Origin of the sequence: Butyrivibrio sp. ob235 (assembly GCF_900109475.1) — a bacterium.
Classification (GTDB): Bacteria; Bacillota; Clostridia; order Lachnospirales; family Lachnospiraceae; genus Butyrivibrio.
Genome location: NZ_FOBE01000006.1, coordinates 1 through 57,671 on the forward strand (window position 1 = coordinate 1; position 57,671 = coordinate 57,671).

Sequence of the window (57,671 nt, forward strand, 5' to 3'; positions counted from 1 at the left end):
GGGGGAAAAAATTATGCCGATTTTAGGAGCTTTCATGGTACCTCATCCGCCTATTATCCTACCCGAAGTAGGTGACGGCGAAGAGAAAAAGATTTCCGAAGTAACAGCAGCTTATGAGAAGGTAGCTGACGAAATTGCAAGCCTCAAACCTGATACTATTGTTATCTCAAGTCCTCACAGCATCATGTATGCGGATTATTTTCATATTTCTCCCGGGAAAACTGCTTATGGAGATATGGCTCGTTTTAATGCTGAGCAGGTAAGCTTTGACGCCGAATATGATGAAGAACTTGTAAGCACCATCTGCCGGATTGCTGAAAAGGGCGGCATGGACACATCTGACAAGACGAACGATTCAGATAGCGAAGGTCAGGGCGGTCTGGCTCTGCATGAATTCCCCGCAGGCACTATGGGCGAGCGCGACCCTTCCCTGGATCACGGAACAATCATTCCGCTTTATTTCATTTGCAAAAAATATACTGATTTCAAGCTGGTTAGAATTGGACTCTCCGGCCTTCCTCTGGCACTCCATTACCAGATGGGGCAGATTATTCAGAAGGCTGTGAACGAAACCGGAAGACGTATAGTCTATGTTGCAAGCGGTGATCTTTCTCATAAGATGAAAGAAGAAGGCCCCTACGGCTTTGCTCCGGAAGGACCACAGTACGACGAGCGTATAATGGACGTCTGTGGCAGCGGCGACTTCAAGCGTCTGTTTGAATTTGAAGACAGTTTTTGTGAAAAAGCTGCTGAATGCGGACACAAATCCTTTGTAATGATGGCGGGTGCGCTTGACGGTCTCTCCGTAAAGTCCGAAGCTCTTGTCCACGCTGCAACCTTTGGAGTAGGCTACGGAATCTGCCGTTTTGAGGTAGGCGGCCCTGATGAGAGCAGGCATTTTCTTGATATATGGAGAGATGAGAAGTTAGATGAACTAAGAGAGAGGCAAAAGGATGAAGATCCTTATGTAAAGCTTGCCAGATTTTCACTTGAGAACTACGTCAACGCAGGTAAAACCTTGCATGTAAAGGACGTTATGGATATGGATCTGCCCAGGGAAATGTATAAAAACCAGGCGGGCACTTTCGTCTCGATACATAAAAACGGTGCCCTTCGAGGCTGCATCGGAACCATAGCACCGACCTGCGGCTGCATAGCAGAGGAAATCCTGCAAAATGCCATAAGCGCAGGAACTAACGATCCAAGATTCCCGATGATAACGCCGGATGAACTCCCCTGGCTTGAGATAAGCGTGGATGTTCTTGATGAGCCGGAGCCCATATCATCACCGGACGAACTTGATGTTAAGCGCTACGGAGTAATAGTTCGAAGCGGATATAAGCGCGGTCTTCTCCTTCCTAATCTCGATGGAGTTGACAGTGTAATACAGCAGATAAATATTGCCTGCCAGAAGGCGGGGATCCCCAAAGGGGAAGAAATTAGTCTTGAGAGATTCGAAGTTGTAAGGCATGAATAAAAAGCAATAATATCAAAAAAGCTTATCCATCAGGCCTGTTTTTCTGATGGATAAGCTTTAATATTTTTATCTTTTTTCAGATTTATTATCTGTAATGCTATCTATCCCGTTTTTCATGGCTTTGGATACCTTGTTGTCCATCTCAGTGTTTATCTGGGTACTGAGCATATCCATGATCCTGCTACTGCCCTTGGAGAAATTCATGGCCGAGTGGCGATCCATGGACTGCTTTTTTCTGTCCTCTTTGTGATTCATATCATAGCTCTGCCTCATTGTATTATTCAGAGTACGCATAGCCTGGAGTGAATCATAGACATCGGAAAACTCTTTTCCCACCTTCTCTTTGGCTTCGTCAGCTTTTGAAAAAGAACTGGAAATAGCATCTACGGCGCTCTTTTTGTTACCTTTTCCAAGTCTGTAAATGCCATCGGAAGAAAGCAGTGATCCACTGCCCGAAAGTCCTGTCTTATCAAGATATAAATCTGTCAGTCTTCCCATAGAAGAGGATAAATCGTAACTCATAATATGCCCTCAGTCCAAAGTTTCCATAAACTACTAGTCATTATCACTCATGCATCTAACTCTCATGTATACTTTCGCTATATATATCGGCATATTTTTGCAAAAAATAAACCCACATCACCAGGCATAAGCCGGCAGATATGGGTTTATATATCATCTTTATTCTTCTGATTCTTCCTCTGATTCGTTCTTAGGCGGTGCTGCCGGTATTCTGCTGTAGGTCTCTGCCATCAGTCTTATACTTCTGGCAAGATCCTCCGACAGATAGTTTGGCAAAAGTCTCCACATCCAGTTGCCGTCAGCTGTTCCGGGCGTGTTGATTCTTGCTTCTTTTCCTTTACAGAGATAATCCACAAGAGGAACTATACACAGATCCGCCACCGATCTGTATGCTTCTCTTATAATATCCCAGACAAGAGCACCGTAGTTCGTATGCAGCGAATTGATATATCTTCTGGTAAAATCGCGCTCTCCGTCCGATATCTCCTGAACCCATGCAAAGGTCGGAGTATTATCGTGAGTTCCGGTATATACTACGCTGTTTCTCGTGTGCCTATGATTTACATAGATGCTGTCCCAGCTTGTAAAGCCGTACTGCAGAACCTTCATCCCGGGGAATCCCGAATCCTCAAGGAGCTTTATATTCTCCTCTGTAGTGGTGCCGAGGTCCTCAGCAATCATATTAAGCTTACCGAGCTGTTTCTCCAGCGCCTTAAACAGATCCATTCCGGGACCCTTCATCTGCTTTCCGCCCCTTGCATCCTTATCGCCATAAGGAACCTCATAGTACTCAGCAAAGCCATGAAAATGATCGATCCTGATGACATCAAACCATTCGTAATTGCGCTCTATTCTCTTTACCCACCAGGAATAGTCGTTCTTCTTAAGATAGTCCCAGTCGTAAACAGGATTACCCCAGAGCTGGCCATCCTTTGAGAAAGCATCCGGAGGACATCCGGCAACCGCCTTAGGAACAAGATCCTTATCCATTTGGAAAACCTCGGGGTGCGACCAGCTGTCAGCACTGTCCATAGCCACATAGAACGGAAGGTCACCGATAATCTTAACCTTGTGTTCAAGGGCATATTTATGAAGCTTTTTCCACTGTTCATCAAATTTAAACTGCTCAAAGCAGATAAATTCTATCTCGTCCTTAAATTCGCCTCTTGCCTTATCAAGAGCCTTGGGGTCTCGTTTTCTTATATCCTCAGGCCAGTCAAGCCATGATTTTCCATCCTGAGCAGCCTTTATCGAAACATAAAGCGCATAATCCTCAAGCCAGTATTCATGCGTTTTCCTATATTCCTTAAAGGCCTTCATATCACCTTTTTTGAGGAAATTCTCATAGGCTTTTTTGAGAATTAATGGTCTGTTTTCATAAAGCTTTCCGTAATCGACTTTTTCCTGATCACTTCCAAAATCGATACCGTTAATATCGTCCCAGGTCAAAAGGCCTTCCTCTATAAGCTTCTCCGGTGAAATAAAATAAGGATTGCCCGCAAAAGCTGAAATGGGCTGATACGGAGAATTTCCAAAACCTGTCGGTCCAATAGGAAGAATCTGCCAGAAGCCCTGATAAGACTTTTCAAGAAAGTCCACAAAATCATAGGCTTCTCTTGAAAAACAACCGATACCAAACTTAGACGCCAGTGAAAAAACCGGCATCAGAATTCCGCTTTCTCTGCTCATAATTCTCACTCCCCTCTCAAAACTTATACAGCTATTGTAGCATAAAAAATGCAGAGCGCCACATTTCGTGACGCTCTGCGTTGTCAGATTTTATGAAAAGCTCTTACTGCACTTCTCGTTTTTTCTTTTTTCCTACGAAGAGAAGAATTGCCAATGCTGCAGCTGCTCCTATAAGAACAAAGAGTCTTGCTGTATTTGTGGAATCTTCTGTTGCTCCTCTTCTTGAGCCAAGTACTTCACCCTTCTCCTCAGAACCGTTCATAGGTCTGATTGCACCAAGAACCTTCTTTTCCTCTGTGGGAGGATTATCGTTATTCGGTGTCGGATCATAGTGGTTAGTCTTCTTCGGCTTATCAGGCTTTTCATGCTTATTGTGCTTCTTCGGCTTATCCGGCTTGTCAGGAGTCTCAGGATCCTTCGGCGGATCACTCTTCGGATTATCCTTAACGGTAAGTGTTCCGGTAACCTGCTTAATACTGTAATCAAGAGGCTGAACCACATTCACAAGCTTATAATTAAATGTGTTAGGTGTGCTTCCGACCTCTGTCTGAGAAGCAAAATCAGTATACTCTGCACTGTCGCCTGTTGCAAATCCGTCTGCACCTACTGTGATATCAGTAGCTGTAAGAGGTGTTCCGTCATAAAGCTTCTCTGCTGAAGGAGAAACAAGCTCAACCTCTCTGGGAAGGATATACAGATGTCCGATTACGGCACTTGTAGGCTGCTTCTCTTCTGCATTTACTGAAATTCCGGAATCAAAAACTATCTTGAACTTATCGGATATGTCTTTCTTAAGTCCTTCAACAGTAATCTTCTTATTCTTGGTCTCAACAGATATCGGATATCCTGCTCCATCGGGAAGAACGTGCTTACCGTATCCGCCTGTTACTGTAAGTCCACTTACAGTAATGTTAAACTTAATACCATTATCAAGGCTAACCTCGACCTTCTTATCATCTACAGCGAAGACCTTATCTTCCTCAGCAGCACCCTCATTAAGGGCTACAGGTTTTCCTGAAGAAAGAGCTTTTATCTGCAATGCTTCAGAAAGTGAAACAGCTTTGGGCTCAGGCGTTACAGCACTACTGTTAAGATCCAAACCGTCAAGAGCATTCTTAATAGTTTCTGTATCAACAACAACATCTACATCCATGTTTCCACGGTGGTTTGAACCATCATACTTAATATATGTATCGCGGCCGTCCTGATCTGATGCAGCCTTGATCTTAATAATAATTGTTATAATCGAATCGGGCAACCAGACTGCATAGAAGTCTGTATCACTCATAAGAATTTTGCTGTCGCCGGGATCATAGTATTTTCCGTCTTTATCCATCCAGCAAAGGAATGAATATCCTTCAGGTGCCTTAGTAAATACTCCTTTATCATCACTTGCATCTGTTTTGGAATATTCTTTAAGTACATGTGATGATCCTGTCAGCTGTTTCTCAAACGGAACAACATCCGGCTCACCCTTAACATCTTTAGGATAATTTGCATGATATCTAACTGTTACATAAGCGCGGTTGAGGTATCCATCAATATGATATGCCTTTTCACCTTTAGCTTTATCTCCAACATTTTTGTACACATACCATGTGATATCACTTGCCTTGGGACTTCTTAATTCATTAGTTGTTTCATCAAGAACTTTATACTTCTTCAATACGTCATCGTTCACAAAATCCGCATCTATCAGATCTGTCGGCACAGTATCAATTTCAGCATTAATCCTGGCTCCTGTAGGATCCCAAACGTTTCCGTTCCCGTCTCTTTCACTATCGGGTATTGCGTAGAGATCTCTCTGTGCGGTTCCAAGCCACTTCTCATAGCTATAACCTTTGTTCATCTCGGGATAATAATTCTTATCATCCTGCTGAGTTGAATTAGCCGGTATTGGCTGATTAGGAAGAAGCACATAATATGCTACCTTTGTTTTTCCTAATGATTTAGGATCCACCTTGTAATATATTACAAAAACATTCGTATCAGGATCATTATTCGGATTATCTACTACTTTGTCGATAGTAGTAACATTGTTTTTATTTTCCTTATCGAATCTATATATAGTGTTTCCAAGAGATACATTATTCTCCGGAGTGAGAGTTAATGACTTATCAACTACAGCTTCCAGGTTACCAAAAGGATTTACCTCATCAGTTGAGTTGAACACAAATGAAGGAGCATCTGTATATTTGCCATCATTATCGCTTATAAATATTTTTACATTATAAGTTGTTATTACAGGCACTTCAGTATTTCCACCTGATGTTTCACCCTCACCAGTTGTATTGCCACTACCATTTCCACCGGATGTTTCATTTTTTTCTGTCTTTGTGCCTTCAGCATTTCCATCTGACGGACTCTGAGTATAAACAGTATTTGCAGGAGTATAGGTCTCTTCTACAGGAGCATCGGGATCATCAATGATTGCGCCTTCGATAAACCATTTTTCTCCTGTTACATGAGAAATCTTATTCCACTCAACTATCTTATTCTCGCCAGGAATAACATTGGCAGCTGCCCAATTGTAGAAGCCTTCTGTAAGTCTTGCAGCAACAGCATCTTTCTCAGTAATATCTACATTACCTGCCTCATCGGTAGGATCTATAGAAGTAAAATAGTCAGTCAAAGTAACTTCTGCGCCTGTATCCTGATTAAAGGTGTCGAAATAAATTGTTTCACTATCCTTAATAACAGAAACAACAAGCATACCCTTTTCAACTCCAGGAGCTTCTTCTACGGTCTCTCCGCCTTCAGCGGGAACTGTAGCAAGATCCTCTGTAGTAGGAGCTTCTTCAGTTGCAGCGGGTGCTTCAGGCTCTGCAGGAGTTTCGACATTTTCACCATTTGCAGGTGTCTCAGCAGGAGCTGCTTCGGGAGCTACGCTTTCGCCCTCTGCAGGTGCGGGAGCCTCTACCTCTCCTTCTTCATCATTAGCTGCGGGAGCAGTTTCTTCCACTGCCTGAGGTTCTTCTGTAACTACCGGTTCCTCTGCCGGCTGTTCCGGTTCCTCTGCAGGTGCTTCAGGTTCCTCTGCAGGTGCAGCGGGAACTTCAGCTATCTCAGTTACTTCAGTTGAAGGTTCTGTGTTTTCAAACACTTCGCTTAAGCGAACTTTTTCTTCAACTGAGGTTACTTCTTCATTTGTACCCTCATCCGCTCTTACACCAATGCTGTTATAGTCAGACACGAAGGTCCGAAGCATCAGCACAAGTACAAGTGTAAAAGCAAGTTTTCTCACTATACTCTTCTTCATAATCCCTCCTAAGATTAAAATTTTCATTCGACTATATAATTATATGAATTATTTTTTCACTTTTGGTTACGAAATATGAATAATTCTGTTCATAATTCGTACTTGACAAGAACATTTTTTTGTGATTATCCGATTTTTTATTATCAGTTTCCTAGTGCATAGAAAAAAGCGCAGGCCTTTATTATTCCTACGCTTTAGTTTCTTAATATTAATATCAAATTGGTATGAAATTACAGTGCTTTAAGTACCTCACACAGGTACTCCCAGGTTCTCTTTGTAGAAGCAACGCTGAGTTTCTCACCTGTAGAATGAATATCCTGCATATCAGGACCTATTGAGACACAATCAAGGCCATCGATTTTTTCGGAAAACAGACCGCACTCAAGTCCTGCATGAATAGCTTCAATTCTGATATCCTTTTTATAGAGTTCCTTATAGACCTTGGCCATTGTATCTCTAAGCTCAGACTTCTCAGCATATGCCCATCCGGGATATTCTCCGGTGACTTCAAATATTCCGTTGAAGCCCTCGATTATTATCTCCATTTTACGAAGAAGAGCTTCCTTTGCAGGAGCAACCGAGCTTCTGACAGAATAATCAAGAAGGAAGGCCTCATCCATAGTTCCGGCGCTCTGGCTCGCAGCGCCTTTTCCTTCAACCGCTCCGGTCTGACTGCTTACTATCTTCAGTATGCCCAGATTCAGTGAAGTCTCAACCAGACCTTCAATGGATGAACTCATTGACTGAACACCGTAAGGCATAGCACATATGCATCTTGCGAGTTCTATAACCTCTGCGCACGGAATAACTCCTGAAACCACTTCTCTCTTCTCATGAGTCTCCGTAAAGGTATCAACACTTGAATCAAGATTTACGGACGCCATATTTGAAATATCGGTCTTTTCGGGCTCGAGAGTCTTTTCGTGTACTTCTTCTACAACAATTGAAAGTCCCGGATCTCTGCTTCCAAGTTCTGCCTTGAAATCAGATTCCACTTTATAAGCAATTGAAGACAGTTTTCCGAAAAGTGAGAAGAAAGATACATCGGGTCCTACAATATTACCGTGCATCTGAGAGGCCAGTCCCATAAGCAAAAGCTCAGCCTCACAGTCTGTAGCAATCGCGTTGTCGGCAACACCGCCGTTAAGACTTATAATACCAACCTCGAGAGCATCGGTTATCTCGAGAAGAAGTCTGCCCATGATCACATTGGCATTGCCGCGGCCTTTTCCTATCATTTCACCGGAATGTCCACCCTGAAGCCCCTTAACACGTATCTTAACCTTTATTCCGCTCTTATTCTCTCTTGTCAAAGGAAGATATCCATGAAATCTTGCGCCACCTGCACAGCTTACGATCATCACGCCTTCTTCCTCGTTGTCGATGTTTATCATCCTCTTGCCTTCGATGTCATCGCATTTAAGAGCCATTGCTCCATCCATTCCAACTTCTTCATTAGTAGTAATGATGACTTCAAGGGGCGGATGCGGAATCTTTTTGCTGTCAAGAAGCGCCAGACAGTAAGCCACAGCTATACCATCATCTCCGCCAAGACTGGTCTTATCAGCCCATACAAACTCTCCGTCGGTTTTTACATCAAGTCCGTCCTTCTCCATATTGATTTTTGCGTCTTTTTCCTTAACCGCAACCATATCCATATGTCCCTGAAGGATAACCGGAGCATGCTTCTCATAGCCCTTGGTTCCCGGCTTTTTTATTATTACATTAAGATCGTTGTCCTGACGGACGTACAAATCTCTGTCCTTTGCAAACTTTACAAGAAAACTGCTGATCTTTTTCAGATTCCCCGATCCATGTGGAATTCTGCATATTTCCTCAAACCATTTAAATACCTCTGTGGGCTGTAATTTTTCAAATGCCATTATATATACCTCTCATCTCTATATTAAATATTTGTTGAGCAAACGCTAACATCTAAATATATCATCTACCATAATAACACACTTTTTATTTCCTGCCTTCGCAGACGATGGTTTTATCGTTTTTTTATTATTTTTTTAATCCCTTTTCAGTAAATTTGCACTGGGTGCATGTTAAAATCAAAATGATATATAGTGAACATTTAACATGCACGAATTAAGCGTAGCAGAAAGGATGGCCTATGAATGCACAACAGTACAGGCGCGCCAATAAAGTCAGTTTTATTGTTTGTATTATCATTATTGCCAGCGGCACAGTTCTTGCATTGAATAATCTGCTTGGTAAAGGACAAACGCTTGGTGTTATAGCTATAATTATCAGCGCCATATTCGGCATACTTATGGTGGTTGCAGGCAATTATAAATATCCCGAAGTAAAAAAGGGATCAGTACTTATCATGGGCGGTGCTACAATCTTCTACTTCGTTTTGCTTATCGCGTCCGATGATCTGATTTACTTCGCATTCGGACTCCCAATTCTGATCAGCAGTATGATCTATTTAAATATCAGACTTTCCCGAATTGGTATTGCTGCAATAACCCTTTCCTTTGCAATTACCTGCATCAAGGCTCTTGCCTCAGGCAAGCTTTCTCTTGAATATGTACCTCCGCTTATTACTCTTGCTCTTGCATTCATCACAAGCTTAAGTGTTGTAGGTCTTCTTACCAACTTCAACAATGAAAATAATGATAAAATCAATCGTCATGCTGAAAAGTCGTTGAAAACCGGTAATCAGATGGCTGAAATTGCTAATACAATCACCGATCTTTTCAACAACTCACAGAGCAACTTATCCAGCCTTCAGGAGATCATCGAGTCTCAGCAGTCCGGGATGAATGATATAGCAAGCAGCATGGAGAGCACCTCGCAGGCTATAAGCCATCAGGCAGACAAAGTTCAGCAGATTCAGTCCGAAACACAAACCACAGAAGAACACACACAGGAGATGTCCCGTGTATCAAAACAGACCCAGGATACGGTTCAGGAAGGTGTGAGGGTTATCGAAGAACTCAAGGAAAAATCACAGAATGTAGCTGCTACCAGCCAGGTTACAGTAGAAGCAACTCAAGCCGTTATCAATAAGGTTGAAGAAGTCCAGAAAATTGTCGGCGCTATCATGTCAATTTCCAAACAGACTAACCTCCTGGCACTAAATGCCAGCATTGAGGCTGCCAGAGCAGGTGAGGCCGGAAAAGGATTTGCGGTTGTTGCTAATGATGTCAGAGATCTTGCAGGCGAAACAAACAATGCTTCAACTGAGATTACAAGAATCATCAACGAGCTAACCGAAGATGTTCAGAAAGCTATGGCAAGTATCGATGACAGCATTTCATCCGTAACAGAGCAGAATGAAATGATTGAAACCGTAGGGAACAATTTTGACAGTATTAACGCAAACGTAACAGATATGCTTAACAGATTCAGTGATATCGAGCGAGGCATGCAGACTATTGCATCTTCTACCACTGAAATAAATGATGGAATCAGTAATTTGTCCGCAACAAGCCAGGAGGTTGCCGCTCTATCCAATGACGGTGCCCGGGCTGCCGATACAGCTGTAAGTCAGTTTGATGACTTCAAGGGAATACTTCTCGAGATATTCCAGCAGGCAAATAAACTGCAGGATATGCAGACAGATAAGGATTGATACATCAGATAATAATCACTGCAAGGTGTATAAAAAATCCGGTTCGAGTCAAATAACTCGAACCGGTTTTTAATATACATATCATCTTTACTGATTTTCATCAGCTGTAACAGCTTCTTCAATTTCTTTGGTTATCTCATCTCCGGAGCCGGGTGCCTCAACCTTAACAAAATCACATCTTACAGTTACACGGCTTGCGCCTCCGATGGTACAGGTAAATACTGTGAAATCCCAGGTTCCTTCATCCATCTTGTCGACTTCATAGGTTCCTATGTCCTCAATATAAGTAACCTCGTAGTAGTACTTTCTTCCATCTACATCGGTCACAATGATTGTATCTCCTGCAACCAGGTTTTTCAGATTACCAAAATGCCTCTGATAGTTATGTCCCGCAACAATCAGGTCGTTCTCATATACAGAACCCTTATATCTGCAGGGTGAAGTCTTGGCATTCACGGAAGACCACTCTGTCTGTATCGGAAGTCTTATGTCAATAGCCGGGATATCAATTATTCCTATAAAGGACTGTCCATTTACATCAACTGATTTCATCAGTCCCGTAGGATTCATATCAATAGGAGCATTTGTTACCTGTGCCTCAACTCCTTCAAGGAGCCCCGCTGCACTTACTCCGGCCTCAAGATCCTCGTTCTGGTTATGCACTATGATATTAGCGGCAATTCCAAAACACAGGAATCCCATAAGGATCATTATTCTACCTTTTGTAATTACTTTCATGTTAAGCCCACCTTTTATTCTTAAAGCAAGCCCCCATTATTTGTGTCATGTCCAAATCATCTTAGGACTATAAACACTTTTTTCTACCTTATCTCCAACTGTCAGATTTATTTTCTGTGCTTCTCACTTCTAAATCCAAAGATTATAAGAAGTATACCCAGAATAGCAAGTACAGGAATCGGCCACCAAAGCTGTCCTGTCTGAGGAAGTCTTCTTGCACCTAAAACCTCGGGAAGCTCTCCGATAAAGTCTCTGATAGCTCCAAGTACATCAGGCGTATCATCCGGTGTCGGATTATTCGGTGTATCCGGGTTTTCCGGTGTCTTAGGTGATTCCGGATTATCAGGTTTTGTAGGTTTACTTGGCTTGTTCGGCTTATCCGGTGTTTCAGGAGTTTCAGGATTCTTAGTATTTACAACAATGAATGAATTCTCATTTCTTGAAACATTTGAAGTATAATCATCGGTATTCATTACTTCTTCTACCGTAAAATTATGCCCCTTTTCATATTGCCAACTGTACTGCCAGTTATTTTCATTTGAAAGATCTACAGTCTCGAGAAGGTTTCCATCACAGTAAATCTTAACTGTAATTGACTTTGGTCTGTCCTCTCCGCCGTTATCAATCCACTGCTTATACACACTGAAAGGTTCCGGATCATCTTCAAGGTGAACAGCCTCTCTTTTGGGAATAGCAATTACATCATAGGATGCATTTGACCATGTTCCGTCCCATCCGTTACCCTGATTCTCTTCGAGGTTGTTAGGCCCCGGAACTACTGAAAGGAAATCCCAGTATTTATACTGAATCTGATCAATTACAAGCGGATCACTTATTCCAAGATAAAGACCCTTATCAACTTTTCCGAATTTTGCATAACCTTCTGCATCGGAAGTAGCTGTATAACTGGGCTGAACACCATTTGCCGCGATACATTTGCTCGCCTCTGTAATGATGTTATTCCACTTATCCTGGTCTGCTATTGAATACATATCTTTAATATCAAGCCCAAGACTATCAAAGGGTGATACAACAGTAAACTGACCTGTCTCAGATATGGATGCAATCTTGTAGGCTTTAACGTTAACTCCTGCCATCTTTCCATACTCAGGAATATCTCCGTAGGAATTAAAGTAGTAGTAAACCGACAATGTAGCGTCCTTATTCATGTCAATGGTACCAAGTCCGTTGTTATTATTCGAACTTGCACTCGCTACCACTCCCGGAAGCAGGAACATCGCTGACATGCTAAGCGCCGCAGCTCCTACTATCAGTTTTTTCACCTTCTCAAAAATCTTCATAAAAACTTACCTCAAATGTCTGCGTAAATCCTCTACTGTCGCAGATTTTTTCTTTTTCCCATGGTCTGATGTACTAATCACAAACCAAATAAACAGAACTAATATTATCGGTCCTGCGATAAACGGTGCAACAAGAAGATTATTTATCTTTGTCGCATCAGCAGGTACTATAAGCCTTGATTCTTCATTATAATCAACACGCCTGCCCCTTACGAGCATTCTGTGAGTGTTTACACCGTAAGGTGTACACGTCACCAGCGTGACATAGTCTTTGTCAGGATAAATCGTCAGGCTCTGCGTCTCCTCAGGAAGTACTATAGAAATATTATCAACCTGATATGCAAAAGTCTGATTCATTATATGCAGAAGGAAGGTATCTCCTTCTATCATCTGATCCAAGTCAGAAAAAAGTTTAGCGGACGGAAGTCCTCTGTGTCCGGACAAAATCGCATGTGAGCCTGTTGTTCCGGCCGGAAGCGATGATCCCGGTATATGTCCGATGCCGACCTGCAAAACAGATTCGGTAACATCGTGATAGATTGGCAGGTCAACTCCAAGCTTTTCTATTTCAATATGTCCCATTACTCCGGTTCCGGTGGGATCAAGTATTGAATGGTACTCTGCCAGTTCTTCTTCTGATAAATTAAAATTCATTCCGCGAGAAGCAATTTTCTCATTATACTCTTGAGCCTCATTCCAAAACTTCTCGTAGTCCGCACTTGTTAAATCTTCCAGAGCCTCAGAATATGTATCAATGGCTCTTGTCTGGTTCTTGGTATTAATGTAATTACTTACGGACGGATACAAAAATATACCAAGTCCAACAACAAATATTGCTGTAAATATGATGTTTGGTAATTGCTTAGCAAAGCCCTTACTCTTCATAATTTTTCCGTCCAAATTTACAAACAATCGATAGTCAGTCAGGCTATAAAAGCCTTCCCCACAACAAAATTCTCCCCCTTATTCCTATAAAGCCCCCTCCGAAATAATATATCTGTATCCCGGATCGGGCGGATGAGCCCGAGCCGGTGTACAGTATGTTTCTATATATATTGTCTACAGAAACAAGATTCAATTATTCCAGTAATAAAATACGTGTAATAATCCCTCTACTTCAACGAACTTGAATTACTCAGCGTCAGCCTTTCTGCGTACTACGAAGAATACAACAGCTGCTACGATGAGAAGTCCACCGATGATGTAGAAAATTGTTGTACCGATACCACCTGTTGAAGGAAGTGTAGCACCGCTATAGTTTGCAATCTCTCTGAGATTTGCAGGGTTGCTGACAGATCCATCAGTTCCTAATGTATCGTCCTCTAAATCAAGGTTGAATACTGCATCATCACCTGCAGGAAGGTTATATCCTTCAGGAGCCTTTGTCTCTCTCAGCTGATAATTCTTGCCATCCTCAAGACCACGAATAATGATCAGACCATTAGCATCAGAAACAACTGTTGAAGATGCATCAGCTTCATCGCTGGGATAATATACACCATTGTCATGCTTAACCACTTTAATCTCTGTTACTTCTTCTCCATTTACCATCTCAAGAGTAAACTCAGCGCCTGCAAGATTAGCATTTGTAACACCATCATACTTATGAGCACCGGTCTTCTTTAAGCCATAAGGAACCTCATCCTTTGTAATGTAATTACCATATCTAAGCTCTGCTTCGTTCTTTCTGCCTGTATCAACGATAGCATCCTTAGTTACTCTAGCCTTGAAAGTGATTTTACCTGCCTGAGAAGCTGGTTCTGTAGATGTTGTTTTAGCAAACTTAAAGCCAAAACTATATCCTTCAACAGCATATTCCTCATAAGAAGTTGAAATACCAGAAACTTCAGGAGTTCCAACTAATTCAAGACCGGAAGACATCTTATCCAAAACTATAATATCTTCACTTGTGTTGTAAGGTACAGTAACATCAATGCTATATTCAATAATGTCTCCAACCTTAACTACAAGTTTATCGTCTGAATAATCTCCTACGTTCTCTTTTCTCTGTTTCTTATCAAGAGTAGGATAAACATTCTTCTCTTTTACAGTACCACCATCAACAAATGTGTTAGCGATAAGCTTTGTACCAACAGATGAAATAATAAGATAGTATCCGTCATCGCCTACAGGAATTTTTGTCGCGCCTGCTGTAGCCGGTACATTAGTTGCAACTGCAGTAAATGCGTTTGTACTAAGCTTCTCCTGAATAGCCTTAGCTAATGCATCTCCATCAGTTCCTGTAAAGTTTGCAAGATATCTTGTCTCTCCGTTTACTGATACCTGTGAAAAAGTAAAACCGATCTGCTCAAGAACAGCTTTCTGATTAGTGTCTGTTACATAATATGTATACTCATTATTGTCTGCTTTCTCAGCACTGAGAATCTTATATACAGTGTAAGTCTGTGCTTCTACTGCAGCTTCATCCACGCCTGTCTGAGTAGCTGAAGAATCTCTTGTGATAGTGATGTCAGCAGCATTTGCTGTCATTGCGGAACCTGCAGTAAATGTTATGGAAAATGCCATAGCACCGGCAAGGATTCCTGTGATAAATTTCTTTAAACCTTTCATGTAAAACCTCTCTCCTTTTGTCTTGAATCTTGTCTGTTTTAGACGTTTTTTAGTTGCTTTGTTACTACTTATATCAGGTGCAAATGAGCACCTTGTTAAAATGCTTTTAGCATTTTAATCCTTTTTTCTGCGGCCAAAGAGCAATGCTCCTGCTGCCGCTGTTATCATAACAATTCCGATTATCATGAACGGAACCGTTCCCATGCCGCCGGATGATGGAAGTACATTTACAACAAGTATTCTGTTCGTAATAGTTGCATTTCCATAACTGTTTCCATCTCCAAGACTCATTACGAATCCCGGTTGAACAGAATTGTTATTGTATTTGTAGGAAATATCATATGTATCATATGCTTCTTCCTCAACAGTGTACTCATAGGTATTACCCTGAGCATCGATGATAGGAAGTCTCTCCTCATTCCAGGTCCATCCGTTTTTATCAGTGAGCTGAATGGTTTTATAAACCTTCCAACCATTATTATTTCCGGCAATCCTCTGCTTAATGTAAGCTGTAATTTCCTTAGGTATTACTTCTCCGTCATTAGATTCGGGTTTAATCCACTCTTTCTTGACTGTAAGAGTTCCATACGCTGTGTTATTAAATACAACCTTGCTTGTAGCATTTGAGCACATCACCTTATAAGCTGATGTGTCAAGCGCACCTGTCTTCGGATTTGTTCCAAGGTAAACCTCACAGGTTTCTACAAGCTGTGTGCAATTTTCATCCAGGTAATAATAAACATCCGCACCAAGATAATGGAATTCTTCCGTCTGATTCGTCGAATTAGGTATACCCGGATTAGCAAGCTTCGAGTATGTATAACTCTTAGTGAAATAGGTGTCCTTCTTACCAACAACAACTACAACATAATATGCCTTGGTATCATAATCCACCCCGGAAGCATCACCTTTTTGCTCCGTAATCTTGTACTTGTATGTACCCTCGTATCTGTACAGGATATTTCCGAAATCAGCTATAGCAACGCCATTTGTCTGTTTATCCTTACCCACTGTCACAGTATTATGCTCAGGCATAGGTTGAGGATCACTGTTTGAATACGGCATTCCCTCAGAATTTGTTATATTGTATCCCATAGGTGTAATTTCAAAGGTGAATTCCATATCATCAAGCCAATTACCACCTAAAAGATTCTTAGTAGCCCAGATAGGAGCAAACGGAGGACTGTAGTAATTTGATATCTGTACAGTTTCTGTAGCACCACCTACATGGACATTTTCAGGCGGATTGTAACTCTTATTCTGAACATTTGATGAGAAAACGGCTCTAAAGTTATTTCCGCCGTCGCCCATGTATTTGCCACCTTCAGAGTCAACTGTAACCGCATAATGCGTAACACGTGTCAGCTCTGCGTCCTGCTTAACAGTGATTGAATCATTTGAAGGATCATACTCGAATGTAAGTCCATCTCCAACCTCTGTAACTGTATAAGTTCCTGCAGGAAGGTCAAATATAGTCCACTGCGCACTGTCGTTATAGACGACTCTGTATTTGATATCCTGTTTAGTCTTTTTATCCTTCTTAGGCTTATGCTTAGAGGTGTATTCATAAGCATAGTCTTCTTTTCCGGCACTTCCTACAAAGCCCCTAAACCAGATATATGAGTCGTCCCCCTCTCTCTGCAGTTTGAAGTAAACATTCTGCAAGATTGCAGAATTTCTGTCTTCTCTTACCTGCTTTTCTCCAAACTCGTTAACAACCATCTTATGAATACGAAGGTTACCCGTCGCACTGTCATGAACGTTGTTAATGCCGATACTTGCCTCTTCATTGAGACGCTTTCTTACTGTAAGCTTATGTATTTCCTTCTTCTGGTAAATATAGTTTGCAATAACAGCTCCGGGAACTGCTCCATTATCAATAATCACCTTAGCCTCAGGAGCAAGGAATGTTCCTGATACTGTATCCAGAGAAAGCGTACCCTGATAAGGAAGTAAATTATTGTTGCTGTCACGCTGCAATGGATTGATGATTATCTGATTTGCAATCTCATTCCAACCCTGTCCTGTGGGAATTATATTTCCCGCAGCATCTCTTACAGCGAACTGCGTGATATCATAATTACCACCACAAAGTGTAAGATCAAGATTTATTACAAGAAGCTTATTACCAAGATCGATACCATATCTTGTCAAATAGTTATTAACAGTATCTTCATCCAGTGTATTCTTATAAGCTTTTGTAACATCCTTTCTAAAGCCATCACTTGTTCCAATAGCATTTATAACTATTACGTCATCGCTACTCTTTAAAAGAGCAAGCTGTTTAGAAACATTCTTAGCTGTATCAAGTAGCTCTGATGCTTTATATACTTTTCCTTCATAAGTCTTTCCTTTACTGTTATTAGGGAAAGAGTACTCAGTATAAGAGCCATCTCTATTCTTAACAACAACCGTATTTCCATCGATTGTCTTCAGTGCATCATATAAGTTTGTACCGGTCTCATTGCTCTCAACAAATGAAGTACTGAATGTTCTGACTATATCCTTGTCACTTTCAGTAACGAACGCATTTGAGTCATACGTTACGGTAAATTCAGTATTATTACTCTTGAAAGTACCTCCGTTAGGAACTATGTTTCCACTAGCCGGATCAATCTCATACACATAAAATCTTCCATATGATTTCAGTGTTTCTTTACTAAACGCATCTAATAGACTAACCGTTTCAGATTGACCTGTAACATTTATTCCGAAATATCCAATATTCTTTGGATTGGTATTCTTCTTGGTATATTCCTCAGAATATAAACCGAAGTAGAAAACACCGGGTTTTGTGGAGTATTTTGTAATATTGTATCCATCATAGGAAACATGTGTATAAACCTCTGAAGAATTACCAAAATCAATAATTTTCTTCAAATGATTAACAGCTATGTTAGCCTCGATGTCAGCATCTCCGGATCCCTCGTAAGTATCTGCTACAGCACCAAACATTGTGCTGTCACCAAGAGACCTTACAATCTCATCCGCAGACATTGTGTTCGTTCCTTCCCAGGAAATGATATTGCCCCACAAATAAACCAATGCATATGTTGAGAATGATCCTGAATCAAATGAAACATTATCTGATTCTTCTTCGAACTCAACCTCTACGTTGTTTTCTTTTTCATCAAGGACTTCTACTTTAACATCTTCAGCAGTAAAGTCAGTTGCTTCACTCGTAGCATCTACATTTTCCATAACAGCTTCGGAAATAGGCAGATGAACAATTGAGACATCCTCGGGCTTTACAAATCCATTGTCTTCTGAAACAGGTTTCTCATTCAGCTTCATGGATACTGTAACCGCACCTGCCTCAGGCTGATATTCAACCCCGTCAAGTTTGAAAGCTATGTCATAAAGAAGAGTATTAGTCTCATCGAAAGTCTGAGCTTTTTCTTCCTCATTACGATCTGCAATCTTATCAGCATTGTCATTCATCGCCTTAAGATATGCATCATAGTTATATCCTTCTGTCTTAGCATTGATCTCGGTAACACTAAGTTCTATGCCTTCAGGGAAAATACCCTGTGAGTTCATAGTCGCAACAACTGTTACCTTATCATCAGAATATGTAAACTCTGTCTCTGTACTTGCCTTGTAATATGTGAGGATTATCTCAGCATCTTCATTTACTGTAATGATCTGTCCATCTTTAGTTGTTAACTCGTAAGAAGAAGCTTTGTTTGCACCCTCAGCAGCATTACCATCAGAAACTGCTGCATTTTCTCCAAGTACAGCCTTTATTGATGTGATTTTCTGATTGTTATAAGCAGCGCCAATATAGAAGTAGTTCTCGATAGCTTCAACATTTTCTTTCTTTGAAATGCCAAGCTCTTCACCTATATTAAGCTTAGTTGCTTCTCTGAGTTCTGCTCCATCCTTATCAACATACTTAGCAGTAAGTGTTATATCGCTTTCTACTACCAGCGCATATGTAAGAACTACCGTCTTGTTTTCCTTTATGGAAACAACTGTTTCATCTTCAGCAGTTACTTCGTAATACTTGTGATCGTTTGCGTCCTTCTTAGCGACGATCTTGGTGATTACTGTTCCGTCGATTGCAGCATTTACAAACTCATAGCCTTCCTGCTTGGGAGCTTCGGTAGTAAAGTCGAGGCTCTCGGAAAGGTTGATCTCTTTTTCGTCAGCAATCTTCTCGCCAGCTTCATTCACATAAGAAACTGTGAGAACAACATCCTCTGTAAGCTCGGTGTCTCCACTATCTGCAAGCTTAGAACTATCTTCTGTATTCTCAGTCTGCTCCTCAATTTCAGTTTCCTCACCTGCTGCGTTCTCCTCAGAGCTTTCACCCTCAGTAGAAGCATTTACTTCTTCTGTAACAGCAGTCTCTTCTGTGCTCTCACCTTCATTTGAAGTTTCAGAATTCTCTGTATTTTCTACATTCTCAGTCTCTGAAGCACCTGTCTCACTTTCAGCGGAAGCCTCTTCACTTGTATTTGCGCTTTCAGCTTCTTCACTTGAAGCAGCTGCGTTCTCTTCAGAACTTTCACCTTCTTCGCTATTTTCTACAGGAGTCGCGTTTTCTGTGCTTTCTTCTTCGTTTGTAACTCCGGCTTCTTCAGTTCCCTCTTCGCTGCCTTCACCGGTAAGCACCATTCCCACATCTTCTGCGGTCTCCTCAGATACTGCGGATGCCGCTTTATTAAGGGCATACATTGTTGTGCAGGTAACAAGTAGTGCTACAACAAGCATCACAGATATCCATCTTTTTAAGAAAATGTGCTTTTTTACAAACCCCTCAACGCGATTGTTATCTAGATTCCTCATTCTTTCCTTCCCTTAACCTGTTCTCCATCCCGTTTTACTGCAATTCCGGCTCTTCCATGCTTTCATTGCCGGTGCTGGCCTTACTTTCAATTCCCCCGAAATCCTTAAAAGGATATATCCTGAAAAACACTCCGCCAATCAGCTGTTCTGCGGAAACGCATCCAACTGTGGTGGATCTTGAATCAATCGAAACCGATCTGTGATCTCCCAGAACAAAGTACCTCTTATCCGGTACCTGATACGGGAACTCAACCTTGTCGCCTTCTCCCATTCCGGCAGCATACTGACTCGGATCCGAAATATATGGTTCATCAAGTTCTACGCCATTGACAAATACCTTGCCGGTCTCGTCAATGTTGATCCAGTCTCCCGGAGATCCAACAACTCGTTTAACAAGCACCTTGTTGTTGTAGTAAAAAGCGATAAGTTCTCCTGTTTTGAACTCAGAATAGTTATTCGCTATTACTATCTGTCCTGTCTCCAGAGTGGGAGTCATGCTGTCACCGGTAACCTTAAGAACTGTGATAAAAAAGCTTGATACAAGTACCGATAGCGCCGCAACAACTACGATAACCACAAGAGTATTCCTTAGGGCTCTCTTATAGTCGTGCTTTCTGTATTCGCGCTTAAGCTCTGCCTTCAGTTCATCCAGCGACGGTTTATTCAATTGATCATTTGGAGTTTCTTCGACTTGGACTTTTTTGATTTCCGTATCCATATTACTCCTTGTTTAGTCCAGGCTAAAACGCACTTGAATAAATGCGATTCAGCGGGTAGCTTTCTCATTATAAGTGAGGTACAAATTTTTATGTTTACGAAATATGAAATGATTTATTCATAATTCGTACTTGACAGCGTTGATTACTCATGCTTCATCCACAGCGGCGGGGTTTTCAGTGGTGGTTGAATTTTCAGTTTCCTCAATTTTTTTTGCTTTTTTTGATTGAGTTTTCTTAACCTCAGCTATTTCGCCGCTTTCAACCTCATCATCTGTTTTAGTTTTCTTGGAGGTGGCTTTCTTTTTTGTGATTGAGTTTTTTTCGCCTGTTGTTTTTTTAGTTGTTGCTTTTTTGGTTGTCGACTTTTTAGTCGTAGTTTTTTTCGCTGTCGTTTTCTTTACGGTTTTCTTTTCAGTTTTTTCATCGACAGCTTCCAAAGCCTTATTCTCATCAGCCTCAGCTTCAACTAACTCTTCCGGTTCAGCGGCCTTCTCAGCTGCCTCTGTCTTCTTAAGAGTTCCTGAAAGTCTCTTAATCCTGAGCATCTCCTCGGATTCGCCCTTTTCCTCAGGTTTAAATCCGCGCTCAGCTTCTGCTATTCTCATAGCCTCTATCTTCTTTATAGTCTCTTCATACTGCTCTGCGGCCTTCTTTGCAGCTTCAAAGAAGCCGTTTATGGAAAGTACCGCCTCGGCAAGTGTGCCTGCATCTTCTATCTGTTGTAACTTCTTCTCTTCCTCAGCGTGAAGGGCATCTCTTTCTCTCTCAAGGCGCGCATGAAAGCCTTTGAACTCTCTCTCATGTCTGGCCCTAAGTCCCGTGATATCCTTTTGGAAAAGTGCCTCTGCCTTTGCCTTCTGTTCGTTGAATTTTTCACGCATCTCTGCTTTCTCTTCATTAAAGCTGTTAAGAAGCGCAGCTCTTTCAATGGCAGCCTGCTGCATATATGCTGCCTTCTCCTTTGCGTACTGGGCCTGAAGTTCTTCCTTTTGCTGCGTGAATTTGCTTCTCATCTCAGCCTTCTCTTCATCGAACTTGGCCAAAAGATCCGCTCTCTCGTCAGCCATCTGCTGAAGGAGCTGTTCTCTCTCCTTGTCGAACTGTTCCTGCATCTCCTTCTCGTGGGCTCTTATTGCCTCACTTTCTTCGGAAAATTCAACAAGCATCTGAAGAAGTTCTTTTCTGTTAAGTTTTCGTAATTCTTTCTGTGCCATGGCTCACCTCTATGAACACCAATCTTTGATCGCAACAATTATTAGATTATGACTTAAAGAATACATTACAAAAAACGCATACACATTATAGCCCAGTGCTATTATTTTCGTAATAGTCATTTTTGACTATAATTTATAAACTTTTTAACCAAAAGTATAATTGTACTACAATTTTCTATGTCCGTACTTCTTCAGCAGCATGATGGCCAGGCCTGCAAAGGCAAGCATAATAAGAGCCAGTCCGCCAAGATAATATCTCATCGTGCCACTTCCACCGGAATTAGGAAGCGTATAACCTCCGCGCTCATTTACTACTTTAAGCTTAATGAACGGGAAATTGTTTCCCGAAACATAGGCAAGGTTCCAGGTCGTCGTACCCTGACTTCCTCCGTTATTCCTATCCGTAAATCCACGCGCATACCTGTAATCGGAGAGTTTTGTCACATTATTGTAATTGTAATCATAGTAAGTACGCAGATTACTGTCGGGATAAGGATTTCCGTCTTTATCACACTCACGGATATAGTATACATACTGCTGCTCCGCATCATGCTTTCTTTCAACCGCAACCTCATAAGTCCAGTCATTATCTGCAGATAAAACAATCGCTGACTGTATTAGTTTTATACCATTTATACCGCTTGATGCATCACCCTGATATGCTCCGTCATCGCCGGATTTTCGATAGGACTGATAAAGGTTTACGAAAACTGCACCAAAGCTCTTTGCACTTTCAGCAGAAACAGGCTGACCGTTTATTGTCCACTCCTTCTGAATTATGAGGTAAGGAGTATTGTGGAGAACAAACTGTGTTGAGCCATCTTTTGCTTTCTCAGTATATTTGTCGGTAAGCTTATATCCGTTTACTGTCGCTCCGTTCAAAGTAAGCTCTGTTTCCTGGCCTTCATACATACAGTACTCTCTTACAAAGTACTCTATCTTGTTGCCCTTTGAGTCATAAGCCGGCATATCCTCGAAAACTATCGGGTTGGATCTTCCTGTCCATACGCTCGGATATCCGCCTCTTCCGCCAAGTCTTTCCTTCTTTGAATCAGCGGTTGAATTATCGGATACGCTAATGGTCTTGGTTCCGACCAGTGTCTCTTTTCCATCCTCTTTCGAATAGAGCTTAACTATTACATCGAAAATGTTATCAGGTGTCCAGGAATCCGTAAGCGGAGGTCCCACAAGTGAATCCCATTCCTTCACAACATAAATATCCGCACTTGCACCGGTCTTATTTTTAAATGCCACATCATCATCTGTCACTTCATTTGTGCAATATGATGGCGCCAGAGAATTATTGGCAAATAATGCATCAGTATCCGAGGACTCATAAACTTTGTAATAGTGAATTTCAGCTGTGCCTATCGCTGTATAATTCACCTTTGCAATTATTGCACCCGGATCCATCGTGCAGGTAGTTTTATTGTTTTCGTCGCACTTACCCTCTCTGAAGAGGAAGTAGTAAGTTCCGCCAACCTTCATTTCCCATGCAGCGGGATCGATTTCATAATCAATCGCTTTTCCGTTATTTGCGACCCAGTTGTGATCCGGAAGATATCTCCCCTTACAATCGCCTGTCTCTTCATCATACATCCTTACCCAGAAGTAGTACTTCTCGGTTCCGGGATCCTTTGCATCAAGAAGCTTGTTCATATGCAGCTTAAGAGACATTCCGGTATTGGTAATGCTTACTTTCCTTAGTCTCTCGCATCCTGTGCTCGAATCCTTATAGTTTTCCGTGACAGTAGTTACCTTCTTACCCTCTGTCTCAGCATCTGATGAAAATCCCTCAGGAATCAAAGTTTCTTTTGCATAGTAAACTATCGGCTCTCCCTGGGAATCAAAGGCAGGAAGTGTCTTCCAGGTGTATGTCCATGCCGTGTCAGCACCTTCAACTGTAGGCGTAATATTATCAGTTACCACAACCGGCTCAATACCTGTTGCCTGATCCTGGATATTTGCTGAATTCATCCAGAGCTCTATCTTTACCAGACTCTTATCCGGAAGATTTTTCCCATCAAGTATCCAGTTCTTCGTAACCTCAAAGTCTATTACCTGAGTATTGGTTATTGTTACTTCGCCGCCGTTACCGTCAACAAACCCAACTCTCTGCCATGAGCTTCCGCCATAGGTAGACTTCATATTCGGAACCGTAGTGCTGTAGCTTACCACATATCCATTTGAAGCTTTGCTTATTCTCACATCTCCGCCCGGAAGTACTGCACTTTGCCCGTCCGAATACTTAGTGACATTATTAGCATCAGTGTCACCATCGTCATAGAGAAGCAATCTGTGGTCACCGGCATTAAGTCTTGCAAGAATTGTATTGTAATCCAGCACGTTGCCGTAAGCATCTATCGCATTTACTTCTGCAACCCTATAGATAATAGGACTACCCTTTGCAGTAGCTGTTGTCAGGTCTGTAATTGTTTCAGTCCAGTTATTCTCCCAGCTGAGCGTTACTAATCTGCTTTCTGAAGTAATATCCTTACCACCTGCACGTCCGCATACATACACATAAATGAACGGATATTTAAAGGAATCGTAGTTCCAAACTTTCTTAATCGTAAGACTTCCGCCCTTGGTGTTATTGAAAGCGATATCATCATCATAAACACGGTGTGCAGTATTGCAGTAATTAGGCGCCTGAGAAGGGTTCTGAAGAACATCACTGTATCCGTAATATACCTTCTTTTCGCCTTTTTCATCCAGTATTATCTTACCTTCCGTGTCCTCCTCATACATCGGAACGCGGTAATAGTTTATTTCCTGCTTCGCCGTACGATAATCCTTAACCTTCACAAGGATAAAGGATCCGTCCTTAGTGTAGGGCGAATTGTCAGGAAGCTTATTTTCTGTAAATCTGAATACATAGGTCTGTCCGACAGTCATATCCTTAAGATGATCATTTAGAGATATATCCTCAACCTTAAAGCTTATGTTGCTGCCTGCGTTTTTAATATCAGATTCAACCGTATCCCATCTGGTTTTATTGTCAACAAGTCTCTCCAGCTTGAAGGAGAATGTTTCCGTCACATTGTCTTTTGAGCCGTTGATTTTTTTAATAACATTAAATTCGAGTGATCCGCCTACTTCGCCTTCGCCGTCGCTGATTGTAACGTTGCCTTTGAGCGTAAGGTATCTCTGAACAGTAATCTTATGAATCTCACCGCTTGCATGATTTACAGTGCTTCCAATGATTGTTCCGACGTGGTTACCGGATTCGTGCTTGACATATGCAGAAGGCGCAACAATCGTGCCGGAGGTTGCCTGAAGAGTAAGTGCTCCTGTATAGGGCACATATTCGCCGTTAACCTTCTGAACAGGATTTATAATTATCTGATTTGCGACTTCTTCCCAGTCCTGACCGCTCTTCGAGCCGTTCGCAATAAACTGGGTTATTGCATAACCCTTATCTACAAACCTTGTAAGATCAAGATTTATTACCAAGAGCTTGCCGCCAAAACTAAAGCCTCCGTTTTCGGCTGTAATCCAGTTCTGATCTTTTCCGAGGGCATTACCCACATCTTCCCTGAAGTTTCCTGTTGTCGCCTTAATATTCACAACTTCAACCGAATCATTGGTCTTTATATATGCCAGAGATTTTGATAATGAATATGCCTGCGAAAGAAGGCTTCCAACATTTACAGGATAAGGACTTGTTAAAGCCTCATCCTTAACGTCGTCTCCCGTTTTCCTGTAAACCTTGTTCTCATTCTTTACATAGAGATTGATTGTCTGTCCATCCACTTTCTGAATGACATACTGAGGAGAATTACCATTCATGTTCTCTACATAGTTATCGCTGAATTTTCCGATAAGGGAATTATCTCCTTTGCCGTTATCCGCAGAAACATACTTTGCTGAATCAGTTATAGGCTTACCCTGAGAATCAAGCTCAAACACGAAAAGATTAGTATACTGCTTAGCATCTACAGGAACGGTATAGGTTCCGCTTCCACCGTTACTGGTAACATCTATGCTGAAAGTATGAACCGGATTACCCTCAGCCTTGGAATTTGAGTAAATCGCAAAATTATATCTTCCGGCTCTTGATGCATTTCTTGTAACCGTGAGGTCAAATCCGCTGATGTGAGTATAAACATTCGTAGAATTACCAAGTGCATTGCCTGCGGCGCCACCTTGAAGATTTACAACGGCAACGTTTCCTTCAGAGTGAGTAACTAGCGCAAGATCATTTGCAACAACGCTGAAATAAATGTTATCGCCAAGTCCCTCTGCAATCTGGGAAGATGACATGCTATTATTTCCGGTCCAGGAATAGGTTCCGTTGATAGTTATAGCCCAGGCTGAGAAGGAATCTGTTTCAAACTCAACACTGTCCTTGTCTCCTTCAAGATTTGCATTGCTTTCAGGCATAACTTCGATGGAGATATCTCCTGAGGAAATGTTTGTAGCTTCCTCAGTTGAATCAACATTCTGCATTACTTCCTCGGATACGGGCATGTGGATTACAGTTACGTCCTCCTCATTTTCTGCGCCGAGATCCTCTGAAAGCTGATTCTCTATAAGCTGCATGGAAACAGAAGCTGTTCCCTCTGCAGGCTGATACTCAACGCCATCCAGCTTGAAGCAGATGTCATATATAAGAGTATTGGATTTGTCATAAATCTGAGCCTCTTCCTGTCCGCTGGCAGAGGCAATGCTTTCTGCATTCTCGTTCATAGCCTGCAGATATGCATCATAGTTGTATCCGCTGGAATTCTCATTGATTTCGGACACTACAAGTTCCACTCCCTCCGGAAGTGATCCGGGATTGGAGAGTTTAACTGTAACAGTTACCTTGTCATTGGTTACAGTGAAGGTATCCTGAGTATTAGCATTAAGATAAGTGAAGGAAATCTCGGAGTCCTCTGTAACCTCGATAGTCTCACCTTCAACAGTAACAACCTCATAGGTCTTATATGTGGTTGCACTGCCTTCCTCTATCGTTCTGGTTCCATCCTCAGCTTCCACGATTATCACAATATTCTTTCCTGTGGAAGATGTTCCTGAAGCTTCGGAAGTTTCACTATCAGTAGCTGTTTCATTAGCTGCATCTTCCGCTGCCGTTGCAGAACTGTTTTCAGAAGAATCTCTCGTATTCTTCTCCGTCAGCTCGACAGACTTGCCTTCTTCGATGGCCTTGTCGATCATTTCATCAGTGATGTCTTTTTCAACAATGTTTACCGAAGCTACTTTCTTATCCTGATAAGTAACCTCCTTAAAGAAATATCCATCTATCTTTTCAGTCTCTTCCGCCTTGGAGAGATCAAGATTTTCTGTAAGCTCAAGTTTCTGGTCTTCCTTGATATGCTCGCCTGCAGAATTTACATAAACTGCGGTAACAGCGACATCATCTATTATTACTTTTGATCTCTTGCCTTCGCTCTCTGCCACCTCCTCTTCGGATTTAAGATAGGTGATTACAAGCTTAGCATCAGAAGTGACATCATAGGTATTTCCGCTTTCATCGGTAGCTTCGTAATACTTAAATCCGCTTTCTTCGCCTTCGGATTCAAGTCTTTTAACAGTAATTCCGGTTACAGGCACGTCATCAAGGGCTGCACCTACATAGGTGTAACCCTCTATTTCACGCACATCGCTGCTTCCTGCTGTAAGATCAAGTCCCTCTGAGAGGTTCATCTCTCTTTCATCAGCTACAGCATTTCCTTCCTCATCCTTAATAAGTTCGCCTGCTTCGTCAATATAAGAAACTGTGAGTCTGACATCTGCTGAAAGTTCTATACTATCAGGTGCTTCCTCTGCAAGCTCCTGTGTTGTTTCTTCAGTTGTCTCTCCAGCATTTTCGTCTTCTATAGTCTCTTCAGAGCCTTCCTCTATACTTTCATCATTTCCCTCTTCTCCTGAAGTCTCCTCATTTTCCACAATTTCCTCAGAGCTCTGTTCGGAATATTCCTCAGCTTCTCCGGCATCAGCAACATATTCTTCCTGATTTTCTGCGGACTCCTCGCCGCTGCCTTCTTCGGTATATTCCTCCTCAAAAGATTCCTCAGATGACTCCTCGAAGGATTCTTCTGCAATCTCTTCACCGGACTCCTCACCGGATTCTTCCTCAGAGCTCTCCTCTGCGGATTCCTCTTCACCGCCCTCAGGACTACCCAGAGCTTCGGGATTAAGGACCATACCAACTTCCTCAGCTCCCTCTTCGGTAACAGCTGAAGCCGCCTTATTCATGGCATATAAAGTAACGGTAGTAATCAGAAGACCGACAACCAGCATTACTGAAAGCCACCTTCTTAAAAAGTCGTGCCTTTTAGCATAGTTTTCTACTGTATTTTTTCGGAAATACCGCTTTGCCATAAATATCCCTCAAAAAAGAACGCCCTGTTTGAAGCTTCTCAAACAGGGCAAATCATCACTGCGAATTTTAACCGCGCTCCAAAAATAAAAGCGCAGGCAGCTGGCTGTCTGAGAAGTCTCAGACCCTGTAGCTTTGCGTCACTACCTCACGATAGCTTTGCCCTGAATTCCATCCATATTAAACTACGGACTAAAAAGTCAACCTGTTTGGAAAACTTTTCAATCATAATTGAAACACATTTTCACGCGTTTCGCTTATTTTATGATATTATATTTGATTTAAAAAATCAACATAAAATGTCATTTTTTAAATGTTTTTTTCATATTTTTCCATTTTTATGATCACTTCTCTATCTTGTACTTTACCCTTACAAGCCAGTATTTACAAGGATTTACATACTTTTTTCCCAAAGAATTTATGCTTGTTTATAAAGTTTATTCTAGGTTAATCATTCTTTCAAAATGTACGAAATTTGAAAGTTTTTGGGCATAAAAAAACCGCTCCCAAATCATTGGGAACGGTTCGTAATAGTTATGCTATCTTCTGCTTAGCGATCTCTGTAAGAGTCTTGAATCCTTCAGGATCATTTACAGCCATCTCAGCAAGCATCTTGCGGTTGATCTCAACCTCTGCAAGCTTGAGGCCGTGCATAAGGTTTGAATAAGACATTCCGTTAAGACGAGCTGCAGCGTTGATACGTGTGATCCAAAGAGATCTCATATCTCTCTTCTTCTGCTTACGACCAGCGAATGCTGATGTAAGTGCTCTCATAACTGACTGCTTAGCAACTCTGTACTGTTTTGATCTAGCGCCTCTATAGCCCTTAGCGAGCTTTAAAACTCTCTTATGCTTCTTCTTGGCATTCATGCCACCTTTAATTCTTGCCATTTCGTTTTCCTCCTAAATTAATTTCGAATAACCGGTACTGCTCTTATACGATAATACTTAAGATTAAACGTAAGGCAGAATCTTCTTCATTGTCTTTACATTGGTAGCGTCAACTACTGCTGCCTGTCTGAGATTTCTCTTTCTCTTTGTAGACTTCTTTGTAAGAATGTGACGCTTGTACGCCTTGTTACGGATCAGCTTACCTGTGCCTGTTACCTTGAAACGCTTGGCAGCAGATCTGTTTGTTTTCATCTTGTGCTGCATAACTAAATCCTCCTATGCTTGTAAATTATTTCATTATCCGTCCGAAAGGACAGTGTAATCATCCAATAATCAAGCTGAACAATTACTTATATATGTAACTTGCCTTGTGAGCAAGAGACATTACTTCTTCTCGGTAAGGAACATAGTCATAGAACGTCCCTCAACCTTAGGCTGCTTATCTATCACAGCGATATCAGCAAGAGCCTCAGCAAAATCTGTAAGAATGTGCACACTTGCTCCCATGTGAGCCATCTCACGTCCTCTGAATCTCAAAGTAACTTTAACTCTGTTACCCTTCTCGAGGAACTTCTTAGCAGCGTTAACCTTTGTATTAAGGTCGTTAGTGTCGATATTGGGTGAAAGTCTTATCTCCTTAATCTCGACATTTTTCTGCTTCTTACGTGCTTCCTTCTCTTTGCGAAGCTGCTCATACTTGAATTTACCGTAATCAACAATACGGCAAACCGGCGGCTTAGCATTGGGTGCTATCTTAACCAGATCAACTCCGGCCTCATCAGCAAGCTTTCTGGCATCCTGAATTGACATAACGCCAAGCTGCTCATTGTCTACCCCAATAACACGAACTTCTTTGTCTCTGATCTGTTCATTGATGAATAAATCGTTATTGCTAATAGCTTTGTACCTCCAAAACTTGTATAAAAAAAGTGGACTCACAAAGGAAGTCCACTTAACAATCAATCAGAATAACCGCGTAGTCCAATATCTGCGGTATCTAAGATGTATTAACACCTGCAAGCTTTGCGCCACAGGGTGAGAGTGGAAACCTCTGCTTTGTTTTACATACTCGGATAATATAACACTCTTATCGTTATACTGTCAATACTATTTTTATAAAAATCAAAAATCTTCACATTACATCTCAATCTTACAGGTCACCCCAAGCTTTGAAAGCTCTCTGTCTACCTGTTCGTAGCTCTCAAACAATATTGACTTCATTCCGAAATCACTTGCAGCATCTACATTTCGCTGAAGATCATCTATAAATACACACTTACCCGGAATAAGGTCGTATCGTTCGCATATAAGTTCAAAGATTTTTCTGTCGGGCTTTATTATCTGTTCCTTATAACTAAGAATTCCGCCATCAACCTCATCAAGGAATTCCTTCATAAAGGGGTTGGCATCCTCAGCCTGCTTTGAATAATTGGAAAGAACAAAAACCTTAAAGCCTGCTTTCTTAAGCGCTCGTATCCAGGGAATAGTCCGCTCTCTTTTCCTCAAAAGGCCACTAAGGTCAGAGAAAACATCATACAACTCCGCTTCCATGGAAGGATTGTTTTTTACAAACCCCTGTATTACTTCCATAGTATCGAGAACACCTCTGTCAAATTCATCCCATGCGGGAGATTTAATGCTGGCTTCTGCGATTTTGTTTACTGTATCCTCAACGTAACCCTTATCCTTGATGAACTGTTCCCAGCAAAAATCAGCGAGAACTCCGCCGATATCAAAAATCACGGTATCGACTTTTCCATTGGATATCCTGTCGTGTTTCCCTGGTACCGAGGAAGTCTCGGACTTATCTGTAGATTCCTCAATATTCAGGTCTTCTGCCTTTATCTCATCCTCAGATTCGTCTTTCTCATTTCTCCCATAAGGATCCGGAGATGCTACTGTTCTTTTTCCTGTAACGGCCGAAAAAGCCCACACAAAGAGCCAGACTACTATCGGTATTGCAACAGTAGACACAGCAGCTGTCATAAATGCACCCGGCGTATCAAAGGTCCCTCGAACAGCCTTTGTGAAAAAGATACCGTTTACTCCGAGAAGAACCAAAACACCTATTATTGCCAATATGCGTCTGATAAGCGGGGTTTTATCATTATTGCCTCGTTTAGCCATGTATAATCCTCAATTATTTAATCGGGCTCTCGCGATAGATGATATCTTCTCTGGCCGGTCCGTTAGATACCATAGTGATCGGATATCCTATTTCCTTCTCGATGAACTCGATGTACTTACGGCAGTTCTCCGGAAGATCTTCATACTTCTTGATTCCACGGATATCGCTCTTCCATCCGGGAAGTGTCTCATATACGGGCTTAGCCTTCTCAAGAAGATGTGTTACAGGGAAGTCCTTGGTAACCTCACCATCAATCTCATAACCAACACATACAGGTATCTCATCAAGATAGCCAAGTACGTCGAGAACAGTGAAAGCAACGTCAGTTGCACCCTGAAGTCTGCAGCCGTACTTACTTGCAACGCAGTCATACCATCCCATACGACGAGGACGTCCTGTAGTTGCACCGTACTCACCGCCGTCACCACCGCGTCTTCTGAGTTCATCAGCTTCTTCGCCAAAAATCTCTGATGTGAAAGCACCTGCTCCTACAGCAGAAGAATAAGCCTTGTTAACTACTACAATCTGCTTAATCTCATAAGGTGCGATACCTGCTCCGATTGCTCCGTACGCTGCCAATGTTGAGGAAGAAGTAACCATAGGATAGATTCCGTGGTCAGGATCCTTCATAGTTCCAAGCTGGCCCTCAAGAAGAACTGTCTTATTTTCCTTAATTGCTTTCTCAAGGAACAACGCAGTGTCTGCAACATAGGGCTTAACCATGTCTCTCCACTCATGAAGAGTATCAAGAAGCTCTGCAGGACTGATCTCCGGCTTGTGATAAAGCTCCTTAAGAAGGATGTTCTTTGTAACAAGAACTCTCTCTACCTTCTCCTTTAAAAGCTCCTCATCAAAAAGTTCATTAACCTGGAAACCGATCTTTGCATATTTATCTGAATAGAAAGGTGCGATACCTGACTTTGTTGATCCAAAAGACTTACCGCCAAGTCTCTCCTCTTCATACTGATCGAAAAGAATGTGATACGGCATAACTATCTGACAACGATCTGAAATAAGAAGATTCGGAGTCGGCACATTTTTCTCAATTACTGAATTAAGCTCTCCGATGAGTACCGGAATATTAAGTGCCACACCGTTGCCGATGATATTTGTTATATTTTGGTGGAATACACCTGAAGGAAGAGTATGCAGTGCAAACTTACCATACTTATTAACAATGGTATGTCCTGCGTTCGCGCCTCCCTGAAAACGTACAACCACATCAGCCTGATCGGCCATCATATCTGTGATCTTACCTTTTCCTTCGTCTCCCCAGTTTGCTCCAACTACTGCTTTAACCATTTTATTTCTCCATTCTGTGTTACACGGTTTAGTTTACTAAAATAACCACATGATAATATACTACAGAATCCTTCATAAGTAAATTATTTTGCAAAATGGATTTCATATTATGAATAAAAAAAATCAGCAGATACAAAACCGCCTGTTTCGATCTGCTGACTTGAATTTACATTTAATTATGTATAAAAAGGTTCATTCCGCCTTATCAAGAATATAGTTCCACAGTCCTTTATTGGGCTTTGGTGAATAATGCACCCCGTCTTTCGAATCAATAGATACCTTATTTGCGATGTAGTCGTTCATTGATACGGTCTTTACCTTTTTCTTTTTTCCTGCCCAGTCCATCAGCTGGATATTAAACCTGTTTATAACTCCGGTGTTGAAAAGCGGCTGTCCGCCCTCATCAAGAAATGCGTCCCTTGTCATTCCAACAGAACAAACCACCAGCTTTTTCCCTTTCGAAACAAGCCCGTTGTATTTAACTATATAAGGCTTAAAATGACCGAAATCATTTGCTCCCATCCAGGTTATTATCATGTCGTAGTCGCTAAGATCCGAATGATCAAGTACTTCTCCAAGGAATCTCACATTTGCGCCATTCAAAGCACAGACAACTATATCGTTATGAACCTCGCCAAACACCGATTCAGCCGTTGCCGAGAACAGGTCAACGCTTCTGGAATCACCTACATAAAGTGTCCGCACAGTACTCTTTGCTACAGTGACATATATATTGCACTTATAAGTTTTTTTCTTTTTTGTTTTGTAAACAACCTTAACGTTTGCCGTGCCGTACTTATTAGCTGTGATTATTCCGGCATTATTTACTGATGCAACCGACTTCTTATTGGAACTAAACTTCAAATATTTATTGTTTATCTTTTTTCCCTTAGATTTAACAACAATCTTTATCTCTTCACCGATTGCCACCTTATCATAATATCTTGGCTTTTCTGCAGGTAATTCAACCGTAAGCTTTTTTTGCCTGCCCTTAGGCGCCTGCTTTAATACGGTTTCAGATTGTCCCTCCTGCTTTCCGGATTCTGCCTGTTTCTGAAAGTTTTCCTGCTTCCCGGTAGTCTTATTCTGCTGGTTTTCCTGCTTTTTGGCATTTTCTCCTTCAGATTTCTTTTCTACCTCTTCTAAACTAATTTCCTCGCCATCATCGTCGTCTTCTTCATATTCTTCAACATCATCTTCTTCACCTTGCTCTATTTCCTCAACTTCGCATTCCTCTTCCTCTTCTTCAGCAGCATATACTTTCACCGGTTTTGCACACGGAATCATCTGTAAAAAAATAAGCATGGCACACAGAAGCACCAATGCTGTTTTTAGCTGCTTAAACATAAATTTTCTCATTGTTACCCCCGTTCCTCCCCCGTAAAAACTGCGCCTTTTCACGCTTTTTTGCAGGAAATCATATTTGTTATCTGTATTGTACTGATAATATATAAATATTATTGATAGAAAAATTATCAATGTATAAACCCGGGGTGAATTCTTTCAGAGTTCACTATTATTTTTTTGTTACGATTAATAAAGAGAAATAAAAATTGTTATAAAATAGGTATATAAAAAAAGAAAACCGGGCCAAAGCGCCCGGTTTTCCTAAAGAAACACCTTCATGTAATATTTATGAAATTTTACTTTATTATTTCATAATCATAAGATGCAAAATCAGCCTTAAGCGAGATCTTGTTTCCGTTATTCTCCCATGTAAAGGTAAGAACCGAACCATCCTGTTTAAGATCAAGATTTGCATCAAAACCGAATGCCGGATCGGTATTACGAAGTCTCAAAAGTTCAAGCTGCTTCTGCACAACCGGTTTACTAAGCTTTTCCAGCATCTCCTCATTTGAAAGATTTGTGCGGTTAATCTCCTTGTGTCCGCCCGCGCCAGCTCGTTCTACTGCAGCGTAGTCGTTCTCTCCCGCAAAAAGATCGAGATACCATACCTGAGGCTTACCCGGCATGAACATCTGAACCGCTCTCGCAAAGAGCATCTTCTTATCATCAGCGCCAAGAGCGCTGTAATAAGTTGAATTTACCTGATAGTACATATTCTTCTGTCCGTGAAGATTCTTAACAAGTCCGCCTCTTCCGACAATAGTCTCTATCAGCTTCTCGATTTCCTCATCGGGAATAAGACCCTTCAGATCAAGAACCGGTATGCCATCGTGGCATCCAAGCATATTTACCACGCGGATTTTCTTATCCACAAGTTCCTTAGCCCAGCGTGCAAGTGCTTCACCGTTTTTCTGCTCCATCGCATAGATAAGAAGTCCAGGAAGGAAGAAATCATAGGTCATATAGCCCTTGCCTGCAACCTTCTCATAGATGCCGGCGCCATAGCTGTCGTGAATCTCAGGAAGGAGTCTCAAGCTGTTCTTATCTGCAATAGTCCTTACCTTCTCAAGAACATCCCAGGTATCAGGCTCGTTAAGGAAATTCTTCTTACCAGGCTCCTTAGGAGCATAAGCAAAAGCATCAAGTCTAACGATGGCAGCTCCATATCCTGAAAGCGCCTTAAGTGTATTCTCATAGTGCTCCCAGACAAGATCTGATTTGATATTCAAATCCATCTGTCCGAGATATTTTCTTCCGTTTGCAAGGAATTCAAGAATTGCCTCGCGATATTTTGCATATTTACCGAAATCTATTTCCTCCGGCTTTTTCCCCTCATCAAGACCCTCGCAGACACACTTCGCAATATTCTCTGCAGTCATATACTGAATTCTCTCGGATCCCTGTCCGTCAAATTCCTCTACTGCATTAATAATGTCCTGAGCATCCGGTCTTCTGTACTGAACCTCCTGATAGAAGGTGTTCCAGTACGGTATCTCCTTTCCGTCAGGCATTCTTACCATAAGGATCGGAAGTCCGGGCTTTCTGAAAAACATGTCCTTTATATACTTCTCATCAGGCTGGATATAACCGTCCTCGGTCATCTCTCCGCAGCCATCCCAGAATTTGTTCCAATTTATGAAAAAGTCTGCATATTTTGATTTCTCACCGTTTTTCAGAAGATCCTGGAACTGCGGTGAAAGAACTGATGCATGATTTAAGATAAAATCAAGCTTAAGGTCAATTCCAAGGGCGCGGAGTCTGTCCAAATCAGCCTTTGAGCCAAGCTCCTCATTAATACCATAATCAATTACGGAAAAGCCCCTGTCCAGATCGGTATTGTAAATGCTCGGAAGGATATAGAATGAACTGAAGGTATCCTTAAGTTCATCCTTCTCAAGGAAGGTTACAATATCGCCGAGTGTACCGCCGCAGCTGTCGGGGTAAGCATTCAGCATAGGTCCGTTATCTACAAATTTACTCATTGTGTTTCCTTTCTTTTTTGCCTTCCCCACTGGAGAAGGTGCCCGAAGGGCGGATGAGTTTTTCAGATACCCATCAATTTCTTATAATCATCGTAGCTTATGATCTCACCCTGCTTGCTGACAATTATCTTAGCCTTGTGAGCCTGTGCCATAAGCTTGTTCTGCTCAAGTTCAAGAACCATCATTGTAAACGGACTGTCTACTTTGCCGTCACGTGCACGGCTTCTTCTGTGCTCAAGAGTCTCCTGAGGTGTGCTGTTAAGAAGAATCGGGATATCAACCTCTTTCATGCAGTCAGTATTGCCGTGAGTCCACTCTATGATAAGAACCTGCTTCTTTGACATATCAACTTCGTCGTACCAGAGTGTGCATTCATCTCTGCCCATTCTCTTTAGCCAGAGCTTGTCCGCACCATCTTTAAATGCGGCAAGAATACTGTCTACTTCAGCAAAATCAGTTTCTGCGGGAGTTCCGAGGTATTCGGAAAGGCCCTTTTTACCTGCTTCAAGATATGATGAAAACCAGGGATTCTCCTTTGCATGTTCTGCATTGGCATCATCGCCCTGTTCCTGCCACTCCTGAACCTTCTTTAAGTTCTCTGCGTTCATCGCACCGCCGTCTACCATTCCACGGATAGCGCACTGTCTGAATGTGTGAAGTCTCTCCGCATCATTATACATAGGAATGCGATGAGGATAGTTGTCTCCTGACATTGTGTAGCTTCCGATACCGGACTCTTCAAGCATATAAGAAAGAAGTGAAGCAATCTCCGACTTTCCTACACCTGATCCCCCGCATACGGTAATAACCGCTCTTCCGTAAGGATTAGCTGCTGTTACCTTTGTAAGCTCCTCCAAAAGTCTGGGGAATATTGTCTTTGCCTTGGCGATGTGACTTTCGCCGATCTCTATCTTATCTCCGGGCATGTCTCCATGCGGTATATCCGAAGGAATCTGTATATCCTTTCCTCCGAGTGTGGAGGTCATGTCTGCGGTTATTGCATTCATAGGACTAATTTTGCCGTAAACAGTGTTCATTTCTACTTCCTTTCAAAAATAATTTTGGGGTGTTTTTAACTTTAACGCAAAAGTTTCTATATTTATGTGCATTTTGAGATTTTTGACAGCGCATTTTCGCTGTGTTATTTTTACACTATAATCATTTTTGAACTTTTGTAAAGTTAATTTTTTTAGTTAATGGATTTTTTATGATTACAATTAAGGAAATCGCTAAGCAACTAAATATGAGTACGACCACTGTTTCCAACGTTATACACGGAAAAACAGGTGAAGTATCTCCGGCTACAATTAAAATTGTAGAAGATTATTTGAAAAAAGTTGACTACGTGCCTAACATCAACGCACGCAATCTTGCTCAGAACGAGTCAAAGATTATAGGCGTGGCGCTCAAGGCAAGAGCCGACAAGTATGAGAATCTTCTAATGGATCCTTTTGTATCCGAACTTATAGGTGGTATTGAGGAATCGATACGAAATGCCGGCTACTTCATGATGCTCTACATCTCAAGTGATACTACCGAGATCATGAGACATGTTTCCACCTGGAACGTTGATGGTCTACTGCTCTTCGGAATGATTGATAACGACGGTATCCGCGTCAGCGAACGCTATAAAAAGCCTATCGTCTGCATTGATACCTATAGTATAGAGGGACTAAAGCACTTTATTAACGTTGGTCTTAATGACAGACAGGGATGCTTTGACATGGTTAACTATATGATCAAGCTTGGCCATAAGAAAATAGCATTTCTTTCAGATAATATGAACGGCGTAGACTATGAGCGCTTCTCAGGTTACAAATATGCTCTTGAGGGAAATGGTATTCATTATGAAGAGGACTGGTTCCTTAAAATAAGGCCGAGAAGTGATGAAATAGAGGAATCACTTGAGGAAATCTGTAAAAGAGCTCCCGAATTCGACGCCATCATGTGTGTATCCGATTTATATGCGGTTCAGCTGCTCTCCGCTCTTGAGGATCGCGGCATAAGAGTTCCCGATGATATCTCAGTTGCCGGTTTCGATGATACTCTGCTTGCACAGTTCCATCGCCCTGCCGTAACCACTGTTCATCAGGATGTGAAGCTAAAGGGAATAACTGCCACCGAGACACTTCTTAAGAGAATTCGAGGTGAAAAGACTCCTAACCAGATACAATTACCGACAAAACTTATAATAAGAGATACTGTCAAAAAAATAGAGCCTGTCGAATAAACTTAGTTTCCAAATTCGATATAAATCAAAGAAACCGGTGAAGGTGTTAACCTCTCGGTTTCTTTTTTTGTTCCAAAAAATGTACATGTTACACAACAAAAGCAGGGCTTACTACGAAAACGATTGAGCAAAGTGCCGACAAATTATAAACAGGATTTTTATTATTTTTTTAAAAATTTAATAATTTATATAAAGCCAGTCGTAGTCAGCTTTTGCGCGTAAGGTGTTGCAAAATCTGGAGACTTTAGAAATTTTTTACTTGCATTTTGATTATTATCGTGATATTTTAGTCTAAGCATAAAACTTATGCGCAAAAGTAACCGCCAATCAACACATCTGATTGGCAAAGTGCACAATTAAGGAGGGTAACATGAAAAAGAAAGTATTATCTATTCTTCTGGCTGGAACAATGGTTCTTAGCATGACAGCTTGCGGCGGCAACTCAGGTTCAGGTGCCGACACATCTGCTGATACAGCTGAGTCTACAGAGACAGCCGCTGACACAACAGAGGCTGCTGATACAGCCGCTGACACAACTGAGGCTGCTGATACAGCTTCAGACTCTACAGCTTCTGCAGGAGCTATCCGTCTTCTTAACGGTAAGCCCGAGATCAACGATCAGCTCAAAGAGCTCGCTGAGCTTTACAAGTCTGAAACAGGTAACGAAGTTGCTATCGAGACAATCGGTGGTGACACAAGCGCAGGTGATGAGCTTAAGAAAATGTACCAGGGCGACAACATGCCTGACATCTTCGTAATCGAAGCTAACCAGGCTGCTACATGGGACGGCATGCTTGCTGATCTTGCAGGTGAGGAATGGACAGATAAGACAGGATTCGAGCTCGTTGATGCTAACATGGGCACAATCGGATTCCCTTATACAGTAGAGGCTACTGCTCTTGGTTACAACGCTGACATCCTTTCACAGTGTGACGTTGATCCTTCTTCTCTTACAAGCCCCGCTGCTTGGAAAGAAGCTTGCGAGAAGATCGACGCTAAGAAGGATGAGCTTGGTCTTACAGCAGTATTTGCATGGTGCGCAGAGCCCACAAACCTTGGATGGTCTTCAGGTACACACGTATTTGGTCAGTACCTTGATGCTGGTCTTAAGGCTGATGACACAAAGTACATCGACATGCTTAACGATGGCGGTACAATTGATGAAGCAAGAATGAAGGATTTCGCTGAGTTCGTTGGAATGATGAACGAGTACGCAGATAAGGATCACCTTCTTGTTGACGGAACATATGACGAGCAGGTTGCCGGATTTAAGGATGGCAAGTTCGCATTCATCACACAGGGTAACTGGTGTGTAACATCTCCTGATGATGTAAGCTTCGAAGTTGGTTTCGCTCCTTATGCATTTGAGGATGGTATCAACACAATCATCGCAGGACCTCCGTCATACTGGGTAGCTTACAAGGACGGCAACGTAGATGCAGCTAAGGCATTCTTCAACTGGTGCGCAGGTTCTTCTGCACAGGATATCCTTGTAAACAAGGCTGGTCTTGTATCTCCTTTCGATGATTGCGAGTTTGAAGCTACAAATCCTTTCTACAAGAGCATGAAGAGCTACATCGATGCTGGCAACTACAGCGGATGGCACACAATGCTTAAGAAGGATGGTCTTCAGAACGAGACATGTCAGGTATTTGCTGATTATGCTAAGGGATCAATCGCAGATGCTGACGAGTTCGTATCTAAGATTTCTGCAGTAATCAAGGGTTACTACGCTGAATAATCAAAGTTAAAACTGTTAGTTATCGGGCAGAGCAAATGCTCTGCCCGATTTATCTAAACCACTGAAACATCGTCACCCCATTATCCCGGAACAAAGGAGCTTCCACTATGAAAACACCTTCTACCTCAAAAGGAGTATTTTCTTTCATTTGTCTGATAGCAGGTCTTGGTCTTCTGATTTGGTCTCTTATGCTTGACTTCACGAAGTCCCAGGCTTCATTCCGTGGTGCCACACTCATCATTGGTATTATTGGAATAGTTTTAGGTTTATACTTTTTCCCGACACTTAAATATCATCGCACAATTATAAATATACTTTTCTTATTCCCTCTTCTGTTTGCCTTTTTGGTAACAGTTATCATTCCTCTTTTCCTCGGTATCGGATATTCATTTACCGATTGGGATGGTATCAGGGTTAGGAATTCCGTTGGACTAGTAAATTACACAAGTATGTTTTCACAGCCCAGTTTCCTCTGGTCTATATTTTTAACATTCTTGTTTGTTGTATGTAACATGATAATGGTTAATCTGGTTGCTTTCCTTCTTGCCCTTCTTTGCACATCAAAAATCAAGGGCCTCGGATTTTTCAGGGCAGCTTACTTCTTACCTAACCTTATCGGTGGTATCGTACTAGGCTATATATGGCAGTTCATTTTCAGTAATGTTGTAACAAAACTCTTAAATACACAGTATTCAATGATTGCCGATACAGGCACTGCTTTCCTCGCGGTAATCATCGTATACATCTGGCAGTACGCAGGTTATATAATGCTCATCTATATCACAGGTCTCAATACAATACCCGGAGATGTTCTTGAAGCATCTGCAATTGACGGAGCTAATCCCATGCAGACTCTTTTCGAGATAAAGATTCCCATGATTGCTCCCACAATCACGATTTGTACGTTCCTTACTCTTACAAGTGCTTTCAAGCAGTTCGATGTAAACCTTGCACTTACTAATGGTAAAGGATCTGTAGATATTTTCGGACAGTACCTGACAAACGGAACCGAGATGCTCGCTCTTAACATCTATAACACAGCTGTTATAAAGAACAATTACGCACTCGGCCAGGCAAAAGCCGTATTGTTCTTCATCATACTGGCTTGCGTTTCAATACTTCAGGTTCGCATATCTAACAAGAAGGAGGTGGAATTATAATGCATACCAAGGAAAAGACTTCAAACGTTATTATCCGTTTCATTATTGCAATTATAATCGCAGCTTATGTGCTGTTCCCTTTCTTCCTTGTAGTTATCAATTCTTTCAAGGATTCCAATGAGATTACAGCAAATCCCATCGGACTGAATGGAGCATCTTTTGCGAAGCTTGTTAGAAATCTTAATGATGTTATAAATAACTCCAGTTTCACATTCTGGCAGACCTTTGGATATTCAGCACTTATTACTGTTCTTTCCCTTGCACTGCTCGCTCTGTTCGGAGCTATGGCAGCATGGGTTATCTGCCGTAATAAGACTGTATGGTCAAATGTGATTTACTTCACATTCATCGCATCAATGATCATTCCTTTCCAGGTAGTTATGCTTCCTCTTATCTCTACTTTCAGAGATGTCGGAAAGTTCATTGGTATCCCGATGCTTAAGTCAGTTCCCGGTATTGTTTTCGCATACCTTGGATTCGGCGGCGCAATGACAGTATTCATTCTTGTAGGATTTATTAAGGGAATTCCTTATGATCTTGAAGAAGCAGCATCTATTGACGGATGCTCACCCGAGCAGGTATTTTTCAAGGTAATTTTCCCGCTCCTCACACCTGTTATCACAACAGTAACCATTCTTAATGGTATGTGGATCTGGAACGATTATCTTCTGCCTTCAATGATGCTTGGTCAGAACGGTCCCGTAAAGACTCTTCCTGTAGCAGTTCAGGCCTTTGTCGGTTCCTATGTTAAGCAGTGGAACCTGATTCTGGCAGCTGCACTTCTTGCTATCCTGCCCATGATTATTCTTTTCCTGATCGCTCAGAAACAGATTATGGAAGGTATGATTGAAGGTGCAGTAAAAGGCTAATAAAACCCATTCCATTCTTTTACCCCATGGCAGTTCACCTCTGCCATGGGGTATTTTATTTCTGAGAGGACGCGATATGTATCAGTTTATTGTTTTAGGGATAATATTTGATATCAGTTCCGCACATTTTTCAAGGTCTGCAGATTCTTCATTGGCTTCAGAGAAGCGGCCTTCTGTGTTGCTGTCGATGTCGAGGACTCCGATGACTACCCCGTCTTTGTTTCTGAGGGGGATAACGATTTCAGAGCGGGCTTCGCTGTCGCAGGCGATGTAGCCTGAAAACTGTGATACGTCAGGGACGATGAGCGTTTTGTTTTCAGAAGCGGAAACGCCGCAGACACCGCGGCCAAGTGCAATATGAGTGCATGCCACTTTTCCCTGGAAGGGTCCAAGGATAAGTTCTTTATCGTTACCCTTATCAGTCATTAAATAAAATCCCACCCAGCTTACATCAGGGAGCTGTTGCCACAGGCAGGCTGCCACATTGGAAAGATTTGTGATGTACCAGTCATTTTCTTCTATTACTGCTTCTACATAATTTGATAATGCCATTTATCTATTCCTCCGGAATTTTCTATTTTGTACAATCTAATCAATGTCAGTATCATATCACAAATGGCAAAATCATGAAACAATACACAAAAAATCACGTACCGAACTGCCCTATAGACTAGTCCGGTACGTGCATATAACGTTTTAACAACGTTTTGTACTTTATTCAGTTTGTGATGAAACTTTTTTCAAACTATCCTACTAATGGTCTCCTGTTATGTAAAACGATCGTATTCTGCAAATATCAGTTTACATTAACCATGATAGCTGCTGTTCTGCCGCCCTTGTGAGCGTAGATACGTGTTGAGCCATGTCCCTGAGCTCTGATGTTACCATGATCATCAACTGCAGCAATTCCCCAGTCCTCACTCTGGAACTGTACACTACCGGTCTTGCCTTCTTCAATTGTGTATGCCCATACAGAATATCCCTCGCCGAGGTCAAGTGTTACTGCGGGCTTGCTGAGCCAAATCTTATAAACCTTGCCCTTTTCGTCAGAGCCCTTTCCGCTGCGTGCAAGATAGCTTCCCTTTGCAACGTCTACACAAACAGTTGCTGAATAGCCCTTCTTATCCTTAACCTTAATCTCAGCGCTTCCAACCTTCTTAGTCTGGATTACTCCATCCTTTGTTACTGAAACAACTGCTTTGTTGTTAGTCTTATAAGTTACATTTCCTGTTGCCTTCTTAACAATAATCTGAGCCTTTGCACCAGGCTTAAGAGTGATGCCTGCTCCACCGTTGCCGTCCTTAGTCAAAGTAACTTTGACTGTCTTATCAGCAGCCTGTGCACGAGTAGGTATTGCTATAAAGCAAAGTGTTGCAGCCAATGTGACTGCCAACATAGTTGACATAATTCTTTTGAAAGTATTACCCATAAGACAAATTCTCCTTTCACAAAAACCATCACATATCTTTTTTCTTTGCTTTTCCCCCACAGTTATATTATTAGCACTTCTATATTGAGAAGTAAACGTTTAACCCGATAACTTAACCAACATTTTAGAATTGATTTATAGTTCCTTAAAAATAACGAAATTTTAATCTATTCTTAAGTCGAAACCCCTTTTAAAAAACCCAAAATAACAAAAAAGTACCCTATAGCTCAAAGAGTTTATAGGGTACTTATGCACATTATTATGCGTATTTATCAAAGCAGTGCCGGATCATGTCTGAACATACTCTCTATATCTTTTGTGAAAATAATTTTAGCTGACTTGATTTCAAGTCCGCCCTGTGCAAAATAGAGCTTAAGGTAGAAATTTCCAATCATCGCAGGGCCAAGGCCGATTTTAATGGTCTGCCATTCCTTATCCATTCCGGTCAGAGTAACTGATTTTACCAGCATCTTATCCTGGAATACAGAGAACGGAAGCTGGGCTACATCAGGCTGATTATTAGCTCTGATGACGAGTTCTAAATCTGTAAGACACTTTCTGGGTGTGGTTATTACATAAGTAGTTGTCTCTCCCTTTCCAACCTTTATCTTGGAAACGTCCAGGTCAAGCTCATCGCCATCAAACTTAAGCTTTATCATATCCTGAAGGACAGCATCTTCTGCCGAAATCGCAGCTGCAAGTTCCTTATCAAGTGCGGATTCCTCTCCGAGCATATGTCTGTAGGCCGGAGTTTTCAGCAGGAATTTGCAGATATTTATTGCACTTCTTACAAGCTCTGCACGGGTAAGTCTTCCCTCTGCAAGGGCCACGTCAAGATCATCCTTGTTTGAATTATCCTCTGCGCTGGTATTTACCATATTCAGATCATTCTGGGCACGAACCTGAGCGGATACATTCTGATAGCTTCCTGCAGCACCTGCCTCATCGTTACCCATTGCCCACCAGTCGGTCATGACGATGCCATCAAATCCCCACTCTTCTCTCAAAATTGAAGTAAGAAGGTCATAGCTGCTGGCTGTCCAGATACCGTTTAAAGGTCCGTAGGTACTCATAAGTGCACGGGCTTTTCCCTCTCTTACAGCAATTTCAAAGCCTTTAAGATAGATTTCGCGAAGTGCCCTCTCCGATACGACGTTGTCAACAAAATGTCTCTTGTATTCCTGTGTATTGCCCGCAAAATGCTTAATTACACCTGTTACATCATATTTATGAAGACCACGGAGCTGAGCTGATACAAGCTTACCAGTGAGTATCGGATCCTCTGAAAAATACTCAAAGTTTCGACCGTTCAAAGGATTTCTGTGAATGTTCATACCGGGGCCGAGAAGTGCATCGATTCTGTTTCTCCTAAGGTCAAGTGCCTCCCAGTTAAAGAGCTTTTCATTTAGTTCTTCATCAAAAGTACATGCAAGGCAGGTTCCGTTCGGAAGTGAAAATGCATGAGTTCCGCAGTCCATACGTATACCGCTGGGTCCATCGGAGCAGCCTCCGACAGGAATACCAAAATCTGAGAGTCTGTCTGTCACTCCGCCGTAAGCACCTGCTATTCCCGCAGTTACCTTGGGAGAACACATTCCCTCGCCGCGCATCATAGCAATGAGGTCCTTATCGGAAAGCTGGGCTATGAAACCCTCAATGGAAACATTCTTCTCTTCCACGTCCTTAAGCTTAAAGCCTTTGTCACCGGAATAAGGAAGTGCTTTCGGAAGTCTGTCTTTTCTCTTTTTATTAGGATCAAGCGTCCTAATAGGTGCTTTCTCATATTTTACAGTGTAGCTATTGCCACCCTTTCCACCGGCACAAGGCTTCAATCTCTCAAATTCGTTAACCGGGGCGTAGCTCTCCTCGCACTTACAGATTACTTCGAGCTTCTTAAGCTCAAATTCACCTGCTGCTTCTGCGCTTCTGACATCATTACCTGCATAGATTCTGTAGGTTCCGGCCTCCATGACATAGGATGACTTATTTTTTGTAGCCCCACCGTCATCATAGGAACTCATCCAGTACTTTGGAATATCAAACTCCATGCTCTGCATCTGACCGGGCTTAAGGACGTCTGTCTTTGCAAAGGCTACAAGTGCTCTGGAAGGTTTGCCAAGAACACCCTGCGGAGCCTCAACATAAACCTGAACAACCTCTTTTCCTGCCCTGTCACCTGTATTGGTAACAAGAACTTCCAGTGAGGCGCCTTCTGTCGCGTCGTAATCAAACTCGCCTAAAGCTATATCAAAAGTCGTATATGACAATCCAAATCCAAAAGGATACATTACCTTGTCCTTTGCGAAGGTCTCAAAATAGCGATATCCTACGTAAATATCCTCAGACTGGAAGTTCCTCTTCTCTGAGCCGAAATTCGCTGTGGAAGCATAATCCTCGATATTATAAGCAATTGTATCGGACAGTTTTCCTGAAGGGTTCACATCCCCCGTGAGCACATCCAGAACGGCATTTCCGCCCTCCTGACCGCCCTGCCATACATAGAGAACAGCCTCGGGGTTAATCTCTGTTACCCACTTCATATCGATGATATTACCGACATTCAGAAGAACAATCGTGCGCTTAAAGGCCTTGCAGACCTTCTTCAGGGCAGCCTTCTCCTCATCTGTAAGAAGATAGCTTCCCTGCTCATTTTTATTGTCCTGATCCTCTCCGGCGGTTCTTCCGATTATAAAAACCGCAGCATCGGATTCAGCTGACGCTTTCTTTAAAAGCGCATCCTCAAGAGGCATCTCCTTCTGAAACCAGGGCTCTCCTGCCCATCCTATGCCGACATCAAAAGGATTCTCTTTTACGAATGCCTCATAGGCTTTGCGAACATCCTTGTTTACTTTGATTTTCTTTGAAGCGGCCAGAGCCTCATAGATTCCGACAACATAGTCAACGTTAACCATGCCGCCCGAACCGGTTCCACTCTTGTAGTAATTCATCTGGCTTCTTCCGAAAACAGCGATCCTTGCACCCTTCTCAAGGGGAATAGCATTTTTATCATTTTTCAAAAGGACGATACCCTCTGCCGCAGCTGCGCGTGCAGTTTTAGCAAACTGTTTTATATCCCATGTTTTTCCCATAAAAAACTACCTCATTTTCCTGTATTCATACACCGCATTATAAACAACAATGCGGGATACTGATTTTTGCATATCATAATTATGCAACATAAAAACAAGAAAATGAAGTAGTTATATTTGTCTTTTTATGTATTTTTCAAATAGAAGTTCTGCTTCTCGCGCTGGGCCGGGCAGAACGGCTCTTATACGTTTATCTCAGCGGAGAGGCCAAGCTCATCCTTGTTGGCTTCGAGAATGGGATTCACAACCTCGTTTAAGAATCTCTCAACCTGATGTGCACTGCAGCCTGTGTATTTCTTAGGATCCATGCACTCCTTGATCTTATCCTCTGTCATGTGGAAAGCGGGATCCTTTACGATCATATCAAGAAGATCGTTGTCGAGTCCGTCCTTCTTTACGTGGTCTCCTGCGATCATGGAAAGCTCTCTTATTTTCTCATGAAGCTCCTGTCTGTTTCCGCCAAGCTTTACGGCATCCATCATGATATTCTCGGTAGCCATGAAAGGAAGCTCTGACATGAGGCGCTTCTCGATAACCTTGGGATATACAACAAGGCCGTCTGTTACATTCATGCAAAGATCAAGAATACCATCAATTGCAAGGAAGCCCTCGGGAATTGAAAGTCTCTTGTTTGCAGAATCATCAAGTGTTCTCTCGAACCACTGTGAAATCTCGGTGATAGCGGGATTCAATGTATCAACAATTACGTATCTTGAAAGTGAGCAGATTCTCTCACTTCTCATGGGATTTCTCTTATAAGCCATAGCTGAAGAGCCAATCTGTTTAGCCTCATGGGGCTCCTCAACTTCCTTAAGATGCTGAAGAAGTCTGATATCCTGAGCCATCTTTGTAGCAGATGATGCGATTCCCGCAAGGACATTAACAACCTTCATGTCGATCTTACGGCTGTAGGTCTGACCTGAAACCGCCATACAACCCTTGAAGCCCATCTTGTCAGCAAGCATGGGATCAAGCTTATCAACCTTTGTAAGGTCTCCGTCAAAAAGTTCAAGGAAAGATGCCTGTGTTCCGGTAGTTCCCTTTGAACCAAGAAGTTTCATATTATCAAGAACATAATCAAGGTCCTCAAGATCGATAGTGAAGTCCTGAAGCCAGAGTGATGCTCTTTTACCTACTGTTGTAGGCTGTGCCGGCTGAAAATGTGTGAATCCGAGTGTCGGCAGATCCTTGTACTCATCAGCGAACTTTGCAAGGCAGCTGATAACATTGAGGAGCTTTCTGCGAACAAGCTTAAGTGCCTCGGTCATGATAATGATGTCTGTGTTGTCTCCGACATAGCAGCTTGTAGCGCCGAGGTGAATGATTCCTGCAGCCTTGGGACACTGCTGGCCGTACGCATATACATGGCTCATTACATCGTGGCGAACTTCCTTCTCACGGGCAATGGCAACTTCATAGTTGATGTCTTCCTGGTGTGACTTAAGCTCATCAATCTGTTCCTGTGTGATGTTAAGTCCGAGTTCCTTTTCAATTTCCGCAAGTGCGATCCAGAGCTTTCTCCAGGTCTTGAATTTCATGTCCTGTGAAAAGATGTACTGCATTTCCTTACTTGCATAACGCTCTGAAAGCGGGCTACTGTATCTGTCTGTACTCATATTATCCTCCTAAATGATTTACGCTTCGAAGTCTCCCCTGATATCTTCATCCGGCGGAGCAATGGGGTAATCTCCCGTGAAGCACCCCCTACATATATCAAACTTGTTATTTACCAGTTCACTGAGTCGTTCCTCTCTCAAATAACCGAGAGAATCAGCTCCGATAATCTTACATATCTCATCGATACTGCGGTTATAGGCGATCAGCTGCTCTCTTGCAGGTACGTCGGTTCCGAAGTAGCAAGGCCATAAAAACGGCGGCGATGATACTCTCATATGAACCTCGGTAGCTCCCGCATCCCTGAGCATTCTTACAATCCTGTCCGAAGTGGTACCGCGAACGATTGAATCGTCTATCATTATAACTCGTTTTCCCTCAACGGCGTTTTTAAGGGCATTCAGTTTTACCTGAACACTGCTCTCACGGCTCTTCTGCCCCGGCTTTATGAAGGTTCTGCCGATATACTGGTTCTTCACAAAAGCCTGTCCGTAAGGGATACCGGACTCCATTGAATATCCAAGTGCAGCGCAGTTACCTGATTCCGGAACACCGACAACCACATCCGCTTCCACCGGTGAATCCATTGCCAAAAAGCGCCCTGCTTTTATTCTGGATTCATAGACACTCACTCCGTCAAGCACGCTGTCCGGTCTTGCAAAATAAATATATTCGAATATGCAATGGCCGTGCTTAACGCTGTTGGTCATCTGAAGATTGGATTCAATACCCTTCTCCGGAGAGATGGTCACTATCTCTCCCGGCTCAACATTTCTGATGAACTCTGCGCCGATTGTATCAAGCGCGCAGGTCTCGGATGCAAGAATGTAGCTGTTATCTCTCTTACCAATTACAAGCGGTCTGAAGCCATTGGGATCCCTTGCTCCGATGAGCTTCCTGGGCGACATGATAACCAGGGAATACGCACCCTTGATCTTCTTCATCGCGTTGGCAACAGCACCCTCAACATTGGGAGTATTAAGCCTTTCTCTTGCAATATGATATGCGATAACCTCTGAATCTATCGTAGTCTGGAAAATCGCACCGGTATACGCAAGTTCCTCTCGAAGTTCCGGCGCATTTACAAGATTACCGTTGTGCGCCATCGCAAGTGTCCCCTTAACGTAATTAAGGACAAGGGGCTGAGCGTTTTCTCTGGTGCTGCTGCCGGCAGTTGAGTATCTCACATGCCCTACACCTATGTCACCATGCATCCCTGAAATGATCTCATGGTTAAACGCTTCATTTACCAGTCCCATGTCCTTATGACTTGTTACTTTTCCTTTCGGACCCATTGTTTCGCTGACAGCAATACCGCAGCTCTCCTGCCCTCGATGTTGCAGGGACAACAGTCCGTAATAAATCGAGGGTGCAACATCCCCGCCATCGAAATCATAGATTCCGAAGACACCGCACTCCTCACCTATCTTATCGTGTTCATTGTTAAAATATTTTGCCATTGAATTACCTACAAATAAATCTTTCCATACCCAACACAAAACATAGTACATTATCTCCTATTTATTAGCAATAAAAAATGAAAAAAGAATTTTATGCTCCGGGATATCTTTGTTCGAAGCGGTCGACCATGTCGAGGATTTCCTGGCGATAGACAGGATATTGGCGTACGAGCTCTTCTATCTCGTTTTTGGCATTGCCTGCCACAACATCGCGGTTGTAATCCATCTGCTTACGAAGAGACTGCCTCTGCTGCACAAGCTCGTGACGGATCTCGACCTCCTCGTTGTGATTTATGAGAGCAATCGCCTGGTGAATCCAGATCTCGGGATCCTTAATCCTGTACTTACGTAGTGCAAATACAAGCGCCTTCTGATTGGTATCCAGCTGCTTTTCTGCAATGGCATAGCGCTCGCGTTCATTTTTTTCCATAAGGTACTTATTGTACATCTGAAGCAGTTCTTTGGAATTGCTGATACCATACTTTAAGCACTCGTAATCTATAAGATTCCTGTTATTTACATAGCGGATCTTAACCGTATTCTGCAGCTGAATAAGACGTGCGATGGAATTAAGAATCACCTTCTTTTCTCTTCTCGCCTCATGAATCTTCTGATTGAGGAAAAGGAAAGCCAGCGCAGCTACCGTTATCGCCACCATATAGCCATAAATAACATTGAGCTTAAGTGCCAGAGATAAAACAGCAAGAGCTACCGTGATAACTCCAAGCGCCACAGCAACCACCAACATAAGTCTCTGCATATTGTCCAGAGATACCTCAATCTCGGCTCGTCTGAAATCATAAGCCTGTCTCTCTCCGTCCAGTCTTCTAAGGTCATTCTTAACCTTTTTCTGGTGCTCCTCCGTATCCTTTAGAGTTTCCGCGCTCTTCTTGACCTGATTATGAAGACGCTCCATCTTCTCAAATTCCTGGTCGGTCATTCTGCTCTTACGTCTGTTGAAGGTCTTCTGCTGCTCTTCACTGTCGAGAATACGCTGAGCACACTGATTAACCTCAGCGCGCTGCTCGGGCGGAAGTGCATCAATCTCTTCCATATCCCGCAGGTGTGAGGTAACTACGCGGTATTCGAACTGAAGGTTATCCATCTCCCTGCTGGCCTCAGCCATCTGCTGAAGACAGTTTTCGATGTACTCATGCCTCTGTTCAGGGTCATCCATGTCTATATTTTTTCTTGTATAGACAATATCATTCCAGTTTTCCAGCTCGTTTTGCTGATGACGTTCTATTCGATATGTATCTTTTTTCTTGAAAAAATCAAAGAACCCCATTATTCAACCAATCCCCGATATTCTTCCTTCATATCCTTAGTAATTCTCTCCACCTCTTCGTAGTACTCGCTCATCTTAGCCCCGGAGCGATACAATTCGAGACTTCTGACCTTGATATTCGCAGTGCTCGCATCATACAGATCATTGGCTTCATCCATGCGCTGCTCAAGCTTTAAGGAAAGATTATGTGCCTCCTTATGTGAACTTACAAAGGAAACATACTCCTTTTCATCCATCATCATGCGTTTCGCGGCAAGATAACCGAGATAAGACTCGTCTGCTCCGCCGTCCTCCCATGCCTTATGGAAAAACTCCGCAGCCACGTCATACATAAAAAGATGTGCGTACATGACACCCTGATTATGCTCTATCTTGGATTTTATATTTTTATCCATTTCCGGCATATGCTTCAAAAGATAGTCGTATTCACTGAAAGCCTGAGTGATATGCCCCTGCTTCATCAAAAACTCAGCCCTGGACATGCGCTTTTCATAGATATCCATGTCCGCATTGCTTCTGAGTGTCTCCTCTGTGCTGTCGATTTCTTCCTTCGTGGAATATCCGACATAATCAAGAATCATTCCCGCAAGGGAAACAACAGAACACTTGTGAACTATCATGTGTCTCAGCTCATCGGCAAGCTTTTCAAGACCAAGTTCATTTCCTATCCAGTCTACAAGACTCATTTCAAAAGAATCCGCATCGATAAGAAATGCGTTCTGAGTTATACAATAGCAGAGCTCTTCTATTGAATAAATACGTCTGCCGATTTTCTCAAGATAATAAGGTTTTAAAGCGTACCTTCCGGTACAAAGAATAAGTCCTCTCATACCGAAATCTCCTCGCTCCACGACAGGCCGGAATTCTCAAAAAGCTCTCCGAAGCCCATGTCCTCGATATGTATTATAACCTTGTCCGCAGCCCTCATAGAGACTTTCATGCGAAGTCTCGTGGTTCTCGGAGGACGCTCCGGAAGGTCATTAAGTTCAATAGTATGTACATGCTTCTCACCTGCAGTGAGTGATGTGATGATAATATCTATATAATTCTCATCTTCCAGAATAAGGTCAAGGCTTGTGCCGATGTCATACCAGTTTTCACCGGCATCAAGAAGGGCATGATATGCCTCCTTACCCTGCTTTTTTACAAGAAGTCCGATATTTGATTTTAGTTTTCCGCCGTCAAGGAGCACATATTTTTCCATGCGCTCGCTGGGGCCCACTTTCTCTCTGGCCGCAATGCTTGCACCCTTGCTGAAGAGATTGTTTCCTTGGAATACACGCCTTGTTCTACATAAAAACTCCAGAGATTTCTGCATCCACTGATCCCTGAATCCGTCGCCCAGTAAAAATACGGAGCTGACAATTCTGCCCTCCATGGTCTTTTCGGCAAACTCCAAAAATTTCTGGTCAAGCCTTACTACCTGCTCCTCGCGCTCCTTCGCATTCTCGGAGAATCTCCCCTGCGAAAGCACCATCCCGCCGTATGTCGTTTTATCTATGGTAACAACAATGGGCTTTGTTCTGTGGTTGAGCTTCATGTCATAGACAGTCATCTCGCCGAAGCTGTAATCACAGGCGATAACCGCATGTGACAGAAGATCATCGGGCTGATAAAGCATGTAGTGATAAAGGCTGTCCTCATAGCTCTGATAAAAAATATTCTTAACAGGAAGCGAAAGTGCTCCCGTAACCTCGGATAAAACCTCTATCATTCTGCTGTCCATGGTCCTTGTCGTAAATGCGATGGCATCTACCATGTCCATTGACAGTTCCATCGAGAGCAGGGAAAGTGTTCTTTTTACAAAAAGAGTCAGAAGCGAAACGGGATCATAGCCTGTTCCGTCTACATTCACACGCTTCCCTGATCTGGCAGCTTCAATAAGGCCGTCAACTCTGACGCCCTCCTCCGCTTCAATCTTAGCGATGGCTTCCTTTCCGTAAAACCACTGGTTAACGTCCTTGCGCTTACATAAAACAGTAGGGATATTGTAAGCCTCTGCGCCTGCAAGGGTTGAGAGTGTCTCCGGAAGGTCGGAATCAGACGCAAGAAAACTAATCTGCGAGACATCCTCTCCCAGATCGTAACCAAGTACATATCTTCTTGCGTTTTTTGATTCTTTGAAAAATTGCATTGTGCCCTCATCCGTCAGCTACGCTGACACCTTCCCCCACAGGGGGGAAGGCTTTATAACATCCTAAATAATTTATTGGTCATGAAACGCTTTCTGTAATACTCGGAAAGGAGTCTGTCCACAGTATCGTAATCCTGAAGCGTCTTGCCGATCATAATGTCGTTGATTATAGAGTAACGTCCGACAATGGTCTCCTGAACTATATCGTTCTTGGAGATAGCTCCGCTCTCCGTCAATTTCTCACCGCGGCCGTTGTAGTTCTCCTCGGTGATGTAATACTGGATCTGCTCACCAAAGAAGAGTATAAATGAGGCGTCATATATACCTCTGTACATCTCCTGCATAGGTGCGGTCTTGTACTCCTCGTTCTCGTCCTCACTGGAGATATAGTGAACGATACACTTGGTCCCCGGTGTGGTTCTGTACTCGATTATTGACTTATCGCAGAACTGCCCCATCTGCGGAAGCTCGTTCTGATAGTACATGAAAAATGAAAAGTACACATTCTGATCCAAAAGCCTCTTTAAGAAGTCCTTCACAATCTCCTTGTCAGGCTTAAGGCCAACGTGGTTAGCCTCGGTAAAGCTCCTAAGGTATGCCATTCTGCACACATCAAGTAGCTCTACGCCCTCCTTCGAAAGTGTGGCAATTCTCTCAAAAACATAGCTGTCCGTAACCATGTTGTCCACGAAGTAATCGTTGGCCGATTTTGCAAGAAAAGCTCTCTCAAGCTCATCTCCGCCGCCGCTCTTTTCCACATAGCTTCTGAAAAGAGCAATCTTATCGCCGATGTGTGCTCCGGTGTAAAGTATCTGAGTAAGAATTCTCTTAGACAGTTCAAATACATCAACACTTAGATTGTTCGCGGTTTTCCAGAGGTCTCTCATCTCCTTGACGGTTCCGCTATAGTTTGCCGCAAGGAAAGTCAGAAGCTGCTCATCATACTTCGCATGAGAGAACGCATACCAGGCTATCTTAGCATTGTCCTCAGTATTCTCGAGCGACTCATTATCCATAAGTCTGCCGAAAAGTCGCATAACAATTCTGGGATCAAGCTTGTGCGTGCCAAACCTGTGAACCAGCTTATAAGCCTTATCGTAGTTACCTGACATAACCATGAGCTCAAACATCGTGCTTCTGTCAGCAGTTCCGAGATCCTCCATAGTAACCTCATCCATGTACTCCGCAAGCTGACGCTCAAAGTTATTTTCATAATAGAACCTTATAAGGCTCTCTCTTATATGCTTTCTGCAAATGGACCTGATCTTGGGATCACTGGCAAGCTCCCTGAACCTTCCGACATTTTCCATCGTGATGGTATAAGAATTTTTCTCAATATCACAAAGGAAAAGCTCCACGCTCTCAGATCCCTTCTGGATATAAGGCGTTGCATAGGATGCAAGCTGTCCCACCAGCATGAGCTTTGAATTTATAAATGGTATGCCCTCTGCAAACCTGTTGTCATCGGCATCCGCAAGAAAAACTGAGTAATCGCTGCCATACAAAGGAACATAGGCAACTCCGCCCGCAAGCGGATACTCCACCTCTTTTTCCAGCTTGTCGTAGACAACAATCACCTTGGTCATGCGCTTGTTGTCAGTCCTTATCTCATTGCTGTATAAAATTCTCAAAACCTTGTCGGCATTGCTGGCATCAACCATCTGCCTCGTGAGCAGATTTTTATATAAATATCCGAGATCCTTGTTAATCCTACCCTTGTCCACCTGCTCTACGAGATACTTCTCAATCTGAAGCCTGTAGGAATCATAGATATCAGGATACTCGTCTCTGTGTTCATGAAGATACCTGTAGAGTATCGCATTCTTTTCATAATCAAGATTGCTCTGATAGGAAAAGAACATGAGTACCATCTTGGATATCTCGCAGGGAAGCATTCCATCCTCATCGAGATAAATGGCAGCCATATAGTACTCATAAAGCCTTGTGATATGAAGCTCCTCCTCAACACCGAGGGCATACCACTCGAAGGATTCGGGATCTGTTCTGTTCCCCTTTATCAAAAGCGAACATATTGCTTCCAGCGTAATCTTATCGGGATTAGTCTGATAGCAGGCCATGAGTATCTTGCACAGCTTCTCATTGTAGCCGCGCTCTCTGGAGCCTATGTAAACTATCTGGTCTATCAGATTCTGCTGAAGAACGCCCTTTTTCACTCCATAGGCAAGAGTCTGAAGTTCAAACTCCGAGGCCTTGGTAAGAAGTGTTGGCGACTCAAACATAAGGTTAAGTGCTTCTATAAAAATAATCGGGCTTCTGCAGCCGTCCTGGAATTGCTGCTCCATAAGCACCCATCTGCTGGTGGGGCTGTTAGCATACTCCTCCGATATGTATAAAAGAAGCCATGCGATTCTCCAGCTATCTGAATTTCTGGAGAATATACCTTCCATCATTCTGGATACTTCGTTGGTCGCATACTCATCTCTCTCAACAAGAGTAGTGAGATATAGATAATAACAGTAAAGGGTATCGTCGTCCGGATACTCCTCCTCCAGAACCGGCTTCATCTGGTCGAGTATCCATTTACCCTCGCTCACTCTCGATGCTGTAATCAGATACTGAGCTGTATATAATCTGAAGGCAGGATCCTTGGCATCCACCGCGTTCATCCTGTTAACAAGTTTTCCGCTCTCCGAAAGCCAGTCCCTTGAACCAATCTTCTTAAATCTGAAATCCTCATAGAGCTTAACAAGTTCTACTATGAGCTTTTTCTTCTCCATCTGTATGGACGAAAGGTGTTCTAATCCGAGATTCACCTTGGCGGTAACAGGAATCTTAACCTCCATATAAGGAGTTCTGAAGGTTATCAATCCAAAGTTATTGCCCTCATGCAAAAGACTTGCATCCACACGAAATTTAAAAAAGCAGTTATTTCCGATAAAATCGCTGTCGGTAAGGTCAAGAGAATCCGTGGAAAGAAAATCTCCGTCAAATTCAACTTCAACGCGCGTATACCCCCAACCGTTCCTGGAAAGCATCACGGTATGCTCCGAAACAGCTGTCGGATTATCTATTACAATCTCAGTCCTGTCGGGAATATAGCTTATCGGCTGTTTCTTTTTTATGGAAATAAGAAACTCCTCCATGTTCGCTTCGGACATGGGGACAGAAGAAAGCCCTCTGTACAGACTTTCAAAGCCACTCTCATTCTCCTGAAAAACATCGATAAATTCATCGGAATAAAAGAGTTTTCTTGCTTCATCCCAGTCGGTTTTTGCAAGATTTACAAAGTGAAACATGTTGCGAATCGGTCCCATACTGGACATCACGTGACTAATCTCCACGTTCACAACAAAAGGAAGCTGATATTCTCCCTGATTGGATATGACGGAGAACTCACCCTTGATGACATCACCGGCGCTAAGCCCCGTGCCATCAAACCTAAATCCCACCTCATATTCATAGCCGGAAAAATCAGCTGTCAGAACCTGCATACGGAGCTCAGAAGTAGAGATGAGCCCTTGCACAACCTTGTCCTTAGGTCCATAGATAATGAAGCTCCCTTCACAGACCTCCCCCGGTTTAATATTTAATTCCAGGCGCGGAAGTGAGAAGCTGAGCGTTCTTTCTATATTATCAAATTGTCCATTTAATAAGCGGTCAATTACACTATTCACGTAAAGAATTCCCCGAAAGAAAACATATTCCAAATTATTATAGCACAAAAAACACAAAGCCACCCATACAATTGAATGTATGGATGACTTAATTTACGAAAATCTTCTGTTTGTTTTTACATATATAATTGTACGTTATATGGCGCACATCACTCCTGCCTGAGAGCTTCGATAGGATCCATCTTCGCCGCTCTTCTCGCGGGATAAATTCCAAAGAACAGTCCGTCGGCTATCGAAATCGCAACAACCATAAGGACGTTCATCGGACTGATTACAGGCGGGAACGACATGAAATTCTCCGCAATTTTTGTAAACAGAAAGCCCATAAGCATTCCGATCATTCCGCCTATCAGTGTAATGATCGCAGACTCTGTCAGGAACTGTATCAGAATGTATGAGGTTCTGGCTCCGAGAGATTTCCTGATTCCGATTTCTCTGGTTCTCTCTGTAACCGTAACCGTCATGATATTCATAACGCCGATTCCGCCGACTACGAGCGAAATTGCAGCGATAAGAGCAACTACAAGTGTCACGACATCAAGAATACTGGTATATGCTCCTGCAATGCTCGCAAAAGACTGAATCTGTACTGCTCCTTCGCCTCGAAGCTCCAGCATATTTTCGGTTACACTTTTTACTTTAAGAGCTGTCTCGTCCGCCATCCCCGGATTGGTATAAATCTTAAAGCTTGTAATCTTATCCCCGGCAAGCCCGAATCTTCCGGTCAAAAGAGCATACGGTACATAAATCGAACAGTAATAATATGCCTCTTCTTTTTTCTTTATAGCTTCCTTTGCAGATTCAATGTCTTCATCACTGCTCTTTGCAACGCCGACTATCATCAGATCAACACTCTTGGCCCCGATGTCAACCGTAAATGTCTTATCAACAACATCATCCGTCCTGAACAAAAGGAGAGCATCCTGCTGAGAAATTACACATACTGCCGTTCCGGCTTCCGCCTCGTCATCCCTAAAGAATCTTCCGGCATGCATTCCTTTCGTCTCTTCATGCGAAATATCAGCAGTTCCGCCGGTAATTCCAAGTTGCCTGTCATCCTTACCATCATTATAGGTTCCGTCCGAGTTGATAGTCATTGTTATTCCCTGCATCTCAGGAACGGCATCCTTTATCCTTTCAAGATCTTCCGGTTCCAGATATCTGTCGGTTTTCT

Annotated in this window: 36 protein-coding genes and 1 riboswitch (1 of these 37 running past the window's edge); of the genes, 6 read left to right on the forward strand and 30 right to left on the reverse strand. The window is 42.5% G+C overall.

From position 1 onward, the window contains the following. Window positions 1-13 precede the first annotated feature (13 nt). Window positions 14-1,477, forward strand: a complete 1,464-nt coding sequence (gene amrA / locus BMW61_RS06615) for an AmmeMemoRadiSam system protein A (protein ID WP_091820662.1) — start codon at window positions 14-16, stop codon at window positions 1,475-1,477. Window positions 1,478-1,543: 66 nt separating this feature from the next. On the opposite strand, the gene BMW61_RS06620 is transcribed toward amrA, so the two are convergent. The 4 genes from BMW61_RS06620 to BMW61_RS06635 all read right to left on the reverse strand — a co-directional run bounded on the left by BMW61_RS06620 (window position 1,544) and on the right by BMW61_RS06635 (window position 8,830). Beyond that, window positions 1,544-1,999: a hypothetical protein gene (locus tag BMW61_RS06620; RefSeq protein ID WP_022760528.1), complete on the reverse strand. Its 456-nt coding sequence runs from the start codon at window positions 1,997-1,999 to the stop codon at window positions 1,544-1,546. Window positions 2,000-2,158: 159 nt separating this feature from the next. Continuing rightward, window positions 2,159-3,688, reverse strand: coding sequence for a 4-alpha-glucanotransferase (malQ, locus tag BMW61_RS06625; RefSeq protein WP_022760527.1), 1,530 nt, complete (start codon window positions 3,686-3,688; stop codon window positions 2,159-2,161). Between the two features lie 103 nt (window positions 3,689-3,791). Further along, on the reverse strand, window positions 3,792-6,947 hold the full coding sequence (locus tag BMW61_RS06630) for a hypothetical protein (protein WP_091820496.1): 3,156 nt from the start codon (window positions 6,945-6,947) through the stop codon (window positions 3,792-3,794). A gap of 230 nt (window positions 6,948-7,177) precedes the next feature. Next, on the reverse strand, window positions 7,178-8,830 hold the full coding sequence (locus BMW61_RS06635; RefSeq protein WP_139176236.1) for an aminoacyl-histidine dipeptidase: 1,653 nt from the start codon (window positions 8,828-8,830) through the stop codon (window positions 7,178-7,180). A 239-nt stretch (window positions 8,831-9,069) separates the two neighbouring features. On the opposite strand from BMW61_RS06635, the gene BMW61_RS06640 reads away from it, so the two are divergent. After that, a complete protein-coding gene (locus BMW61_RS06640; protein ID WP_022760524.1) occupies window positions 9,070-10,536 on the forward strand; it encodes a methyl-accepting chemotaxis protein in 1,467 nt (488 codons plus the stop codon). A gap of 87 nt (window positions 10,537-10,623) precedes the next feature. On the opposite strand, the gene BMW61_RS06645 is transcribed toward BMW61_RS06640, so the two are convergent. From BMW61_RS06645 to BMW61_RS06720, 16 genes are all read right to left on the reverse strand, one after another. After that, window positions 10,624-11,274 (reverse strand): sortase, encoded by a 651-nt coding sequence (locus BMW61_RS06645; RefSeq protein ID WP_091820499.1) that lies wholly within the window; start codon window positions 11,272-11,274, stop codon window positions 10,624-10,626. 107 nt (window positions 11,275-11,381) lie between these two features. Beyond that, complete coding sequence (locus tag BMW61_RS06650) at window positions 11,382-12,575, reverse strand: Cna B-type domain-containing protein (RefSeq protein WP_091820500.1); 1,194 nt, start codon at window positions 12,573-12,575, stop codon at window positions 11,382-11,384. Between the two features lie 6 nt (window positions 12,576-12,581). Then, window positions 12,582-13,460 carry a class C sortase gene (locus BMW61_RS06655; RefSeq protein ID WP_022760521.1) on the reverse strand — a complete coding sequence of 293 codons (879 nt, stop codon included), beginning with the start codon at window positions 13,458-13,460 and terminating at the stop codon, window positions 12,582-12,584. Between the two features lie 246 nt (window positions 13,461-13,706). Next, a complete protein-coding gene (locus BMW61_RS06660; protein ID WP_022760520.1) occupies window positions 13,707-15,146 on the reverse strand; it encodes a SpaA isopeptide-forming pilin-related protein in 1,440 nt (479 codons plus the stop codon). A 114-nt stretch (window positions 15,147-15,260) separates the two neighbouring features. After that, window positions 15,261-19,937: a Cna B-type domain-containing protein gene (locus BMW61_RS06665; RefSeq protein WP_091820663.1), complete on the reverse strand. Its 4,677-nt coding sequence runs from the start codon at window positions 19,935-19,937 to the stop codon at window positions 15,261-15,263. A gap of 34 nt (window positions 19,938-19,971) precedes the next feature. Beyond that, on the reverse strand, window positions 19,972-20,655 hold the full coding sequence (gene lepB / locus BMW61_RS06670) for a signal peptidase I (RefSeq protein WP_022760518.1): 684 nt from the start codon (window positions 20,653-20,655) through the stop codon (window positions 19,972-19,974). A gap of 147 nt (window positions 20,656-20,802) precedes the next feature. Further along, window positions 20,803-21,870: a hypothetical protein gene (locus BMW61_RS21810; RefSeq protein WP_091820502.1), complete on the reverse strand. Its 1,068-nt coding sequence runs from the start codon at window positions 21,868-21,870 to the stop codon at window positions 20,803-20,805. 165 nt (window positions 21,871-22,035) lie between these two features. Continuing rightward, window positions 22,036-28,200: a Cna B-type domain-containing protein gene (locus BMW61_RS06680; protein WP_091820503.1), complete on the reverse strand. Its 6,165-nt coding sequence runs from the start codon at window positions 28,198-28,200 to the stop codon at window positions 22,036-22,038. Between the two features lie 92 nt (window positions 28,201-28,292). Further along, window positions 28,293-28,372, reverse strand: a riboswitch (cyclic di-GMP riboswitch). Window positions 28,373-28,732: 360 nt separating this feature from the next. Beyond that, the gene (gene rplT, locus BMW61_RS06685; RefSeq protein WP_022760515.1) at window positions 28,733-29,089 is read right to left on the reverse strand and encodes a 50S ribosomal protein L20; all 357 of its coding nucleotides are present in this window, start codon (window positions 29,087-29,089) and stop codon (window positions 28,733-28,735) included. A 63-nt stretch (window positions 29,090-29,152) separates the two neighbouring features. Then, complete coding sequence (rpmI, locus tag BMW61_RS06690) at window positions 29,153-29,353, reverse strand: 50S ribosomal protein L35 (protein WP_022760514.1); 201 nt, start codon at window positions 29,351-29,353, stop codon at window positions 29,153-29,155. Window positions 29,354-29,473: 120 nt separating this feature from the next. Beyond that, window positions 29,474-29,986, reverse strand: a complete 513-nt coding sequence (gene infC / locus BMW61_RS06695; RefSeq protein ID WP_026498495.1) for a translation initiation factor IF-3 — start codon at window positions 29,984-29,986, stop codon at window positions 29,474-29,476. Between the two features lie 240 nt (window positions 29,987-30,226). Further along, window positions 30,227-31,216, reverse strand: a complete 990-nt coding sequence (locus BMW61_RS06700; protein ID WP_022760512.1) for an HAD family hydrolase — start codon at window positions 31,214-31,216, stop codon at window positions 30,227-30,229. A gap of 13 nt (window positions 31,217-31,229) precedes the next feature. Beyond that, window positions 31,230-32,519, reverse strand: coding sequence for an adenylosuccinate synthase (locus BMW61_RS06705; protein WP_022760511.1), 1,290 nt, complete (start codon window positions 32,517-32,519; stop codon window positions 31,230-31,232). A 192-nt stretch (window positions 32,520-32,711) separates the two neighbouring features. Beyond that, window positions 32,712-33,878, reverse strand: a complete 1,167-nt coding sequence (locus BMW61_RS06710; protein WP_091820505.1) for an Ig-like domain-containing protein — start codon at window positions 33,876-33,878, stop codon at window positions 32,712-32,714. A 284-nt stretch (window positions 33,879-34,162) separates the two neighbouring features. Beyond that, window positions 34,163-35,848, reverse strand: coding sequence for an alpha-amylase family protein (locus tag BMW61_RS06715; protein WP_091820506.1), 1,686 nt, complete (start codon window positions 35,846-35,848; stop codon window positions 34,163-34,165). A 62-nt stretch (window positions 35,849-35,910) separates the two neighbouring features. Next, complete coding sequence (locus tag BMW61_RS06720) at window positions 35,911-36,885, reverse strand: nucleoside/nucleotide kinase family protein (RefSeq protein ID WP_022760508.1); 975 nt, start codon at window positions 36,883-36,885, stop codon at window positions 35,911-35,913. A gap of 170 nt (window positions 36,886-37,055) precedes the next feature. Between BMW61_RS06720 and BMW61_RS06725 the strand changes: the two genes are divergently transcribed. The 4 genes from BMW61_RS06725 (at window position 37,056) to BMW61_RS06740 (ending at window position 41,848) form a co-directional block, all read left to right on the forward strand. Then, window positions 37,056-38,078 (forward strand): LacI family DNA-binding transcriptional regulator, encoded by a 1,023-nt coding sequence (locus BMW61_RS06725; RefSeq protein ID WP_091820508.1) that lies wholly within the window; start codon window positions 37,056-37,058, stop codon window positions 38,076-38,078. Between the two features lie 370 nt (window positions 38,079-38,448). Beyond that, entirely contained in the window at window positions 38,449-39,819 is a 1,371-nt protein-coding gene (locus BMW61_RS06730; RefSeq protein ID WP_091820509.1) for an ABC transporter substrate-binding protein, read from the forward strand. A 107-nt stretch (window positions 39,820-39,926) separates the two neighbouring features. Next, entirely contained in the window at window positions 39,927-40,979 is a 1,053-nt protein-coding gene (locus BMW61_RS06735; RefSeq protein WP_026498488.1) for a carbohydrate ABC transporter permease, read from the forward strand. Beyond that, window positions 40,979-41,848 carry a carbohydrate ABC transporter permease gene (locus BMW61_RS06740; protein WP_022760504.1) on the forward strand — a complete coding sequence of 290 codons (870 nt, stop codon included), beginning with the start codon at window positions 40,979-40,981 and terminating at the stop codon, window positions 41,846-41,848. Before BMW61_RS06735 ends, BMW61_RS06740 begins: the two co-directional genes overlap by 1 nt. 81 nt (window positions 41,849-41,929) lie before the next feature. Here BMW61_RS06740 and BMW61_RS06745 read toward each other — a convergent pair whose 3' ends face one another. From BMW61_RS06745 to BMW61_RS06790, 10 genes are all read right to left on the reverse strand, one after another. Further along, window positions 41,930-42,400 carry a GAF domain-containing protein gene (locus tag BMW61_RS06745; RefSeq protein ID WP_022760503.1) on the reverse strand — a complete coding sequence of 157 codons (471 nt, stop codon included), beginning with the start codon at window positions 42,398-42,400 and terminating at the stop codon, window positions 41,930-41,932. A 244-nt stretch (window positions 42,401-42,644) separates the two neighbouring features. Beyond that, complete coding sequence (locus BMW61_RS06750) at window positions 42,645-43,277, reverse strand: hypothetical protein (protein ID WP_022760502.1); 633 nt, start codon at window positions 43,275-43,277, stop codon at window positions 42,645-42,647. Window positions 43,278-43,549: 272 nt separating this feature from the next. After that, window positions 43,550-46,366 carry a glycoside hydrolase family 3 protein gene (locus tag BMW61_RS06755; RefSeq protein WP_091820511.1) on the reverse strand — a complete coding sequence of 939 codons (2,817 nt, stop codon included), beginning with the start codon at window positions 46,364-46,366 and terminating at the stop codon, window positions 43,550-43,552. A gap of 182 nt (window positions 46,367-46,548) precedes the next feature. Then, window positions 46,549-47,982 (reverse strand): adenylosuccinate lyase, encoded by a 1,434-nt coding sequence (gene purB, locus BMW61_RS06760; protein WP_022760500.1) that lies wholly within the window; start codon window positions 47,980-47,982, stop codon window positions 46,549-46,551. A gap of 18 nt (window positions 47,983-48,000) precedes the next feature. Further along, window positions 48,001-49,440 (reverse strand): amidophosphoribosyltransferase, encoded by a 1,440-nt coding sequence (purF, locus tag BMW61_RS06765; RefSeq protein ID WP_091820665.1) that lies wholly within the window; start codon window positions 49,438-49,440, stop codon window positions 48,001-48,003. Between the two features lie 91 nt (window positions 49,441-49,531). Continuing rightward, entirely contained in the window at window positions 49,532-50,728 is a 1,197-nt protein-coding gene (locus tag BMW61_RS06770) for an AAA family ATPase (RefSeq protein WP_091820512.1), read from the reverse strand. Continuing rightward, complete coding sequence (locus tag BMW61_RS06775; RefSeq protein WP_022760497.1) at window positions 50,728-51,558, reverse strand: hypothetical protein; 831 nt, start codon at window positions 51,556-51,558, stop codon at window positions 50,728-50,730. Before BMW61_RS06775 ends, BMW61_RS06770 begins: the two co-directional genes overlap by 1 nt. After that, window positions 51,555-52,862, reverse strand: a complete 1,308-nt coding sequence (locus BMW61_RS06780; protein ID WP_022760496.1) for a DUF5716 family protein — start codon at window positions 52,860-52,862, stop codon at window positions 51,555-51,557. The genes BMW61_RS06775 and BMW61_RS06780 overlap by 4 nt, the downstream gene beginning before the upstream one ends. Before the next feature lie 53 nt (window positions 52,863-52,915). Next, the gene (locus tag BMW61_RS06785) at window positions 52,916-56,497 is read right to left on the reverse strand and encodes a DUF5717 family protein (RefSeq protein ID WP_091820514.1); all 3,582 of its coding nucleotides are present in this window, start codon (window positions 56,495-56,497) and stop codon (window positions 52,916-52,918) included. 149 nt (window positions 56,498-56,646) lie between these two features. Further along, window positions 56,647-57,671: the 3' portion of an ABC transporter permease gene (locus BMW61_RS06790; protein WP_091820516.1), read on the reverse strand. 193 nt of this gene lie beyond the right edge of the window; 1,025 of the gene's 1,218 nt are visible here — the last part of the coding sequence; its start codon lies beyond the right edge, outside the window; it ends in the stop codon at window positions 56,647-56,649.

Bases quoted from the DNA above. Each gene is read 5' to 3' on its own strand.
- amrA (WP_091820662.1), top strand. From the start codon at position 14: ATGCCGATTTTAGGAGCTTTCATGGTACCTCATCCGCCTATTATCCTA.
- BMW61_RS06620 (WP_022760528.1), bottom strand. From the start codon at position 1,999: ATGAGTTACGATTTATCCTCTTCTATGGGAAGACTGACAGATTTATAT.
- malQ (WP_022760527.1), bottom strand. From the start codon at position 3,688: ATGAGCAGAGAAAGCGGAATTCTGATGCCGGTTTTTTCACTGGCGTCT.
- BMW61_RS06630 (WP_091820496.1), bottom strand. From the start codon at position 6,947: ATGAAGAAGAGTATAGTGAGAAAACTTGCTTTTACACTTGTACTTGTG.
- BMW61_RS06635 (WP_139176236.1), bottom strand. From the start codon at position 8,830: ATGGCATTTGAAAAATTACAGCCCACAGAGGTATTTAAATGGTTTGAG.
- BMW61_RS06640 (WP_022760524.1), top strand. From the start codon at position 9,070: ATGAATGCACAACAGTACAGGCGCGCCAATAAAGTCAGTTTTATTGTT.
- BMW61_RS06645 (WP_091820499.1), bottom strand. From the start codon at position 11,274: ATGAAAGTAATTACAAAAGGTAGAATAATGATCCTTATGGGATTCCTG.
- BMW61_RS06650 (WP_091820500.1), bottom strand. From the start codon at position 12,575: ATGAAGATTTTTGAGAAGGTGAAAAAACTGATAGTAGGAGCTGCGGCG.
- BMW61_RS06655 (WP_022760521.1), bottom strand. From the start codon at position 13,460: ATGAAGAGTAAGGGCTTTGCTAAGCAATTACCAAACATCATATTTACA.
- BMW61_RS06660 (WP_022760520.1), bottom strand. From the start codon at position 15,146: ATGAAAGGTTTAAAGAAATTTATCACAGGAATCCTTGCCGGTGCTATG.
- BMW61_RS06665 (WP_091820663.1), bottom strand. From the start codon at position 19,937: ATGAGGAATCTAGATAACAATCGCGTTGAGGGGTTTGTAAAAAAGCAC.
- lepB (WP_022760518.1), bottom strand. From the start codon at position 20,655: ATGGATACGGAAATCAAAAAAGTCCAAGTCGAAGAAACTCCAAATGAT.
- BMW61_RS21810 (WP_091820502.1), bottom strand. From the start codon at position 21,870: ATGGCACAGAAAGAATTACGAAAACTTAACAGAAAAGAACTTCTTCAG.
- BMW61_RS06680 (WP_091820503.1), bottom strand. From the start codon at position 28,200: ATGGCAAAGCGGTATTTCCGAAAAAATACAGTAGAAAACTATGCTAAA.
- rplT (WP_022760515.1), bottom strand. From the start codon at position 29,089: ATGGCAAGAATTAAAGGTGGCATGAATGCCAAGAAGAAGCATAAGAGA.
- rpmI (WP_022760514.1), bottom strand. From the start codon at position 29,353: ATGCAGCACAAGATGAAAACAAACAGATCTGCTGCCAAGCGTTTCAAG.
- BMW61_RS06700 (WP_022760512.1), bottom strand. From the start codon at position 31,216: ATGGCTAAACGAGGCAATAATGATAAAACCCCGCTTATCAGACGCATA.
- BMW61_RS06705 (WP_022760511.1), bottom strand. From the start codon at position 32,519: ATGGTTAAAGCAGTAGTTGGAGCAAACTGGGGAGACGAAGGAAAAGGT.
- BMW61_RS06710 (WP_091820505.1), bottom strand. From the start codon at position 33,878: ATGAGAAAATTTATGTTTAAGCAGCTAAAAACAGCATTGGTGCTTCTG.
- BMW61_RS06715 (WP_091820506.1), bottom strand. From the start codon at position 35,848: ATGAGTAAATTTGTAGATAACGGACCTATGCTGAATGCTTACCCCGAC.
- BMW61_RS06720 (WP_022760508.1), bottom strand. From the start codon at position 36,885: ATGAACACTGTTTACGGCAAAATTAGTCCTATGAATGCAATAACCGCA.
- BMW61_RS06725 (WP_091820508.1), top strand. From the start codon at position 37,056: ATGATTACAATTAAGGAAATCGCTAAGCAACTAAATATGAGTACGACC.
- BMW61_RS06730 (WP_091820509.1), top strand. From the start codon at position 38,449: ATGAAAAAGAAAGTATTATCTATTCTTCTGGCTGGAACAATGGTTCTT.
- BMW61_RS06735 (WP_026498488.1), top strand. From the start codon at position 39,927: ATGAAAACACCTTCTACCTCAAAAGGAGTATTTTCTTTCATTTGTCTG.
- BMW61_RS06740 (WP_022760504.1), top strand. From the start codon at position 40,979: ATGCATACCAAGGAAAAGACTTCAAACGTTATTATCCGTTTCATTATT.
- BMW61_RS06745 (WP_022760503.1), bottom strand. From the start codon at position 42,400: ATGGCATTATCAAATTATGTAGAAGCAGTAATAGAAGAAAATGACTGG.
- BMW61_RS06750 (WP_022760502.1), bottom strand. From the start codon at position 43,277: ATGGGTAATACTTTCAAAAGAATTATGTCAACTATGTTGGCAGTCACA.
- BMW61_RS06755 (WP_091820511.1), bottom strand. From the start codon at position 46,366: ATGGGAAAAACATGGGATATAAAACAGTTTGCTAAAACTGCACGCGCA.
- purB (WP_022760500.1), bottom strand. From the start codon at position 47,982: ATGAGTACAGACAGATACAGTAGCCCGCTTTCAGAGCGTTATGCAAGT.
- purF (WP_091820665.1), bottom strand. From the start codon at position 49,440: ATGGCAAAATATTTTAACAATGAACACGATAAGATAGGTGAGGAGTGC.
- BMW61_RS06770 (WP_091820512.1), bottom strand. From the start codon at position 50,728: ATGGGGTTCTTTGATTTTTTCAAGAAAAAAGATACATATCGAATAGAA.
- BMW61_RS06775 (WP_022760497.1), bottom strand. From the start codon at position 51,558: ATGAGAGGACTTATTCTTTGTACCGGAAGGTACGCTTTAAAACCTTAT.
- BMW61_RS06780 (WP_022760496.1), bottom strand. From the start codon at position 52,862: ATGCAATTTTTCAAAGAATCAAAAAACGCAAGAAGATATGTACTTGGT.